Below are 57,671 nucleotides of genomic sequence, written 5' to 3'. Positions count from 1 at the left end.
AAAAGACTTGGTGCTACTATTATTAAATATAACGAACGGCTTGGTCATAATGTTGGACGTGCTATTGGAGCGTTTGAAGCTACAGGAGATATTCTCTTATTTATTGATGGTGATTTTAGTGTTTCAGGAAGTAATTTGCATCACTTTACAAAAGCAGTTTCAGCTGGCGTAGACATAGCATTAAATGATTTGAATCCGATGTTACATCCTCCGTTTTATGTTGTAGACATCGTAAAGTATATGCTTAATTTAGCATATAATCGTCCAGAATTAAGTAATGGCTCATTAGTAGCAATTCCACATGCTATGAGTAGATCATGTTTAGATGCAATAGGCTGGGAAAGCTTACTATGCCCTAGTCTTGCACAAGTAAAAGCTATATTACAAGGGTGTAGAGTAGAATGTGTACATTACGTTGATGTTGTAAAACCGAATAGAATTCGTTTAATGGAGAATGTAAGTCATAATGGACATCCTCCAGCGGTATTAAGAATAATTGGTGATCACGTTGAAGCTCTCTCTTACTTAATAGAAAATCTTGAAATAGATGGAAAGGGTGATTAAACTGTTAGACCAGTACAAAAAAATTAACATTTCATATGAAGAATTATGGCAAATGGATTTTCAAACTACAGAACCATTTATACTCAAGGTTGATTGGGGCAAAGTAACGTATGAATTTTTAATTCGTATTAAGCCGGGTGCTTCTAACACTATTGTTTTTGGATCTGGAGCAGGTGGATTTCAAGAACAGCCAATTGGTCCACCTATTTTTCATAGACATTCTTGGATGGAAGAGTTTGAAGATACTGTTATATATTATAATGATCCTACATTATATCTTGGAAAATTATCTTTAGGTTGGGGACAAGGGGAGTTAGATAGATTTTACTTACAAGATATAGCAAATATTTTAGAAATATTATTTACAAAGTTAAAAGTTGATACGAAAAATGTGTTGTTTTATGGCAGTTCCGGGGGAGGATTTATGTCTTTAATTTTAGCTGGATTTGTTAAAGGTTCCACAGCTTTAATTAATAATCCTCAAACAAATTTATTAAAATGGATACCTGTACCAATAAATCTAGTTTTTGATTTGTCTTATCCAGGTTTATCAAGAGAAGAAGTTGAGGAGAAATTTGGCGAAAGAATTAATGTTGTGAAATTTTTTAATCACATTAAATATGTACCGAATATTTATTTTTTGCAAAATTTCGCGTGTGAATTTGATGTGCAAAATCATTTAATACCATTCATTTCTGAATTAGAACAACTGGATAAAGATACAGAAGTAAATCAAATTGTAATAGACTTATATTTCGATAAAAAAGCAGGGCATGCAGCGGTAGGTAAGAGTGAAACAATTGAATATATAAAAAAAGTAAAGCCTAATCAGACTGTAAAAAAAGAACAAAAAGAAGTGGCACTGTCAGTCGTTATAGTTTTAGGAGAAGAAAAATCAAAATTGAATCAAATTTTAAACAAAGTGCACCATATAAAACCATTAGAAATTATCATTGTGGCTGATGATAGAATGAGTGCGATACAATCTATACCTACATTTGTTGAAAGTAACGTTGTTGTTATTGAAGAGAAAAATAAATGGAAAGCACCAGTTCATGGGGCGAAAATCGCTAATGGAGATGTAATTTTATTTTTAAATGGAGAAGATGTTATTTTTTCGGTAGAATTAGAACGATTTATAGAACCACTACTAAAAAAGGAACAGGATGTAATCTTGAATAACATAGACTCTGTATGTTTTGAAAAGATGAGAGTAGAATGGCCAAGCATTGCTATGGTGTATAGAAAAATAGTAAACGATGTATTGGGGCGTATGGATTTAAAATATGATTCGATGTTATCTATGCCATATGCTATTACTAAAAAAGCAATTGAAGACATTGGATATGATATCTTGCAGAACCCTATTCTGTCCCAAGTAACTCTTATTGAGAAAGGGTGGCGACTACAATCCTCTTCAGCCATCACTAACACCTCCTTGAATAATATACCCGCAAACAAAACCTCTTTCTATAAAAATGAATTAACTAAATTAGAAGTATGTGAGATTAAAGAGAATGTAAAAGCTTTGGAAAGTTGGTTACAACGAAAAGATGATAGAGGTAACTATACAGATGGAGGAAGAAAAAGAGAAATTATAGAGCAGCTAAAAAAACAAAAGAATTATTCGCGTTTCCATAAAGGGTGGGGTATGAATTCATCAATTTATAATGGAAAACAGTTATCAATTATTATACCGGCACAAAATGAAGAAGCGACGATTAAAGAAGTTATTCTTGAGGCAAGAAAAGTTGAACCGAAAGAAATAATTGTTGTCATTAATGGGTCAACAGATCAGACAGAAGTAATCGCTAAGCAATTAGGAGCAACCGTAATTGTTTATGAAGAAACATTAGGGCATGATGTAGGACGGGCAATTGGTGCACAAGAAGCCACAGGGGATATACTTCTCTTTATTGATGCTGATTTTGCTATTCCAGCAAAAGACCTTCATCCGTTAACGCAAGCTGTTGCGGATGGTGTTGATATGGTTTTAAATGATTTAAATTTAAATCTTAGATTTCCTCTATATATTGTAAGTTTATATAAATATATGTTGAATATTGCTTGTAACCGTAAAGATTTAGGGGTAGGATCTACAATTGCTGTTCCCCATGCTATTAGTAGAAAATGTTTAGAGGGAATCGGGTGGGACACTCTTCACACAGCGTGTGTTGCACAAGTAAAGGCAATATTAGAAGGGTATAAAGTCGAATGTGTCCATTTTGTAGATGTAATGAAACCAAATCGTATTCGTCCAAATGAACACTTTGCAAAAGTAGGACATCCACCAGCTGTATTGAGAATTACCGGCGATCATGTAGAAGGGCTTTCTTATTTACTGAAGAATAGGGATTTTAAAGATTTATTTTAATTTGGAAGCTACTTTACTAATAAGGGTGAAATAGCAACGGATAGAGTGTAAGTTGAATATTGGAATGAAAACAAAATTTTAAAAAAGTTACTCTTTTGGTTCAGGTGTAAGTGAAAACTTCTTCAAATACATGAAGAGGTTTTTACTTTTTTTATTTCAATTTATTTTAAGTATATAAAGTAAAGAGTAAATAAAGCAGTAACGAAATTAACTTAATATTAGATGCAAGAAAGGAGAGAATATCTTTTCTTACATCAATAAAAGATGTTTTAATATGTATTTAGAAATTAAGGTCTATCCAAATGTTGGGGAAGAAATATCTCTAAGGTGCAATTATGAATTTTCATCTGATTTTAATGTAATACCATTTACCGCATGTATTTCTATTTCAGTAAAAGATGATCTGAATTTATAAATTAATTTATCTAGTTTAATAATAAATTAAATATATATAAAACTGATAAGAAAATAGCAGCTAATTTATAAAATTTAGTAGGAGAGTCGTGTCTAAATTCGATAAACTGCATATATTGTTAAAAGAAAGGAGGGAGAGTTATGGCATGTACTACGAATAATGTTTGTTTAGATGTGTGTCTTAAAATTACAATTACCCCTGGTAGTGGAATTGATGCAGAAGTGGATTGTGGGGGCACATGTGGGACAAGTCCTACAATTGTAATTAGTCCTAGTGGATCAATTGTTATTACTTTACCATTAGTTGCATGTTTCTCAATTGCACTAAAAGATGATTTAAGTGTTGAATCTTCATTAACAAGCCTCTCTTTTCAAACTTCTTAAGAAAGATACAGAAATGAAAAGCCTGCCTTCTACTTTTCTTTTGAGCTGATGTAAAAATAAAAAAGATGGTTACAAACCATCTTTTTTATTCTGTCATATGTTAAAAATGAGATAATATATTATTTAGTAGGCAGGATGTATAATTAAAAGTACTCTTTTTGTTCGATGAGGTAAGAAATTGCTTCTATATGATCACCAATGATTTGTTGTGTTGCTAATGAAAGGCAACCTTCCTCAGAGAAGTGTTTTTCAGGTCGAACACGATTCATTTTATCGACGTCGACAGAATGGACATTTTGCACATGAAAGCCTGCTAAAATTGTTTTAACTTGACTTAAGGTTGGTGAAAGAAGTGAATCAAACCCAATTGTATGAATGCATTTTCGACTAAAAGCATGAGGGATAGCAATTGTGGATCCCATACCTAAATCTTTCCGATTACACGCTAAGTTGATAGCATATTTACATGCAGTGACGATAGAATACGGTAGACGATACATATAGTAGTACTCTAGTTTATTTAAAGCTAAGTCCGTGCCGTTTTGAATAGATTGTACAAACGGTAATAAATCATAACTAGAAATTAAGAAATCACCATCTATAAATAATAGTATGTCACCTTTTGCAAAAAAGGCACCAACAGCACGTCCCGTATCATTTCCAAGCGCTTCTTCGTAATTTATAACTGTTGCACCGCAACCCTTCGCCAATTCTTCTGTTTTATCTGTTGATCCATTAACAATAACGATAATTTCAAAAGGTTTTAATTTCTGTACCTCAAAAATGACAGATTCTATCGTTTTTTCTTCATTTTGAACAGGGATGATAACTGATAATTGTTTATCTCCATAAGTATTCGAATAAAACTCTTTACCTGTACTTATTTTTGGGATGTATTTTTGTTCCCCGTTTTGAAGTCCTAAAATAATATCACGCTTTCGATTATTATCGGTATAGTTTCCTCTTAGATTTTGCATTTTACTTATCCAATTTGCAATGGCTTCAAGATGATAATAAATGAGTTGAGTTGAAGGAAAAGAGGGGAATTGAGGGATAGAAATGTTGAATTGATCGCAAATACGAAATTTATGTTCAATAATTTTCATTTGTGCCAATATTGGATTTGATAAACTATCTGGAGTAATTACCCCAAGCAATTCTTTTGTCATTGCATAGGGAGGAAATAATAAGGAGTTAACATGTAAATCTGGACGATGAAAAAAATGATTTGTAACTTGTTGCCAAATCATTGCTATATTTGGCTGTTGTTTTTGATAAAAAAATTCATCTAAATTATTTAATACGACGTCAGCCGATCCATTTCGTAATGGTTGAAGAAATAGTATAAGTGAGGAGGGTTCAATAATGTAATTTTCATCTAAAAATAAGAGGTACTCCCCCTTTGCTTTTTTTGCGCCAATTACATAAAGATTAGTAGGTTCTATCGGTTCTTCTAGTGTAAGAATTTCATAATTATAGGAATCTGCACTCTCAATTGAATCCTGAGTATATCCGTTAATAGTAAGGATAATTTCTAAAGGCTGTAGTTGTTTACATGCTTCCAAAATTTTAGGTAAATTTTTTGTTTTATGTTGTATGGGGATAATAATAGAAATTGAATGTTTACACATAAGCAGTCTCCTTTTTAATCAGAGGTAGTTGTTAATAAGATTAGATAAAATAGGAGATATATTTTCTTTTTGGTATAAGCATAACAATCATTTAGTTTTATCAGACTCACAATTTTCTTTACTTGTATTAGAACCTTTATTTATTCCAGAAGCGAGTAAATTATTGAGAACGCTAAGGTCTAATTGCAAAGGGATGGAGTTTTCGGGGGAAGTTTTCTCATTTTCTTTTTTTGTAGTTAATATAGTCTTTATATTTTTAATTTCTTTATATTGTTTTAAGATAATGAAAAATCCAGAAATAATTAAGAGAAAAGAAACAGTAGCAACTACAAGTATTATTTCCAACATAAAATAGCCTCCTTTAAAACTATAATAATATTATAGTTGAATGTAATAAAACAGAAGTCGAGCCAATGAGTTCACTTTTTAAATATATGCAAATCTTAAGTAAAAGTTACTGGTTTCTAAGTTATAGGAAACAATTATAGGAACGTTATACATATAAATAAATGAAAGGTTCATTTGTAGTGTAAAGGTATATATTATATAGCCTAAACTTCATTTTATGAAAAGTTAAATAGGGTGTAAATTTATACAAAAAGAGCATTTAATTGGACAAATAATTAATTATGTGAAATAATAATAACAGAAAAGGAGACGTTGCTTTTCCTTAAGTGCTTCGAATTAATTTTATTCAATAAGAGAAGGTGTGCTTAAAGAAGTTAAATTAAAAAAGGAGCTGTTTTATTATATGCAACAAAATAATGATTTAAATTTTGAACCTCAAGACGTTAATATTGTCAATCCTAAACAAGCCAGGAAAGCAGTAGTTGCTACTGGTATAGGGAATGCAATGGAGTGGTTTGACTTCGGATTATACGCGTATTTAGCGGTTATCTTAAGTCAATTATTCTTCTCAGGTGTTGATAATAGTGGATTGCAACTTGTACTTACATTCGGTACATTTGCAGCAGCCTTTCTCGTTCGACCAATCGGAGGTGTATTCTTTGGTAGAATAGGAGATAAGTACGGCCGAAAAATCGTGTTAAGTACTACTATTATTTTAATGGCACTTTCTACATTATTCATCGCATTACTACCAACCTATGAACAAATTGGTGTATGGGCACCAATACTACTTTTAGTTGCCCGAATGATTCAAGGCTTCTCTACAGGCGGCGAATATTCAGGTGCAATGGTTTATATCGCAGAATCTTCTCCAGATAAAAAGCGTGGTATACTCGGTAGTGGTCTTGAAATTGGAACACTCTCAGGTTACATTGCTGCATCGGTAATTGTTACCATTTTGACGTTATTGTTAACAGATGAACAAATGCTCAGCTGGGGCTGGCGTATTCCTTTCTTAGTAGCTGCACCAATTGGCTTGGTCGGTTTATATTTACGCCGTCATTTAGATGAATCTCCCATCTTTGAAGAGATGGAAAAAGCACAAGAGGAATCTGAAGACAATGAACAATTTTCATTTATGGATATTATGAAATATCACAAAAAAGACTTCTTATTAAGCACAGTAATTGTCGCCTTCTTTAATATTACGAATTATATGATTCTTTCGTATATTCCTTCTTATCTAACTCAAGTACTTAAAGTCGAAGAAACAACTGGCTTATTAATTATTTCTGTTACGATGGCACTTATGATTCCACTAGCACTATATTTCGGTAAATTAAGTGATAAAATTGGTAATAAACGCGTCGTGCAAATTGGTTTACTCGGTTTAACTATATTTGCAATCCCAGCATTTTTACTAATAGGTAACGGGCATATTGCAGCTATATTTGCAGGTATTTTCGTATTAGGATTCTTCCTAAGTGTATATGAAGGAACATTACCTTCATTATTACCATCACTCTTTTTCACCGATGTACGTTATCGAGCACTTTCGATCTCATTTAATATTTCTGTATCTATATTCGGTGGAACAACGCCGCTCGTATGTTCATACTTAGTTCATGCGACTGGTAACCCGCTAGCACCGGCATTTTATTTAGCGGGTGTAAGTATTATTGGATTAGTCGTATTTAGTATATTATTCGTTACAACATCAGGACGTGCGCTAAAAGGTTCATATCCTACAGTAGAAACGAAAAAAGAAGCACACCAAATTGCGAAAGAAGACCCTGAAGAAACACTTTGGTGGCATGAAGAGTCGTTAGAAATTGAAGCAGGGAAGAATGCTTCAATTTAACAAGTAACGTAGAAGTATAAAAAGACTCCTATGAAAAAATAGGAGTCTTTTTGTTGTGTTATTTCTTTCTTTTTTTCAAACGCTTCTGATATGCATAGAGTTTTTGAATCTCTTCCTTAAATTCATGTAACAGTACGGTGTTTTCCTCATTTGAATAACGCACTGTATTATAAGCAACTATAACAATATGACTCTCAATATTTACATCTTCCCCACTATTTATTCGTCCTAACCATGCTTCAACAGTTTCTCCTCGTTTTCTATTTAAAGGAGGAGTTAACTTACTTTCAAGTTTGAAAATTTCTTTTCGAATTTCGTTATGTGGCGGTTTGTTTTGTTTCAAACGTTTTTGGCTCATACCTTCTTTATCAGTAATGATAGTAGATTCGAAGGCAGGCATATTTGGTAAACTGAATTGTTTTCGTTTTTTTATTATTTTCCAAACGACGTAAATAGCAATGGTTGTACAAACTATTATTGTAATGCTATTTATAAGTGTTGGATCAAAAGCACGATGTCCAAATTCATCTTTAATTTGAGGATCTTTTAAATTCCCTTTATTCGACCAAAAATCGTCAGTTTCTTTTGATTCAGCTGCCGAAAATAACGGATTAATGGCGTATCCAAATCCTAAAGCAACTACTTGTACGACATAAGAAAAAAGAAGCCGAATGTATGGGAAAATAGAAATAAGGAAAGCACTAATTATTCCAATTGTAATAAGAGAAGCGAAACGTAATAACTGTTGATTACGGTTTATCCCGGTTAACCAAAATGTAATCATAATGTGTAAAACTAAAAGTAATAGTTTCCACAAAGGTGGAAAGGGCGCATAAAATATGGCTGAAATACTAAACCATACAATACCACCTAATGACTTTTGAACTGGATATCCGGGTCCAACTACATGTACGATAAAGAAGAAAAGCGGTAACATAATTGTGCCAAACAGAGAGAAAGGGAGAAAGATAGAACAACCAATTATTTGAGTCATTAACAATATGACAAAACCTGTTGTTTTTTTCTTCATTAGTTTATGGATAAGAAATACTCCAATATAGCCTGTTGCTAAAAATATAGCAATGCCGATGAGTTCATCTCTTTCCGTTAATAACGAAAGGAGGAGCAGCAGAATAAAGTCATTAACGTGATAAAGCCAAGTTTTCAAGCTTTTCCACCATCCCTTCGTTATTAATGAGAAACGTAGGCTGAGAGAGAAGAGGGAGTTCATTTCTCTGTAAACCAATGTATATCATTGTAGACGATCGTTCTCTTTTTCTCGTTACATAATGAAGAAATCCTTGTTTCGGAAGTAAAGTACTATCATCTGAAATACGCGCTAATTCCTCTAAAGATATTCCGTAATGTGTTTGCCCTTCGTTTAATGGTAAGTGCAGAGGACCACCTTCAGCTAATACACTAATAAATAGTTCAAACGGTATTTGATGCTTCGTTGCGTATTGACAAATGTATGTTGCAAATGAAATAAGGTCTTCTATATTATCTTTCCAACCAAACCCGCGATCAGCAGCTAATGAAAGACAAATCGTCCAACTATAATTTTTTACAGGTTCATATTGCTTCGCCTGTAATTCTTGCATTTTAGCAGATGCTTTCCAATGAATAGAACGGAAAGACTCACGTTCATATCGTTTAACACCGATAATAGATGTTTCATCATTGTAAAAAGAAAAATTCGTTCGATAAGATCCGGTTAAAAGTTGCTGTAGTTCTTGTAAGCCTGCTACTTCTTTAGGAGAAGGGTACACAATAATTTCAGTCCTCAATTTATCAAAAATGGGCAAATGTACAGTTAAAAGATGAAAAGGATCTTTCAAGACACATTCGAACTGTTCAATTTGAAACACACCACGTTTCGTTGCGGTTAATATTAAATCCCACTTTTGCGCCGAATGAGCAGGTTGTGAAAACGGGAAAGAGAATAGTGTTTTTGATATTTGTTCAATTCCTTGATCTTTTTGTGGTAGTAGTGACGGATTTAAATGAAAATAACAAACACCGTTAACGAGCGGTATATTTGCTCCATTTTTTAAATGAATAAAAAACTGCCCAGATTCATTAGGAAAAAGCCGAGTAGTTTGTTTCTCATTTACGACTTCAAATGTTTTCTCTATGTAAGCGACATATTTATAAATGAAAATAGCAAATAAATAATAGAAGAAAAAGAGAAACATAATGATTCGTTGTGGCATAAAAAATGTAAATAGTATAGCGCCTGGGACAGTTAGTTGAATAATATGGAGTTGGAAAAATAAAGGTACAGTTACAACACGCTGTCCATTCATGTTTGCTCAATCTCCACTGGTACGTCAACTTCTTTTAAAATCCTTTGCATAATTTCATTTTTTGTCGTACGTAATGCGCCTTCCATTGATAAGACGATGCGGTGATTCCAAACAGAAGGAACTAACAATTGTATATCTTCTGGCGTGCAATATTCTCTGTCGCGTAAAAAGGCTAGTGCTTGAACTGCGCGTACTAAAGCTAATGTGGCACGCGGGCTTACACCATTAGCGATGTAATCATGATTTCTTGTAGCGTGAGCAAGTTTAATAATGTAATGTTCTAACGGTTCTGATACGAAAATTTCTTTTACTCGTTTCTGTGCTTCTAAAATATCATCTAAAGAAATAACAGATGTGACACTTTCTAGTGGTACATCGCTACGAAAACGTCGCATCATTTGTAGTTCATCTTCTGGAGATGGATAACCAATTGAAATTGTCATTAAAAAACGATCAAGCTGTGCATCTGGTAGAGGAAACGTTCCTTGTGATTCAATTGGATTTTGCGTCGCAATAACAAAGAACGGTTTCGGAAGAGGAGTAGATTGCTTTTCAAGCGTTACTTGTCGTTCTTCCATCGATTCTAATAAACTAGACTGTGTTCTAGGCATAGCGCGGTTAATTTCATCCGCAAGCAAAATATTGGTCATAACTGGTCCAAGTCTTAATTCGAATTCACTCGTTTTCGGATTGAAATATTCAATACCTGTTACATCACTCGGAAGTACATCAGGTGTAAATTGGACACGAGAAAAATTACCACCAATACTTTTAGAAAGTATTTTCGCAAGTAACGTTTTCCCCGTACCAGGCACATCCTCAAGCAGTACATGTCCATCAGCAAGCAATGAAACGAGTAATAGATCAATAACATTTTCTTTACCTACAAAAACCAATCCTATGTTTTCTTTCAAATTATTTATCATATGTATCATTCCTTTCAAAATATAAACGGATATTTCTATATTTTAACAAATTATTCAGAAAATTGATATGATTTTTTAATTTAAAGAAATAGATATTAAGTTATTAAATTACCTTGCATATTTTGGAATATGATTATACAATATCGATATACGATGTATCGTTAGTCGATATATCAGATAACGATGTATCGAAGGTGGTTATAATGAATACGAAAGCGAAAAAATATATTCCGTTAACAGAGGCGACATATTACATATTGTTGTCACTTGTGAAGCCGATGCATGGTTACGGAATTATGCAAATGGTAGAAGAGATGACAAATGGAGAAGTAAAGCTCGGTCCTGGAACTTTATACGGGAATACGACGAAGTTACTAAAAGAGATGTTAATAGTTGAAGTTGCCTCTACAGATAGAAAGAAATGCTATGAGTTAACGTCACTTGGTAGAGAAGTATTAGAGCTAGAGTATAACAGGTTACAGAGATCTGTAAGGAATGGAAATAGTATATTAGGAGGGTGAATGGAAGATGGAGACAAAAAGGGTATTTAAGTTTTTTACGGCATGGAATTTAGAAAAAGAAGAAGCCTTTTTACGAAAGATGCATCAACAAGGTTGGGCATTACAAAAATACAATTTAATGTATCAGTTTAAGAAAACTGAGCCAAAAGATGTAATATATAAAGCTGATTTTAGATTGGTTTATAGAGATTCGAAAGAACAACAACAAGAGTATTTCGAAATATACGAAATGTCAGGTTGGAAACGCGTAACGAGTTTTACAAGATGGAATTATTTTTGTAAGGAAGTAGAAGAGGTAAATGAATTACCTGACATATACTCAGAAAAGGAGACGAGGATACAAAAACTAAATGAGTTATTGCTATTCCTTGTTATTATATCAGCAAGTATATTACCATCAATGTACAATCTATTTATAAGCCCGATGGAATCAAGAGTGCCAATTTGGGCGAAAGCTATGACGGGTCTTACAGGTTGTATGTGGATGTACTTCTTCATAAGACTCACTTGGAAAATTAAGAAATTAAAAAGTGAAATATTATAATGAAAAGTAGAATTAAAAAGAAGTTGATTTTGTAGGGAGAAATATCGGTATCAACTTCTTTTGGTTTTATATAATTGCATTTTTGTTCGCTCTTTTTTATATAATAAAACTCTATATAAAGGTAAGGGATTAATAGTTGCAAAGATTAAACCGCAATATCCCGAAAATAATAAATGAAGAAAAAACGATTCATATTGAGGATCAAAAAATAAAAGATGACAAAGAAGGTATGAGGTGTAATTTATAATAAGGAAGAAAAATGTTTTTTCATTAACATATGAAACAAAAAACCCCCTATAGAAAAGTGGTAGGGGGTAATAAAAATGTTTAAGAAAAAGACTGATTTTGCGCAGGTTTAATAAATTGTTCTGGGTTTTCAACAAGTCCGCATACAGCACATTGGACTCTATATGTTGGTCCTTGATAGGACATATGAAAAGCATTCATCGTTTCATTTGTGTATTCTTCTTCTACTTGACCAGTTTGTGGATTTAACTTGACTGGTTTTACTTGTTGCTCAAGAATATTAAAGCGAGTACGGTTCGTTTTACAGCTTGGACATAGCATTGGTTCCATATGTATACACCTCCATTTGTAGCATTTCTTAAACTCATTAATTTTATGCAAGCAAAAAAACTTTCTCAATATAAATGGGTGTTCAAAGTATTCAAAATTCAGAAAAAATAAAATATAATAAGAGTACGAACTGGTTATGTCCAAACCAAATCTCCTGTTTTATGCCAATAAGCTGGGGGGCCGAGAAATCGGCCTCATTTTTTTTTGCTCGTTGTTATAAGGAACAAGGTTTTTATGAGACATTTGTCGAAATTTTAGGGATGGATATAAAGGAGGATGTAAAATGAATTTAAAAATGAAGTATATCATTTTATATGTAGAAAATTTTGAAGAATGTTTAAGATTTTATAAAGATATTTTACAGTTACCTATAAAAGCAGAGCATGGTACATATATTGAATTTAATACTGGTTCTACAATTTTAGCGATGAACACAAGGCAAGATGTGAAAGAATTAACAGGTTTACCACTTACAGAAGGCGAGTTACAATCTTCTCATTTTGAATTGGGATTCGTTGTTAATCATGTACAAGAAACAATCGAACAATTTAGAGAGCAAGGAATTAAGATCTTAGTTGAACCAATTGTGAAACCGTGGGGACAAACAATTGCATACATTGCCGATCCAGATGGGAATTATATTGAAATTTGCAGTTCATTAGAATAGAAGGAGAAAAAGAGATGGGGTTTCCGAAACTAGAAACAGAACGTTTACAATTAAGAGAACTAACACTGTTAGATGCAGAAACGATGTTCCATTATTTTTCAAAAGAATCTGTTATACGTTATTTTGGAATGGATTCTTTCGAAAATATTGAGCAAGCGAAAACGACTATTCAAACGTTTAAAAATCGTTATGAAGAAGGAACTGTATTTCGCTGGGGAATTGAGAAAAAGGGTACGGGCCAATTAATCGGAACGTGCGGATTTCATTTAATAAACAAGCATCATAAGCGAGCTGAAATTGGTTATGAATTGGACGATACATATTGGGGACAAGGGTATGCAACGGAAGCGTTACAGGCGATTTTAACTTACGGGTTTGAAACGTTACAACTTATAAGAATTGCAGCTGTTGTATATGTAGAAAATAAAGCTTCTCAAAAATTATTAAGTAAAGCAGGGTTTCAAGAAGAAGGATTACTTCGAAAACATATGATTCAAAATGAAGTTGCTCATGATACGATATTATATTCTTTATTAAAAGAAGAGTGGAAGAAGTAATGTGTACAAATGAGCTTATAAATGTTATGAAGAAGCATAAAGAAAATAGATTTATTTTAGGTATAGATGGTTTAAGTCGATCGGGAAAGACAACATTTGTAACAAACTTAAAGGAAAATATGAAACAAGAAAGCATCCCGTTCCATATTTTTCATATTGATGATCATATAGTAGAGCGTAATAAACGATATCATACTGGCTATGAAGAATGGTATGAGTATTATTATTTGCAATGGGATATTGAGTCGCTTCGACAGAAGTTTTTTCAGAAGTTACAAAATGAAACAAAACTGAAATTACCGTTCTATAATAATGAGACAGACTCAAGTGAGATGAAAAAAGTACAGATACCCATAGTAGGTGTAATTGTAATTGAAGGTGTTTTTCTACAGCGAAAAGAGTGGAGAGATTTCTTTCATTATATGGTGTATTTAGATTGTCCAAGAGAGACACGGTTTCTACGTGAGAGTGAAGAAACGCAGAAAAACCTTTCAAAGTTTGAAAATAGGTATTGGAAAGCAGAGGATTATTATTTAGAAAGTGAAACACCACAGAAGAGAGCGAACTTAGTTATATAATGATTAGAAAATAGAAAGGTGAACAGAATGAATATTTTATGGGATTTTGATGGGACGTTATTTGATACGTATCCAGTTTATACAAAAATTCTTGCTCAAGTTTTAGGGAAGGAAATAAGTGAAGAAGAAATCTATACAAAGTTAAAGGTTTCATTTTCACACGCAGTTGATTATTATGAAATAACTAAAAAACAATTGAGTGAAATTGATGTATTAGAGAGTCGCATTATGATAGAAGATATAAAACCATTTGAAAAAGTGGAAGAAGTTTTAAAGTTTGCCGATAAAAATGTGATTATGACTCATAAAGATAGAGAAGGGGTGTTATCTATATTAAAACATTACGGCTGGGAAAAATACTTCGTAGACATGGTTACAATTGACGATGGTTTCCCCCGAAAACCGAACGCTTTATCTTATGATCATTTGCATAAAAAGCACAATATTAATTTAGCTATTGGTGATAGAGAATTAGATTTATTACCTGCAAAAGAATTAGGTATTTCAACATGTATGTTTCAAGGGAACTGTGATGTAGCGGATTATTCTTTAGCACATTACTCGGAATTTTTTAAGGTAGTGATTGATAGAGAGGTTATGTTATAAATATTTTAAATAAAACCTCTACTTTTTGCTTGAAAGTAGAGGTTATTTTCTATGCTTTATAAAAACTATAGAAAATTAATACTTCCAAGAATTTAGAAGGAGATTGGTATAACGATTTGAATTATATAGTTATAGATAAATCTATAGATGGAAAGATTTCAATAAAGCGAGTGATTACATGAGTATTTTTATTTTAGAAGATGATGTCATACAAGCGCAGCAAATGAAGCGGCTAGTTGAAGAGATTTGTGAGGAGTATATGTTGCCTTTTGATTTTATAGAGGTAACTAGTAAAAGTGAAAACATTATTACAAACATTCCTAAGGCGAAGTATATCCCAATCTATTTTTTAGATATAGAGATAAAAAGAGAAGAGCGTAAAGGGTTACAAGTGGCACAAGAGATACGAAAGTATGATACGCAAGGAATTATTGTGTTTGTAACGACGCATTCTGAATTTGCACCTATTTCATATCAATATATGGTATCAGCTTTAACTTTTATTGATAAAGGGTTGCCATACGAGGAGAGGCGTAACGTTTTTGAACAATGTTTACTACAGTATGAAGCGCGTAATAAGCAAATTATTCCGTCCGATGACTTTATCGTTGAAAATAGTAATGCGACTGTACGGGTTCCGTTTCATGAAGTTGAATATGTTATGACTGATGAACCGCACCGTTTAGCATTAGTGACGTTAGATCGAATCGTTTATTTTTACGGGACTTTAAAAGAAATTGAATTAGTAGATGAACGTTTATTTCGTTGTCATCAATCATATATCGTGAATACGAAGCAACTGTCTTCTTATGATGCGAAGCAAAAAATGATAGTTTTAAAAAGCGGGAAACGTATTCCAGTATCACGTCGTTTATTCAGTAAAGTACGTAACATATTAAAGGGTGAGATGTAATGTATATTTATGATTTATTTGCAATACTGCTTACTAGTATAAGCCATACGTTTTTATACATTCAATTAATCCGGTACAATAGATTGTCATATAGAATGTTAATAGCTTTAAGTGCGATATTCATTATTTTACTTGCTATTGTCGTAACAGTAACGAGATATCCAGAATTGAATAGTACGATTGTGTTATTTTTAATAAGTTTAGGATTAATGCAAAATGAATTGAAATTTAAGCATAATGTATATTTTGCACTAGTGAGTATGGTGATTATAACGTTAGTGAAAATGTTGCTATTTGATTTAGGAATGAAAATCTTTATGTTAACAACATTCAATTTATATTTATGGACAGGTAGCATGATTCATCTTATCGTATCAACCCTTACTTTTATCGGTATTTTTGTAGCTCGGAAAAGAATCCGAAAAATTGCTCAATATATAGTAGGTAGTCGGCTATACTATGTAACTTATATATTATTAATTGCCGGATTTATTATTGAATTAATCTTAACTCAGCCATCTACTGCGTTTTTAGCACAATTAAATCGACAATACAGTGAATTAAGTTATATTTCAGCGATTATTGTATTTTTATTATTAGTCATTATAGTACTTATAAGTTCACATTTATCGAAAGCAAAGTTACAAGAAGAGCATGAAAAACGCTTAGATAAAGAGTTATTAGATTATGTGGAGAAATTAGAGGATATGCATGACGAACTTGCTAGTTTTCGTCATGATTATATGAATGTATTACTATCGTTAGAAGAGGGAATACGTATGAAAAATGTGAAAGAAATTGAGCAAGTGTATTATGACGTTATAGCTCCTACGTTAAAAACAATAAATGATCATGAACTTGATATTGCGAAATTATCTCGCATACATATTCCTGAAGTAAGAAGTGTATTAAGGGTGAAAGTTGGCACTGCTCAGCAGCATCAAATAAAAGTAATGCTTGATATACCGGAGAGCATTGAAAGTGTTTCGATGACGATCATTTCATTTATTCGCATCATTTCAGTTTTAGTAGACAATGCAATTGAAGAGGCAGTACATAGTGAGGAAAAGATATTGCAAATCGCATTTTTTGAATTGGATTCACGACAATATTTTATCGTACGTAATAGTTCAAAGAGTGAAGCGATTGATTTGCAAAAAATTTATGAGAAAAACCATTCAAGTAAAGAAGGAGCGAGAGGATACGGGTTATTTTCGTTAAAACGGATTATGAATAAAACAAATAACGCGACGTTAGAAACAACTTATGTAAGTCCTTATTTCACGCAAACATTCATATTAAAAGAGATGAAATGACCATCTATGATGAAAATGAAACCGAATAGGAAAGAACTACATACTTCTTTCACTCGTTTATATACACTTTAAGTAAGAGGTGAAGCGAGATGAATGGTCTTATTTTTACATCAATGATTAGCATTGGTTTACCGCTTGTAGCACTATTATATGCTGTTTGGAAGAAACGCTATATTCCTTATATGTTAGGTGTATTGGCTTTTGTTGTATCACAAATATTGATCCGCATACCAATACTGAATTATGTAAATGGAACTAGCACAGATTTTCAAATGTTTTCAGTAATGCAGCCTGTATTATTTGTAATTTTGCTTAGTTTATCAGCTGGAATTTTTGAAGAGATAGCTCGTTTTATTGCAATGCGTTATTTTATGAAGCAACGAGATTGGCAGTCTGGTTTTTTATTTGGAGCAGGGCATGGTGGTATTGAGGCAGTGTTGATAGTTGGTATCCCGGTAATATCTCTATTATTGTCACAAACAGTCATTCAAAATGGTGACAGTTACTATTTCGGCGGTATTGAGCGCATCTTCGCGATGATATTGCATATTGGACTTTCCTTCATTGTATTACAAGCTGTCGTCCAAAAGAAATTCCGTTATGTTGTATATGCAATTCTCATCCATGGGACCGCAAATGCATTAGCTGGCATTATATCGCTATATGTACCAGGGAAAAACGGGATCATTATGTCAGAAGTTTCAATAGCAATTTGTACTTTAGTCGTTTTTAGCTATAGTTTTATTTTAAAAAGAAAGGGTGTATGAAAATGAGAAGAATGTTACTTATTATTATAAGTGCTATCGCGGCGTTCGCACTTGCAGCATGTACCGGTAATAAAGTAGATCAAAGTACATCAAAAAACTTTATTCCGAAGGCGGAAGAAATTGTATCATTATTAAATGAAGCAAAGTATAAAGAAGTACATGAAAAATTTGATAGTAAAATGAAATCAGCTTTATCAGAAGAGCAAATGAAAGAACTTACTCCTATAATTGAAAAAGCTGGTACATTCGAAAAAATTGAGAAAAAATCGATTGAAGAAAAAGATGGTTTATATACTGTTATTCTTGTAGCAAAGTATAGTAAAGAACAACGTACCTTTATCGTAACTTATAACGATAAAGAAGAAATAGCTGGGTTAGTAATTAGGTAGAAATGTAATGGCAGATAAGGTGGTTGTGTCCACTTTATCTGTTTTTTGTTTTAACTAAATTATGGTTATTCATGCTAATATAAACACATAGCTATAGAGAAGGGGTGGGTTAGTATGAAAACTGAAATAGTTCCTAAAAAGAAGTACAGCATAATAAGCTATATATCTTTACTCATCGGTATTTTATGTTTTCTGTTCGTTTTTGTAACTCCGACAAGGATAGCGAATGCAGGTAATATAGTGGGAGATTATATTACAGTTGCCCTCACTGTTGCAGGTATCATACTTTCTGTCATTACGATGACGAAAAAAACAGAGAAGAAGGGGATTGCTATTCTTTCATTAATACTGTCCTTATCCTTCTTTATATTTTGGATTATCGCGATTATTTTAGTTTTGACTGGTCGAGTTAGTTTTGCGCCATAATACCGAATAAAAAGAGTCCTTCATACGAGAAGGACTCTTTTTATTCGCTGTCTTCCGGTTGATATTCTAAAATATCCCCTGGTTGGCATTCTAAAGCTTTACAAATAGCATCTAAAGTTGTAATTCTAATTGCTTTTGCTTTTCCATTTTTTAATATAGAAAGGTTAGCCATTGTAATTCCAACCTTCTCCGAAAGTTCAGTTACACTCATTTTTCGTTTCGCTAACATTACATCAACATTAATTATTATTGCCATGTTATTCACCTCAGACCGTTAAATCATTTTCTGATTTTATATCTATCGCATCTTTTAAAAGTCTTTGGAGGACGGCAGCAAAGACTGCGATTACCATTGAAGCAAAGATTAGGAGCATGCCTATTATAATAATACCTGGTGCGTCATCTCTCTCCGCTATGAGATAGAAGAGTGGCATACCTATTACATATAATACACTAATTGTAACAGCGCATTGTTTAATCTTCTTTAAAGCTCTAACAGATAATTTCGAGAAGGCGTTACCTTTGTCAATGTAGCTTACAAGTTTAAAGGCTTGATATAGAGCAAAATAAAAAGGTATCACCGTTGCATATAGATTGATTAAAACAAGATATTTTATATATGCAATATCCGGGTATAAGTCCGCTGCGTAATTCCCGATATTAGGAATTAAAAATATACACAAAGCAAAAACAGGAATACCGATAAGGATAATTGCTGTCTTTAAAAAGAGTGTTGATCCTTGTTTCATATAAAGCACCTCATTTTTAAATTATCATTTTAATTTAACATAAATTTTATCGTTTAACAATAAATTCTTATTTATTTCAATCGAATTTTTATTGAGAAATAAATTTTAGTGAAGAGAATGATAAGACGTTTTTATAAAAAAAGGTGTGGTCTCTAGTTATTTGAAGATAAAAAGCTATGATATGTACCGTTCGTTGCTTTACTAATAAAAGAAAGTGAAGGTAATGATTGTTAGCTTCATGAAAATTGGGGACTAATAAAACATATATAGGTTGTGGAAATCTTTTTGTATATAAATGAATGTGAAACATACGGAGGAACAACAATGTCGAATTTGGGTTTATTGATGAAAAGGTTACTGTTAGTAGGAACAATCACACTAAGTATGTTATGTACGGAAAGCATGATGAATTATCATACGGTGGAAGCTAAGGTGAAACAAGTAGAATGGCAAACGAAAAATGTAATCATAATGGTTATGGACGGAACGAGTTCTTCAGCAACGACATTAGCTCGCTTGTATAAAGGGAAACCACTTGCACTAGATGAAATTGTAACAGGAGGAGTTCGTACCTATTCGGCGGAATCAGCTATAACAGACTCAGCCCCAGCAGCTACAGCTTTAGCGACGGGGAATAAATCGAATTCAGGATATGTAGGTATATTACCTTCTATTGTAAGTTCACCTGGCTTAAAATCAATAAAAGAAGAGGACAAGTTACGTCCAGTTGCCAATGTTTTAGAAGGTGCCAAACGCACTGGTCGCGCAACTGGAATAGTTGCTACAGCTGAAATTCAGCATGCTACTCCCGCTGGATTTTCTGCTCACCATATTAACCGTAAGCGTTTTGACGTAATTGCGGAGCAGCAAGTGTATCAAAATATAGATGTTGTATTAGGTGGGGGAAAAGAGGCACTGCTACCTATAAAAAGAAAAGATGGTGAAGATTTAGTAAAGGTGATTCAAGACAAAGGATACGACTTTGTTGAAACGAAAGATGCATTATTGAACTCTAAATCTAAGAAAATTTGGGGCTCTTTCTCACATAATGCTCTTGCGTTTGATATGGATCGTGAAGCAACAAATCCGGAGCAACCAACACTTTCTCAAATGACGGAAAAAGCAATTCAAACACTATCAAAAGATAAAGATGGTTTCTTTTTATTTGTAGAGGGAAGTAAGCCAGACTGGGCAGCTCATGTGAACGATCCAATAGGGATGATTAGTGATGTATTAGCATTTGATAACGCAGTTGCAGAAGCATTGGAATTTGCAAAAAAAGATGGTAATACGATGTTAATAGCTGTAACTGATCATGGTAACAGCGGTATTTCTATTGGGAATGTGAATACGACAAAAGGCTATAATATTACGCCGGTCTCTGCATACATTGGTCCATTAAAAAAATCGAAAATGACACTTGAAGGTGCTACAAATAAACTGAAATCTGATTTATCAAATGTAGACGATGTAGCTAAATTATACGGTTTGGACAATTTAACTTATGATGAAAAAGAAAGAGTAAAAGCAGCAAAAAAGAAATCGGATGTAGGTCCAATACTTACTACATTATTGGCCAATCATGCGAACATAGGCTTCACAACAGGAGGCCATACAGGTGAGGATGTGTTTTTATATTCTTACGGTCCTCAAAAGCCAAAAAGTTTGATCCAAAACACAGACATTGCGAAGACGATGGCGAAAGCAATGGACTTTAACTTAGAAGAAGTAACAAACAAATTATTTGTAGAGAGTGACTTAGCCTTTAAACGAAAAGGTGCAACAGTAACAATAGATAATACTGATGCAGAAAACCCGGTGCTCATAGTAAAACGTAATAATGTAAAAGCTCAATTATTTGTAAATAAAAATATAATTCGTATTAAGAATAAAGAATATGAATTAGGTAGTGTCGTTGTAGAAAGCAATGGCAAGTTCTATATACCAGAAGAAGCAATCCATTTATTCATAAAATATTCTCAATAAAAAAAGCCAATTCCTTAGCTAGTACTTAGGAATTGGCTTTTTTGTGTAGATGAAATTTCATTCGAAAACAAGAGTAAAGAGAATCACAAATTCTAAAGTGGACTTCTTGTAAATTTATTTATCATATGTTTTTCACCCTGAAAAATATTTCTCAACATTTTCGCCTTTTAAAAAGATTGAATATTCGTATTATAACGAATATTATGTTCCTATCGGCAAAAAAAACGATAATTTGCAGACACTGGGGAGGAAAAGCATTGAAAAAGAATAAGAAGTTAAAACCATTATCAGTTTTAGCAACAGCGGCAGTGTTAAGTAGTACGTTTGCTTTCGGAAGTCATGCAGCGTATGCTGATACGCCACCATCTCTACCAATTGATGAGCATTTAATACCAGATGAGCGTTTGGCAGAAGCGCTGAAACAAAGGGGAGTAATTGATCAATCTGCATCACAAGCTGAGACATCAAAGGCTGTCGAAAATTATGTTGAGAAAAAGAAAGGGGAAAACCTTGGGAAAGAAATCTTGACAGGAGATAGTCTTACGCAAGAAGCTTCTGATTTTATGAAAAAAGTAAAAGATACAAAAATGAAGGAAAATGAACAGGCGCAGCAACCTGAAGTAGGATCAGTAGCTGGGCAAGATGCAGGATTGAATTCTAGAAAACTAAATGGAAAAGTACCGACTACACCAGCGAAGCAAGAAGAGTACAATGGAGCTGTTCGAAAAGATAAAGTGCTTGTTTTACTCGTAGAATTTAGCGATTTTAAGCATAATAATATTGATCAAGAACCAGGTTATATGTATTCTAAGGACTTTAATCGTGAACATTATCAAAAAATGTTATTTGGTGATGAGCAATTTACGTTATTTGATGGATCGAAGATTAACACTTTTAAACAATATTATGAAGAGCAATCTGGCGGAAGCTACACAGTTGATGGCACTGTAACCGAATGGCTTACTGTTCCAGGAAAAGCTTCAGATTATGGTGCGGATGCGGGAACTGGTCATGATAATAAAGGTCCTTTAGGGCCACGCGATTTTGTGAAAGAAGCATTAAAAGCAGCTGTAGCAAAAGGCATTAATTTAGCTGATTATGATCAATTTGATCAATACGATCAAGATGGTGATGGAAATAAAAACGAACCAGATGGAATTATTGACCACCTAATGGTTGTACATGCGGGCGTAGGTCAAGAAGCTGGCGGTGGTAAATTGAAAGATGATGCGATTTGGTCTCATCGTTCAAAACTAGGATCAAAACCATATGCGATAGATGGTACGAAATCTTCTGTTTCAAATTGGGGCGGAAAGATGGCTGCATATGATTATACAATCGAGCCTGAAGACGGAGCAGTTGGTGTGTTTGCGCATGAGTATGGTCATGATTTAGGCTTACCAGATGAATATGATACAAAGTATTCAGGACAAGGTGAACCTGTTGAATCATGGTCCCTTATGAGCGGCGGTAGCTGGGCTGGAAAAATTGCGGGAACAGAGCCAACAAGTTTCTCACCGCAAAATAAAGAGTTTTTCCAAAAGAATATGAAGGGGAACTGGGCGAATATCGTCGAAGTAGATTATGATAAACTTCGCACGGGAATTGGTACCGCAACATATTTAGATCAAAGTGTTACAAAATCAAAACGACCAGGAATCGTTCGTGTTAACTTGCCAGACAAAGATATAAAAAATATCGAATCAGCATTTGGTAAGAAGTTTTATTACAGCACAAAAGGAAATGACATTCATACAACACTTGAGACACCAGTATTTGACTTAACGACTGCAACGGATGCTAAGTTTGATTATAAGGCATTTTATGAATTGGAAGCGAAGTATGATTTCCTTGACGTAAATGCGATTGCAGAAGATGGAACGAAGACACGTATTGATAGAATGGGCGAAAAAGATGTAAAAGGCGGCGTAGATACAACAGATGGTAAGTGGGTTGATAAATCATACGATTTAAGCCAATTTAAAGGAAAGAAAGTAAAACTGCAATTTGAGTATGTAACAGATATTGCAGTAGCTTATAAAGGATTTGCATTAGACAATGCAGCATTAACTGTAGATGGAAAAGTTGTTTTTTCTGATGATGCAGAAGGCCAGCCAGCAATGACGCTAAAAGGATTTACTGTGTCTAACGGATTTGAACAGAAAAAACATAACTACTATATCGAGTGGCGAAATTACGCTGGGTCTGACACGGCGCTACAACATGCACGTGGTCCAGTATTTAATACAGGAATGGTTGTATGGTATGCGGATCAAAGCTTTACAGATAACTGGGTAGGTGTTCATCCAGGCGAAGGATTCCTTGGGGTAGTAGATTCTCATCCAGAGGCAATCGTAGGAACATTAAATGGACAACCAACTGTGAAGAGCAGTACGCGTTATCAAATTGCCGATGCGGCATTCTCATTTGATCAAACGCCAGCATGGAAAGTAAATTCGCCAACCCGCGGTATCTTTGATTATAAAGGATTGCCAGGCGTTGCGAAATTTGATGATTCTAAGCAATACATCAACAGTGTTATTCCAGATGCCGGACGTAAGTTGCCGAAACTTGGATTGAAGTTTGAAGTAGTAGGTCAAGCTGAAGACAAGTCTGCAGGGGCAGTTTGGATCCATCGCTAAAATAAAATGAAAAGGAGCTGCCATAAGTCGGTGAAACCTGACTTATGGCAGCTCTTTTCTTCTTGTGAGAAAAAACTGTTACATAAATACAAATCGAAAAAAATTACCATTTAAAAAAATGAAAAGATGTGCAGAAGTGAAAAATTCCTCTGCTTTTATATATATTTATTGGAAAAAATAGATGTTTTTTTTATAATTGAAATGCTCCATCAGTCCGATTATATAAGGTTTTTTGACCGTAAGTAATTTGTAAGTAATGAGTAAGAAAAAAGAGATTTTTATATTATATAATATTTATTACAGCTACTTTTAACACCTGATACTAATAGTATGCTATAATGTGAATTAGCAACATAAAGGAAAGGAATTAGACCAATGACATTAGAAAATACTAAAAATTTAAAAAAACAAGTTGCTCCGTATGAAAAATCAACGATTAAAAAAAGTGTGTGGCAACTTATTAACACAATTGTGCCGTTCATTATTTTATGGTACCTTGCTTATAAAAGTTTGTCCGTTTCTTATTGGTTATCGTTAGTTCCATCTCTGTTAGCCGCTGGTTTTATGACACGGATTTTCATTATTTTTCATGATTGTACCCATTATTCATTCTTTAAAAGTCGACCTGCAAATAGAATCGTAGGGACATGTATGGGTGTGTTAACTTTATTCCCGTTTGATCAATGGGGACATGAGCATTCTATTCATCACGCTACAAGTGGTAATTTGGATAAGAGAGGTACAGGAGATATTTGGACACTTACAGTTGATGAATATGTAGCTGCGCCATTTAGACTTCGTTTAGCATATCGCTTATATCGCAATCCATTCGTTATGTTTGGATTAGGTCCGATTTATGTTTTCTTACTTAAAAATAGATTTAACCGAAAAGGTGCTAGACAGAAAGAACGTATGAATACGTATTTGACGAATATTATAATCGTTGCTTTAATAGCTATACTTTGCTGGGCAATTGGGTGGCAATCGTTTCTGTTAGTGCATGGTACGATATTCTTAATAGCAGGTTCAGTAGGAATTTGGCTGTTTTACGTACAGCACACATTCGAAGATTCTTATTTTGAAGAGGATAAAGATTGGGAATATGTGAAAGCGGCAGTGGAAGGAAGTTCATTTTATAAACTTCCAAAAATCTTGCAATTTCTAACTGGTAATATTGGATTCCATCATGTTCACCATTTAAGTCCAAGAGTACCTAACTATAAACTAGAAGAGGCACACAATAATACGCTTCCGTTAAAAAATGTACCAACGATTACACTTGCTACAAGCTTACGATCACTCCGTTTTCGTCTTTGGGATGAGAAAAGTAACAATTTTGTTACCTTTAAAGAATTCAAAAAAATAATTAAAAACAATGTTTCTGTTCGAGTGAAATCTGAACTATAATTTCATCGTATATAAAAAACTCTCCTTAATCATTTTCGATTTAAGGGGAGTTTTTGTTTAATTATTATATAATCGATATTGAGGAGGAATGCTTATGTGTAGGTATAAATATAAAGAGACAGTAATTATATTATGTAAACAAAATAAATCATTATAATTTTTTTATAGTGAAGGATATATTATATATATATATTGGAAAGTAGAAGGTGGATGATAGTAATTATAAGAACACATACAACGTAATAAAATAATTCTTTCAAAAGGAAGGGGACATGAAAGATGTTGAAATTACAAGGAAAATACAATGAAGCAAAAGTATTTACGAATAACGTTGATGAGACTGCAACTGGGCAGATTATTGATCTTTGTAACCAAGAATTCGTAAAGGATAGTCAAATTCGTATTATGCCAGATACACATGCAGGAGCAGGTTGCACGATTGGGACAACGATGACAATACAAGATAAAATTGTTCCTAATCTTGTAGGGGTAGACATTGGTTGTGGTATGGAAGTTGTTGTGATTGATAAGAAAAAAGAAGAAATTAATTTCGATTACTTAGACGAAACGATTCGTAAATTTGTTCCAAGTGGTTTTCGTATCCGAGATAAAGAACATCGATTCTCAAAAATGATTGATTTTGATGGTGTGAAGGCCCCATATACATTACAACGAGCTCAAAAAAGTATAGGTACTCTTGGAGGAGGAAATCATTTCATTGAATTAAATGAAGATGATAAAGGAAATGTATATATTGTCATTCATAGTGGTTCTCGTAATTTAGGTAAACAAATAGCAGAGTATTACCAGAACTTCGCGTATGAACAACTAATTCATGTTACATCAATGAAGGATGAGATTATTAAGAGATTAACTAAAGAGGGGAGAGAAAAAGAAATACAAGAAACTTTACGTGGAATTAAGAAGCCACAGATTCGTAAAGAACTAGCTTATTTAGAAGGAGAAGGATTCAAAGATTATATGAATGACATGAATATTGCCCAAAAGTATGCCGCGTTAAATCGTAAAGCAATGATTGATGAAATTGTTACGAAAATGGACTGGAAAATAACGGATCAATTTACTACAATACATAACTATATTGACATAGAAAATATGATTCTACGAAAAGGTGCTATTTCAGCTCAGAAAGATGAACGAGTAATTATTCCAATTAACATGAGAGATGGTTCAATTATTGCATTTGGTAAAGGTAATCCAGACTGGAACTTTTCTGGTCCGCATGGGGCAGGACGTATCATGAGTCGTAAGAAGGCTAAAGAATTATTGAGTATAGAGGACTTCCAAAATACGATGAAAGAGGTGTGGACTACATCGGTAGTAGAGAGCACAATTGATGAAGCACCAATGGTATACAAGCCAATGGATGAAATTATAGAAAATACAAAAGAAACGATAGATATAAAGCACATTATTAAGCCATTATATAATTTTAAAGCGAATTAGAAGGGATAAATAAGCAGCCAGAAAAAACTATTTTTCGTATTTTTTGTTTGGAAACAATCTAATCAAAGGAAGTAGTTTCATTTTATGGTGGATGTGATAGAAAAAAGTCGATTTCCAGTGGAGTAAAGAAATCGACTTTTTTATTTATTTTGTTGAATGAAAGCAACCGTTAGCTTAATAGCAAAGGATTATAACCGTCTATTTCTCCCAAAGCTCAATTAGACGACCTTCAGGATCTTTAATCCAAATAAACTTTCCGAACTCACTAATTTCTTCTTTCTTTTCAAGCGGTACGCCAATATGTTCAAGATGCTGCATAGTCTCATTTAAATTATGTACTTCAAAATTTAACATCACTTGCTGTTCTATTGGAAAATAATTATCATTTTCGGTAAAGAAAGAAAAAATAGTCTCATTTCCTAATTGGGGTTTAATCACAGTCCCATTCCAATCTTCTATTTCAATTTTCAACACTTCACTGTACCATTTTTTTATAACATCAAGATTTTTAGTTCTCCAAAATATTCCCCCGAAACCTTTTATCATCGAATATAACTCCTGTCTATTTAAAAATTTTTAAGTATTATATATTCAATATATCAAAACAGTAAGTGTAAGGAAAATCAATAACGTATAAAAAGTGAAAAATTCCAATTACTAGTATTGTAGTATTTACCGCATTATGGAAATCGGTATCACTTTTCAAAGAACTTACAACCCAAGTAAAGGTATATAGTAATACTGACTCGTATGAGGTAATGAATGAAAAGGGAATAGAACAAATGCCAATGATAAAAGACCGCATATGAAATGAAAGCCATGTGCGGTCTTTTATATATAAGTATAGTATTACATAGTCTCGCTAATTTTAGTTTCACTTTGAGTGTTAGTAGCAATTCTTTTCTTAACTTTAAAGTGATAGTATGTGTAGCAAAAAACGATAAACGGTAAAGTGCAATAGATTCCAAGTCGTTGTTCTGGGATGAAAATAAGACTGATTAATATAATGCCATACAATCCAAAACCAAGAATTGGTACAAGTGGATAAAGTGGAGTTTTAAATTTTAAGTCTTCTAATTTTCCACCGTCTGCTAAATAATGTTTACGGAAAAAGAATTGAGAGACACAAATTGACATCCAAACAATGATTGTTATGACGCCAGAAATTGAAATTAACCATAAGTAAACTGTTTCAGCAGCTACGACGCTTGTTAAAAGAGAAAAAGCAGAAATAGAAATTGTCAAAATTAAAGCGTTTAAAGGTATTCCTCGTGAAGATAATTTCTTTAAAAAGGCCGGAGCCATTTCATTTTTTGATAATGACCAAAGCATGCGAGTTGCGGCGTACAGTCCAGAGTTTGCGACAGAAAGAACAGCAGTAAGAATAACAAAATTCATAATATCAGCTGCATATGGAATACCGATATTATCAAATACAGCAACGAATGGACTTTTGGTTAATCCAGCTTCTTCCCAAGGAATTAAAGCAACAAGAACAAAGATTGCTAAGACGAAGAAAAACATCGTGCGCCATATAATATTTCTAATAGAACGAGGTAAAGTTTTTGCTGGATCTTCACTTTCACCTGCTGCGATTCCGACAAGTTCTGTACCTTGGAAGGAATAATTGACTGTAACCATTGTTAATAGAATAGCTGCAAGTCCATTTGGGAATAAACCGCCATGATTTACGAAATTTGATAATAACGGGGCTGGTTCGTCGCCTTTTAAGTCAATAAAACCGAACATAGCGGCACCGCCAAGGATAATAAAAGCTATAATGGCAGATACTTTTATACTTGAAAACCAAAATTCTGTTTCTGCATAACTACGAGCAGATAATGCGTTAATAGTGAAGATAGTAACGCCAAATATTAAACACCAAACCCAAACAGGAATATCTGGAAACCAGCGCTGCATTGTAATGCCGGCAGTTGTAAATTCAAGACCGGTCGTATTCGCCCAGCTTAACCAATACAACCATCCGATTGTAAATCCAGTTGCAGGATTGATGAACTTAGTTGCATATTCCTGAAAAGAACCTGAAACAGGCATGGCTACAGCAAGTTCACCAAGACAAAGCATAACGAAATACATTAATAATCCACCAGCCATAAAGGCAAGTACGGATCCACCAGGTCCAGCTTGACTTATAATAAAACCAGATCCGTTAAATAATCCCGTTCCAATCACACCACCGAGTGCAATCATGAATAAGTGTCTACTTTTCATCGTACGTTTTAATTCATTGTTTGTATTACTTACTTGCGTCATTGTTTTCCTCACTTTCGTAGTTGATAGAATGAAGTTTGATGTTTTTCCGTATTGTGGAATGTATTCCGTGATGTGAAATCTTGTTATAATTTTCAGATAATTAAAAAGAAAAGTCAATATTTTTTTGTTCGCGCTTACAAATTGTTATCAGTGGCATATTTTTATTTTTAGAAAATTGAATAAATAGATTGATTTCATTTTAAATTTTTGTTAAATTGATAGGTAATTGAGCAAACTAGCATATTACAAGTCAGGCTGAGGTGAGTTATTATGGTGCAGTCCATTGATCGAGCGATAAGTATTATAAAGTTGTTAAATTCTACTAATGAAAAAGAGTATTGGGCTATTTCTGATATAGCGGACAGAACACATCTCCCAGTTAGTACAGTACATAGATTACTTAACTCTTTAATCGAGCATGGGTTAGTTACACAAATTTCAGAAACGAAACAGTACAAAATTGGGCCAATGTGGATGGAAATAGGATTACGTCAATTGGAGAAGGTAGACTACAGATCTGTAGCAAGAGAAGTGATGAAGCGGTTAGCTTCTGAGGTCGAAGAAAGTGTGTATTTGAACATTCCAAATGGAACACATTCTATTATCATTGAAAGAATGGATAGCCCTTTAAAAATTCGAGTTATTGATAACTTAGGGGAACAAATTCCACTTTCAATTGGTGCGGCAAATAAAACGATGCTTGCCAATATGAAAACGAATGAAATGGAACATATTATAGAACATTTACTTTCTTCATTACCAGAACAAAAGCACATTCTTTTAGATCAAATAAAGCAAATAAAAACTGAAGGATATGCGGTAAGTTATGGTGAAAAAACAGAAGGGACAGCTTCAGTAGCTGCACCTATTATCGGATTTAATCATAAAGTAGTAGGAGCATTAAGTGTTGGGTTAATTAGTCACCGCATTAATGATGATCGACTATCTTTTCTGATTAGTAAGGTAAAACAAGCAGCTCATGAAATATCAATAAAAATCGGCAGTACATCAGAGCTATAATTTTGATAACTGTCGTCATTTTTTATTCATATACTGGAATTCATTTTCATAATGCGGAAAAATAGGGGGATTTATATGTCAAAGTGGCAATCAAAAGAACAATTGATTCAATTATTAAGCAGTCTTGTTGAAATTCCTAGTATTACAGGTACAGAAGCTGAAGTGATATTGCCAGACTTTGTTGTGGAACAATTATCTGATTTACAGTACTTCAAAGAAAACCCGCATCATTTGCAAAAAAATCCGACGGGGGACGGACGATATTTTGTTACAGCCCTAGTGAAGAAAAGCGATAGTACAAAAAATACCGTAATTCTAGTTAGTCACTTTGATGTTGTAGATGTGCAAGATTACGGAGTTTGGAAAGAAGATGCATTTAATCCTAAAATGTTAACATCTATGTTTTATTCTCATAAAGATGAATTACCAGACCATGTGCGTGAAGATATAGAACAAGGAGATTGGCTGTTTGGCAGAGGAACAATGGATATGAAATGCGGCCTCACATTACAAATGGCAATGATTGAGCAAGCCTGTGAAGGAAGATTTGACGGGAATGTTCTTTTATTATCTGTTCCAGATGAAGAAGTAAACTCTGTAGGGATGAGGGCTGCTGTTCCAAGACTACTAGAGTTAGCAAGAGAACATAACTTGGATTATAAAACGGTATTAAATTCAGAGCCTATGTTTTCACGACATCCTGGTGACCAAAATAAGTATATTTATACTGGTTCTATTGGTAAAGTGTTACCTGGATTTCTTTGCTATGGTAAAGAAACACATGTAGGTGAACCATTTGCAGGTTTAAATGGGAGTTATATGGCTGCTTTATTAACGGCTGAATTAGAATTGAATACGGACCTTTGTGATGTTGTAGAAGGAGAAGCAAGTCCTCCGCCAACTAACTTACTTCAACGGGACTTAAAGGAGGATTATTCTGTACAAATTCCGCATCGTGCAGTCACATTATTCAATTTGTTTTTACTAGAAAAAACGATGACAGATGTCGTTTCAATGTTACGTCAAAAAGTAACGAAAGTAGCAGAGAAAATAGAAGAATCATACGAGAAGCAAGCATATCGTTTTTCTAAATATAATCCGTTTATACCGCCTAATATGAAAGTAAATGTTTTAACGTATGAAGAGCTTATCGCTTATGCAATTGAACAACATGGGCAAGAGAAAATAGATGATATTCAATCTAGTATAATAAAAAATAGAGAAGATAAAGATGATCGTGCGGTAACAATTGATTTAGTAGATAAACTATCTATTTTATGTAAAGAAAAGGCGCCGATGATTGTACTTTTCTTTGCTCCACCATATTATCCAGCTGTAAGTTCACGCAACCATCCGTTAATTAAAGATGTAGTTGCAGAAATGGAAAAGTATGCTCACTACAATCATAACATTACATTTGAAAACCAAAACTATTTTGGGGGAATTTCAGATTTGAGCTATGTGGGCTTACAGAATCCACTACATTCAATGAGTTCACTTGTAGACAATATGCCATTATGGGATAAAGGTTATTCGATTCCACTTCAGGATCTAGAAGAGTTTGACGTTCCGGTATTAAATATGGGGCCGGTAGGAAAAGATGCACATCAATGGACAGAACGTTTAGATGTAAATTATGCATTTGAAACGCTATTAGATATGTTACCGAAATGCATTGAAAAATTATTAGTTTCTAATAAAATTACACAATCATAGTAGGGAATAAGGAAGGGATAAAACTGAAATTTCAAAAGAAGATACAAATAAAATTATTGTAGTATAATCAAAAAAACGGACAAACTCAAGTATCTATGAGTTTGTCCGTTTATCATTTAGTGCAAGCGAGAGAGTATGTAATCCACCGTTTTCTAACTAAATTCAAAGCTAACGTGATCTCTTTTATAGTTTTACTTTTTCGTTTGCCCAGATAGTTCAACAGACTTTTGTGTACAGCGCTGCATTGCTGAAATAATTGCAGTTCGTAATCCTTTTTCCTCTAATGTTGCTACAGCTTCTATCGTTGTTCCGCCAGGAGAACAAACCATATCTTTCAATTCACCTGGATGTATGCCTGTTTCTAGTACCATTTTTGCAGAACCTAACACAGCTTGAGCAGCGAATTTATATGCTTGATTTCTAGGCATACCATCTAATACAGCTGCATCTGCCATCGCTTCTATAATCATATATACGTATGCTGGCGACGAACCACTTACAGATGTTACAACGTCCATTAATTTTTCGCTTACGATCTCTGTTTGACCAAAGCTATTGAAAATGTTTAGCACATCTTCTAAATCTGTTTCTGTCACCATTTCATTAGGGCATAATGCAGACATTCCTTCTCCAACAAGGGCAGGTGTATTAGGCATTACTCTTACAACCTTTAATTTTTTAGCAAAAGCTTCTTCAGTACTTTTAATGCTTTTCCCGGCAGCGATCGTTACGACGATAACATCGTTTTTGATTACTTCTTTTATTTCGTTAATGATTGATGCGTATAGGTCTGGTTTAATTGATAAAATTAAAATATCAGCATTTTTAGCTACTTTATTGTTGTCAGTAGTTGTAGTTAGCCCATATTTTTCACTAGCATTTTTTAAATTCATAGTGTTTAAATCCGAACAAATAATATTATTTGCAGACACTATCTTTTTGTGTAGCATCCCACCAATCATAGCCATTCCCATATTTCCGCAACCGATGAATCCAATTTGTTTATCCATAATAACTCAATCTTGCTCCTTTTATAATAAATTATATCATTTCGAAATTGCTATCTTAAAATAACAATAACATCTTTATGTAATATAAAGAAACATTCTAAGAGAATATATTCCTTTTTGCAACACCAAAAGATAAAAATCAATTATATTCGACATTATGTAAATATATACACTTTAATTGTAGGTTTTATGTTGATGAATATGAGTTAAACTTATATCGATTTGTATTTTCATTCAGTACGGTAATAATTTCATACAAGTAACTTACCGCTCTATTTATTTTTAAAAATACTTCTTGACACCAAATCAAATTATATCGCATAATATAAAAAATTAAACCGAAAATCGTTGAAGGGAAATAGTACATATGTCTTCTTGCGAAAGAGAGTGGAATTCACCGGCTGAAAGATTCCTCGTATAGAATATATCGAACCTATCCCTGAGTCTTAAATGAAAGTTTAGGCGTTCGCCTGCGTTATAGGCGCCAAGTGGATATCTATGTATATCAATTAAGGTGGTACCGCGGAACAATGACCGTTTCGTCCTTTTTATTTTATTAAGGGCGAAGCGGTCATTTTTATTTTGCTCTTAAATAGGCTAGGCGCAGCATTGAAAAGAATAGAATCGCTGCAAGCTATATGAATAGAAGTGTAATTTATAAAAAACTTTGATTTTAGACTTGGGGGATAAAAAAGTGAAAAAACAACGAATTGTTGTAAAGATTGGGAGTAGTTCCTTGGCAGATAGTCACGGAGGCATTTCTAAAGAACAACTTTCAGATCACGTTGCCGCATTGGCTCGATTGAAAGAGGAAGGGCATGAAGTTTTGTTAATTACATCTGGGGCTGTCGCTGCAGGTTTTTCAGCTCTAGGGTATCCTAGTAGACCTGTGACAATTAAAGGAAAACAGGCAGCTGCAGCTGTCGGACAAAGTTTGTTAATGCAGGCGTACACGGAGGAATTTCGTAAATATGGTATCGTTACTGCGCAACTATTGCTGACGAGAAGTGATTTTTCTAGAAAAGAACAATATAGTAATGCTTACGCTACATTAGGAGAGTTACTAAACCGTTCTGCTCTTCCAATCATTAATGAAAATGATTCCATCTCTTTAGAAGAGCTAACGTTCGGTGATAATGATATGCTGTCAGCTTTAGTAAGCGGGCTTGTTTCGTCGGATATGCTAATGATTTTTACGGATGTGAACGGTTTATACGACAAAAATCCTCAGAAAAATGCGGATGCGAAAAAGTATTATTTCCTTCCTGAAGTTACGGAAGAAATCGCTTCTCTTGCAGGAGATGCTGGGTCCAAACTTGGGACTGGCGGTATGAAGTCAAAAATTGATGCTGCGAAGATAGCACTTTCTCTTGGCGTGAGTGTATTTATTGGAACAGGACGTGGACAAGAGAAATTTGTAGATGTTTTGAAGGGCAAAGGTGATGGAACGTATGTCGGAAATGCTCCTCAAAAAGAAATGAAAGTGAATAAGCAATGGATTGCCTTGCATTCGCTTGTTAGTGGACAAATTGAAGTAGACGCTGGAGCAGCTACTGCTATCATTCAGCATGGTAAGAGTCTTCTTCCTGCTGGCGTTACAAATGTTTCAGGATTTTTCCAAGTTGGCGATGTCGTAGAAGTAATGACGCAACAAGGGCACGTAATTGGAAAAGGACAATGCACATATAGCGCAGAGGAATTAAGAGAGATAAAAGGTATGCAAAGTCAACATATTCAAGCAAGAGGCGAAAGGCATAATTATGAAGTCATTCATAGAGATTATTGGGTGTCACTTTAAGAATAGTGATGTTAAAAAGGAGGAAATGAAGATGAATGAAGTGTTGGCAAAGGGAAGAAAAGCGAAAGAAATTGCTAGAGAACTTGTACTAAAATCTACAAGTCAAAAAAACGAAGCACTTGCTGCTATTGCTGAAAGGCTAATAGTAGAAACAGCTTATATTGTAGAGGAAAACAAACGTGATATCGAAGAAGGTAAGGCAAAAGGATTTTCTGATTCACTCCTTGATCGACTTATGCTAACTGAACAACGAATTGTTGATATGGCAGAGGGGATTAAGCAGTTAATCGAATTACGTGATCCAGTTGGAGAACGTGTAAGTGAATGGAAGCGACCAAATGGACTATCTATTCAGGAGATGCGTGTACCACTTGGTGTTGTTGGGATGATTTATGAGGCAAGGCCAAATGTAACAGTAGATGCTGCTACAATTTGCTTGAAAACAGGAAACGCAGTTATATTACGTGGTAGTTCTTCTGCTATCAATTCTAACAAAGCCATCGTTGCCGTTATTCACCGAGCGCTCAAACAAACAAGCTTGCCAGAAGAAAGTGTACAGCTTATAGAAGATACAACACGGGATAGCGCAAAGCAGTTGTTTACATTGAATGATTACCTAGATGTTCTTATTCCAAGAGGCGGCAAACAATTAATTGATACGGTAGTGAGAGAAGCGTCTGTTCCAGTACTTGAAACAGGTGCGGGAAATTGTCATATTTTCATTGATGAAACGGCAGATAAGCGAATGACAATTGATATTATTATAAATGCAAAAACGCAGCGTCCATCTGTATGTAATGCAATTGAAACGATTGTACTTCATGAGAAGTGGGCAGAGCAATATGGTAGCGAGTTGTTTTCTTCTTTGAAGGAAAGAGGCGTGGAGCTACGTGGTGATCAAAAAGCATTGGCATTGGATTCTTCAATTGTACTTGCTTCAGAAGAAGATTGGGAAACAGAATTTTTAGCACTCACGTTGGCAGTGAAAGTAGTTTCTTCTATAGAAGAAGCGATTCATCACATAAATACGTATGGATCTATGCATTCTGAAGCGATTATTTCAGAAAACGAGGAAAACGTCAGCAAATTTTTCACTTCTGTTGATGCGGCGGCACTTTATCATAATGCATCGACACGTTTTACTGATGGATCTGAATTCGGATTTGGAGCAGAAATTGGCATCAGTACACAAAAGCTACACGTAAGAGGACCAATGGGGCTTCCAGCATTAACTTCCACAAAATATGTGATTCGTGGTAATGGACAAATTCGAAAATAAAAATAAGAGACACTCAATTTTCGTTTGGGTGTCTTTTATTTTAAAAAGTATTTACCATACAAAAAGCCCAACGAGCATAGCGCTTAATAAGGAAACAGCCATTCCGCTTACAAGAAGCTTCCAAACATTTTTCCCGATGACTGATGATTTTTCGCCGCCAAATAATGAGTTGTAAGTTCCATAAATCATACCCACTGTACTAAAGTTAGCAAAAGAAGCAAGAAAGGTTGTTGCAACTGCAACTGTATGTGGTTGTAAAGACTTTAGGTTTGATTTTAAATCCATCATTGCAACAAATTCATTCGTCGTTATTTTGATCCCCATTAATTCAGCTACATACATCGCATCACTGCCCGATAAACCGAGTAAAAAAGCAAAAGGGCTAAAGATAATGGAGAAGATTTTTTGAATTGTTAAACCTGTGACGAAAAAGCCTAAAATTCCATTTAAACATGCAGTTAATGCCACATAACCAATTACCATAGCTAAAATAACGATAACCATATTCATCCCGACTAACATACTGTTTGAAATAGTAGAAAAGAAATCCTTTTTTTCATCTTTTGCAGGTGTATATACGACATCTTCTTCTTTTGAAACTTCCACAGGATTTAATACATTGGCTAAAATTAATGCGTTAATACAGTTTAAAGGGATTGCACTGAAAATATATGTTGCCGGAACCATTGATAAATAAGCGCCAAGAATGGATCCGCTAACGCTACTCATACTCATAATTCCAAAAGTTAATAAACGATTTTCTTTTAAAACGGATAATTGATCACGGACAACCGCAAGTGCTTCAGTGTTTCCTAAAAACATCATTTGAATCGAAAAGAAACTTTCTAACTTTGGTAAACGAGAAATTTTTGAAATAACTGCACCTACTTTATCAATAATCCAAGTTAAGATTCCGAAGTACGAAAGAATATCAAAGAACGTGATAACAAAAATGATAGGAAGTAACGCACTAAAGAAGAAATCAATGTGCTGACTTTCCATAGCTGAAGGAAAGGCAAACCGAATACCTTCATTCGCGCATGATAGTAACCAACTGAAAAATGACGCAATTTTATTAATGATAATACTACCGAGCTTCGTACCTAACATAAACCACGTAATAAAGAGCTCCAATAGGATGAGAATTACAATTGGTCTCCATTTTATATGTTTTTTATTAGGCGAACATAGGAAAACAATTAATATGACAACGAAAATCCCTAACATATTTAATATGAAATACATGTCAACAACTCCTTGAGAGTTATTATTTGTATATAAAAAAGCTCCTATTCTTCTTAATTTAGAATGAATGTATTTCAACTCATATTTTATAAATTCTAAAAATATAGAAGGATAAATTCGACGAAAATAGAATTAGATATATAGCAAACAGGGAGGGGATAAAATGGAGGTCTATCACATAACGAGTAGAAAGAGGGAAACTTACCATGTTCAGGTGAAGTATTCGATACTTTTCGAATGCGCACTTGGCATTGCGGCAATCACTCATAAAAGGTTAATCGATACCCTTGAAAAGAGTCAAAATGAATGGGAAGAAATTAAGGAATCATTAACAGAAGAAATGAGAGAGCACTTACAGTTTGTAGAAGAACATAATACGTGGAAAGCGTTACTTCAGTTGTTGTATAAAGAGGATTTTCAGGACTTAGCACAGTTTCATGCTAAAATCGATTCGCTTTCAGAAGTAGATTTGAAATATATATGCTTACCGTTTTTAGGCGAGAAGTATGAAAAGAAAAGATATTTAGCAGCAAGTGGGGACGTAACTGCAATATATGAACTAATGGAACTGACGCAGGATCATCAGTTTTTCTCCGCGTATATTCGTTTTATATGTAATATCGATGTGCAAAAACTAAAGGATCATTTAGTAGCCGTTATGACAGGTTGGTATGAGAGTGTTATTCAGAAAGAGGAGGAGAAAATACTTTCTATATTACAAAGAGACTATGAAGCGAAAAATGAGATGAATAAAAAGATGAAATCGGAAGAGTTCGTCGAGTGGGCGACTGGCGGTGTGAACTATATGCCAGAACCAAGTGTTCATAATGTACTTCTTATCCCGCAAATGACGTACAGACCGTGGAATATTGAGGCGGATATTGAAGATACGAAAGTATTTCATTACCCAGTCGCAAATGAAAGCATCCACCCTGAAAATCTATATGAACCGAATTATTTTTTAGTTCAAAAACATAAGGCACTTGGGGATGAAGCGAGATTACGCATTGTAAAAATTTTGTTCGAAAAAGAACGAACATTGCAGGAAATTACAGAAAGACTGCAACTCGGTAAATCGACTGTACACCATCATTTGAAATTGTTACGTGCAGCGAAGTTAGTGGATATACATGACGGGAAATATGTATTAAGAAAGAAAGCAGTACAGTCATTAGCGAAAGAATTAGATGCGTTTTTAAATAGATAATATGCAACTAGAATGCACATAAGGGGAGGAATTAAATAGAAAAGTTGGTGTATAAAATTGAAAAATGTGTTGAAAAATCGTTCGTTTTTTTTCATGTGGATTGGTAGCGCGATTTCAGAATTGGGCGGGGCTTTCGGAACGTTATGTAATTCAATTCTTGTTTACGAATTAACAGGGTCAAAAACAGCATTAAGTAGTATGTGGTTACTATACTTTATCCCATCGCTCATACTACAACTAATAAGTGGCCCATTTATTGATAAATGGAGCCGGAAGTGGATTATGATTTTTTCGCAATGGGTGCGGGCTTCGGTTTTCTTACTACCGTTAGTCATGTTACTTACTAGTAGTATAGAAGTTTGGCACATATATGTCGTACAAATAATAATTGGGCTTATTACGCCGCTGTATACACCTGCAAGTCAAGCCATTACACCGAGTATTGTAAATAAAGAACAGCTTCAAGACGCAAATGCGTATATTGATGGGATGGCTCGACTTATGATGTTTCTTGGACCAATATTAGGCGGAGTAGCTATTCATTTGATTGGAGTAGAACTTACACTATCTTTCGTATGTATTTGTCTATTTGTTAGTGGCGCTTTTTTACTTTATATAAAAGAAAAGAGAACAAAACAATCTATTCGGAAAACGTGGTTAGAACAGTTTCTTCACGGTTTTACATATTTTTTCACAAAACCAGTTATCGTTTGGCTCTGTATTTTTCTTACTTTCGTGCAATTTGGAGTTGGGGTTACGCTAGTTACAAATCTTCCTTATATAAAAGACGAGCTGTCAGCCGGGTATGCAGAGTTTGGTTATTTTATGGCCGGATTCCCATTTGGCTATGTAGTTGGATCTATACTAGTTGGAAAAGTAACATATAAAAGTCGGCGTATACTTATGCTTGGTGGATTGTTTATAGGAGGACTCACATATATTTCTCTAGCGTTCAATCACAGTATAGTAATTGCAGTGTTCATTGAAGTTGTTGCAGGCATTTGCATTGCCTTTTTCAATGTTCATAACACGACAATATGCCAACAAACAGTACCGAACAATATGATAGGACAAGTATTTTCAGTGCGTTTATTTTTCATACGATCCGCTATGCCGTTAGGTGTGTTATTAGGAGGCATACTAAGTGAAAGCTGGGGAATAAGAGCACTATACTTTATTATCGGTGCGATTATATGTATTACTTCTTTAATAGGATTATTACTTCCGTATTTCAAATTTTTAGATGAGGCGATAGAAAAGAAATCAGCATAATTCAAAAAATTAAAACTTTACAATTGAAAATAATTATCATAATCAATTATAATAGAAGAATAGTAGTATTCGTATTACAAAGAGGGAGTGGGATATATGTTTATCGAAACGAAAACATTTACAGTAAAAGAAGGTACATCAAATATAGTTGTAGAACGTTTCACTGGAGAAGGTATAATTGAAAAATTTGAAGGCTTTATCGACTTGAGTGTTCTTGTGAAAAAAGTAAGACGCGGAGACGAAGAAGTAGTCGTTATGATTCGCTGGGAATCTGAAGAAGCATGGAAAAACTGGGAAACAAGTGAAGAACACTTAGCAGGACATAGAGCGAGCCGTGGCAAACCAAAACCAGATCATATCATTAACGTTGATCACGCAGTTTATTATGTAAAATCATCGAAAGCGGCTTATCAACAGTCGTAATATATATGTAAAGGTAGAGGATATTTGTTAACAAATATCCTCTTTTTTTGATTTATAGTAAAATATGGATGTTATATATGTTTATTTGTTTTAATTGTAAATGGAGGTAAATGAAGTGAAAAGAATATTACTAATGACATCTTTAGCAACGACATTATTATCAGCGTGTAGTAATAATAATGTGAAAGAAGAAGTATTTAAGAATGAGGAAGAAAAACGTGAAAGCAGTGCAAAAATAGTAGAGCAGAAGGAGTATATCATTATTGATAAGAAACATAATGATATATTTCTAAAAGATGCTAGTTCGAATAAAGAAGATAGTGTGAAGGTAAGTTTAAATGATTTAAATCCAACAAAATGGGAGGCACCTAAAAGAAACGGTATCCTAGATATAGGTGATCATATCTCTTTGAAAAAAGAAGAGGGTAAATATACACCAACATTAGTAAAAGATCTTGTTGGTGAAATAAAATATGATGGTACAATTAAATATAAAATTTTAGAAGCAACTAGTAAATCAGTTAAGTGGTTACCACTAAATAAAGAGAACGATGGAGGGGTTGTTCCACCAGAGATGGTAAAAGTAGTGAACGCTTCGAAAATAAAGGCTGGAGACATTGTGACGATTCAAGATAAAACAAAAAGCAGTGAAGATGTAATTGTATATGAACTGACAATTGTTGAATAAGTATGTAGAAGATGAAAGATATAAGAGAAGTAAAAAATATATAGGTAACGAATAACTCCTTAATAATGTGTGTGGAGGTTACAAATGTTAGAAGCACAAATATTTATTAAACATGAACAACATAAAAAATTAGTGCAAACAATAGTAGCGGAAACCTTATCTATGGAAAAGGTACATGGATTCATGCTAATTGGATCTGTCGCAAGAGGCGATGCATATACTGATTCGGATTTAGATTTCTATATTCTTTTAGAAGATGGACAAAAGAAAAAATTTCATTCTGAAACGAGAGAAGATATTTTAGTTGAATATAAGAGTGCAGATTTTAATTTAATACAAGTAAACTTTAAAAACAATCCGATGGAACTATACTCATTTCTAGAAGGGGAAATTTTGTTTGATAAAAGCGGTGAGTTGAAAAAGTTAAAGGAAATAGCTACATATGAATTTGAAAACTATCGTGTTTCTAGCGACAAAGTGAAGGGCATTTCTCATTGGTTGCATAGTTCATTAATTAAAATTCAATCTGCTTTGAAAGCAAATGATGAGTTAAAAGCTTCATACATCGTTCATACGTCAACTTGGACATTGTTAGATGGGATATGGGCTGTTAATAATAAGCCTACACCGCCAGCGGGATCTGTTTTGAAGTATTTTGAAACATTATCTAAAGTACCAACTCACTTTGAAGGTTTTATAAATAAACTGTTTTTAGGTGATACGACAGAACGTACCTCTGCAGCAATTTTCTTGATTGAGTGGGTTTTACACAATTTGAAAAATAAATAATGTGACTATTTTATATAGGTAAAATAATATTTCGCGTCGAACGGTTTATGGAATTGCAGTCATAAAAACGTTCTAGGTTATAGAGAAAATTATTAGACTATAAAGCATAGTCTTAGATGGAACGCTTGAATATCTTACCTTACATATTTAAGTGTTATGAAAATAAGTTTATATACCCTGTGCTTAAAAGGAGATGAGTGAATGAAGTTAAATCATTTGAATCTATGCGTTGATGATTTATCAGAAGCGAGACATTTCTTTGAAACATTTTTTGATTTTCAATTTTTAGAGCAAAAGGGAAGGGCACTAGTAGTAATGAGTGATGAGAGTGGATTTATACTTGTGCTAAGCGATCCAAAAGCATTTAAGGGGAATATGGAAGTTATGTATCCAGAAGCTTTTCATATTGGTTTTTTAGTGGATACTTCAAATGAAGTTGATCAAGCATATAATCGTTTAGTAGCTGGAGGTATTGAAATAGAAAAGGCACCGTATTCTATGAGAGGTAGTAGTTATGGTTTTTATTTTACAATGTTTAATGGATTATTAATTGAAGTGTCCTGCCTTGACTATAAAGATGGTAAGAAAGTTCAATAACAAGTAACAAGAGTAATGGTTTGAAGATGTAGATCAAGCCCCTTATCCAGTTTGGAAAGGGGCTTGATTATTTTAAGGGACATATAAGTAAAAATAAACGGATTTTAGTCAGTAAAATGACTTGTGAGACAACTTCTTTATTAATCTACCTTAATTTCAAATTCAAGCACAGCTTGATCTTTCCTAAACGGCATATTGAGTTCTTTAAATCGTAAGCTTATTCCAGACAAATTATCAGGAAGGGCAGGAGATACAACGAAATGATGACTAAAATGTCCATCAGTGCCACCACCACCTTCTGGCCAGCAGTCATATGTATCATCTATTGATAATTGGAAGAAACTATGAGGCTTATTTTCATTAAAAACTTCATCAGTGGAATCCCAATCGCTATATAAATAAACTACACTAGCATTTGCATATGATACCTTTATGTTCATACGTTTTAAAAACAGGTACATGTTTTTTGAATGTAGTTGGTTCGACGCGAGGTTTAAATTCACCTTCGTCCATCATGGAAGAGAATAATGAATTTAAATAGTCTGGATAAAATCCGTATTGCTTTGCTCATTTATAAATCGCTTCATCATGTGGAAAACCTGGATCACCATCTGAAAGTTCTTTTCGTTCTTTTAATAGGGCACAAATTTTTTCATCGATAGTATATAACCTTTCATCGTAATAATCAGTAGGCCGTTCAAAACCCATTTGTTTCATAATCATTCCTCCTTTTCTTTATTTTAACAAAAAGAAAGTGCGATACATTTTTAAATGTAAATTTAAACTCATTCATAAATCAAATATTGTAGACTTAAAATGAAGTTTGATAACAAGGTCTATTTAGCAGAGGAATTGCTTGTGCATAAAATAATAATAATGTATGAATCAAGCAGGTTTTCCATATGGTAAAGTACGAAACTATTATAAGTAGTACAGTGAAATCAATAGGAGGTTACCGCTATGACAGCAGTTTTTAAAGATATGGCGTTCCAGTTAAAAACGGAACGACTCGATCTGAATATGTGGGAGGAATCTGATGCAGTCTGGCTGAGAAAATTAGTTGGTGAACGTGGTGTGGACATGCCAACCATTGAATCTGTTCGTAGCTCTCTTATCGAAATGCGCAAGAAAGCAACTGAAAATGGTATTTCTCTTCTTACTATACGTAGGCGAGAAGAAGGGGATTTCATCGGATACTGTGGCTTAATCATCGGTCGATCCACGCTTGAAGAGCCGGAAATTGCATACGAGTTGTTCCAACGTGCTCATCGCAAAGGTTATGCGACAGAGGCAGCATCAGCAGTGCTTGAGGCCGCGATCGCTACGGGTCGCCATAGACTTTGGTCTACTGTAGGCGCTTGGAATACGGCGTCTTTCCGGGTATTAGAAAAGATAGGATTTAAGCGGCATCACAGTACGTTTGGTGAACGCGGTGAAATTGTTTGGAATGTGCGCGATCTGTAGGGATTTGACTCAATTCAGAACAAAAATTGTAAAAGAAAGCCTCTATGTTAGGTTACTTAGTAATCTAACATAGAGGCTTTTCATTATAGTAAATATTGAGTTTGTATATATGTAAGTGTAATAGTCTGTCGTTTATTTTAATTTTTTACATCTTCATATAATTGGAGAGCCTCTTTCACATTCATTCCATTCTTCACAATGCCATGAATCGCTTGAATCATGGCAGCAGGATGTTCAGATTGCCATATGTTTCGGCCCATATCTACGCCGATTGCGCCTTCTTGCAGTGCATTGTACGTAATGTTTAATGCGTCTTCAATTGAATCGAGTTTTGGACCACCAGCGATTACGACTGGGGCAGGACAAGTGCTTGTAATTTTTTCGAATCCTTCGCAGTAATATGTTTTAATAATGTCAGCTCCCATTTCAACACAAACGCGGGAAGCGAGTGCTAGAAAGCGTGCTTCACGTTTTTGTAATTCTTTCGCAACAGCAGTAATACCGAGTACTGGTAGACCGTAATCGTGAGCTTCTGAAACTACATTTGCGAGATTTGATACGGTTTGTGTTTCATAGTCTGATCCGACGAAAACAGAAACGCCGACGCCAATTGCGTTTTGTTTTACTGCCTCTTTTACAGGTGTAACAATTGTTTCATTCGCTAAATCTTTACCGACGACAGTAGCTCCGCCTGATACACGCATAACCATCGGTGTGCTGCAGTTTTCAGGAATACAGGAGCTAAGTACACCTCGAGTTAAAAAGAGAGAATCTGTGTAAGGAAGTAAGTTTTTAACTGTTTCAAGTGGCTGTTCTAGCCCGTGTATTGGTCCTAAAAAGTAGCCGTGATCTATCGCTAACATAACCGCTCTTCCATCAGGTAAAATTGTATTTAATCGATTTTTAAATCCCCAAGTCATTAGAAATCACTCCTTCGTTAATGTTGGATTTTCCGTTTGTACCGTATCTTTATTTGGTAAATGTGGTGACTTAATAAAAACTGCTTTAAAAGGTTTGTCAGAATGGTTAATTAAATAGTGAGACTCATGAGGGCGAACTTGCAACACATCGCCTTGTTTAATTGGCACTCTTTCGTTATTCACATAGAAATCAATTTCACCTTCTAATGCATAAAAGACTTCTTCGCACGTCGTATGATAGTGATTTTGAAACTCCTGCCCAGGCTGAATGACAACAAGACCAAGATCAATATTCGGCCCTTGTATTAAATATTTCGGCCCATTATCACCGAAGCGATAGGAGAAGTCATTTTCATTCGCTTTTAACATACTTTTTCACTCCCTTATGTAATGTGTTACAGAGCACCAGGCGCAATCCACATATGTGAGGTGAGCCCTTTATCAGCTAAAGCGAGTTGACTGTCATACACAGTTTTCCATGTTTCATAGAATTCTTTGTATAGTTCATGATTTTCAGTAATTGGCTCGAATGTGTGCTCCCACTGTACAAACTGTTCAGCAGTTTCTTCCATAGATGAATATATGCCAGCGCCAACTCCAGCAGCAATCGCAGTTCCTAAAGCAGCTGCTTCTTTCACAACAGGTACTTTTACAGGAATACCAAGGACGTCCGATAAAATTTGTGGCCATAGTTTTCCTTTAGCAGCACCGCCAGCAAAAATGACTTCAGAAGGGAATGTTCCTGTAAGATTTTCTATTAATTTTAAGTTACCAAGTGTAACGAAGGCAGCATTTTCTTCAATAGCACGGAACAGCTCTTTTTTTCCGCATTTGTCAGCATCTAAACTTAAATTTAAAAAAGAAGGTGCGGCATGACGCCAAGAAATGTAGTTCATTACGTTTGAAAAAGTAGGGATAATACCATGTGAGCCGACAGGTACGTCTTTCGCTTGTTCTTCTAATAATGCATAAGCATCTACACCGAGTTTGTCAGCAAGTTTCTTTTCCTCATGGCAAAAAGCATCTCGAAACCAACGCATAACAAGGCCTGGGAAAAAGGCAATCGTTTCATATTGCCAAAGGTTAGGTATAACGTGACAATTTACCCGAATGGAAGCATGTGGATCTGTTTTTGGCTCTGTAACATTTACTTCTTGCTGCCAAAAACTACCTCCGCATATTAACGTTTGATTAGGTTTCACGACTCCTGTTCCAAGTGAAGCCATTTGTGCATCTCCGCCCCCGACGACGACAGGAATTCCTTCACATAATCCAGTTAATGCTGCACACTCTTTTGTGACGGTACCAATTACTGTACCAGCTTCATTTACTGTTGGTGAAAATGGCAACGTTAAACCGCACTCGATAGCGACATCGCTATCCCATACTCTATTTTGTAGGTCAAAAATACCGGATGTACATCCGTTTGAGGGATCGATTTGTAGTACGCCGCTTAGTTTATATAAAATCCAATCGTTTAACATCGTAAAAGAATGAATATTACTATAGACGTCTGGTTCATGTTTTTTAATCCAAAGTAGGCGAGGTAAAGCACCTAATGAAAAAGTTTGACCAGATCTAGTATATAAATCTTCTTCAAGATGTGACCGTATTTCTTTTAGCTCACTAACTTCAGAGGATGCACGTCCATCAACATTTGCACAAGCCCATATTTCTTGCCCACCTTTATCATATAAAACAAAACCTTCTCGCATACTAGTAGCGCTAATAGCTAGAATAGAAGAGGGCGTGACATTACTTCTTTGTAAAACTTCTTTCGTGCACTGTTGTACTAGCTTCCAGTTTTCTATTACATCAAAATTCATAGAACCTGGGTAACGAGGATCCGTGTTATGAACCCATTCTTTTTGACTGACCGCAATTTGATTCCCTAATAAATCAAAAAGAACAGCTCGAACGCTTCCTGTACCAGCATCAAAAGCTAATAAATGAGACATTAACAATCACCATCCTTTCGTAATAAGGAGAGGGCCGTTTCCTCATCGGTAATTAATGTATGAATGAACTTTCCTTTTAAGGCACCGTAAATTGCATCTATCTTTTCTATACCTCCAGCAACACCAACAACATGTTTCATTTTGCGCAGAATCGAGAGCGGCGTACCAATTAGTCGACTATGATGCGGGAGCTTTAATAAATCACCATTCGTATTGTAAAACTGTCCTAAAATATCGCCAACACCGTTTTGGCTACGAATATACGTCATTTCACGTAGTGTTAATTTTTCTTCCTTTACAATCGTAGCGTCTTGAGATAATCCTCCAATACCGACAACTGCCGTATGTGCAAGTGAAGCGACATGAAGCATATCTTTTACAGTCGGTTCCGATAGAATACTTTGTGCCATTTCGGTTGTAGATGCTAGAAACGGCGTAGGGATAATGTGAAAATCGCCTTGCATGTAGTGAAAATAGTTTTGTTTTCTCGGGAGATAGTGATTTACTCCGCCTGTTAGCGTTACAATTGAAAGATTAATAGAAGTTTCAAAATGAATGTTTTCTAGCATTTTGCTAATCGTTTCGCCCCATCCAATGCCGAGTAAATCACCTTGCTGGAGCTGAGTTTCTAAATATTGTGCAGCAGCTTTTCCGAGAGAAGCGTGATAATTGTTTATTGAAGTAGGGATAATAAAAGCATCTTTTAAGTGGAATTTTTTCATTAGGTCACGCTCAATACTTAAACAGTGTAAACCAGTTCCTTTTACGTGAAATGTAACGATACCTTCACTGCGTGCCTTATCTAATAATCGGACAACTTTATTTCTTGAAATGTGAAGAAGTGAAGCAATTTCCTGTTGTGTTAATTGGTCTTTATAATAGTACCAAGCTACTTTCGTTAATAAATTCTGTTCAAAGTTCAGCTGTGTCATACGCGTCATCCCTTTCAACAATTGACCACTGCTTAAACATATGTGCCATATATTTTGTTTATTCCAGTTGAAACTTTACTCCGTGGAGTTTTTATTCATCCCCGCTGATTATTAGTCCGACTCTCACCTAACTTCTTTGTTCAAGCCGAATATTGTGATGGGAATCTTACTGCACATTAATGCTGGATAAATAGTTGGGTGAAAAGAATGTGCAAACTCTATATCAGTAGGGGAAGCTTCGCAGTAAGGAGATTGGGGAACATGAATGTAGAGGGAAGTTCTCCCGATAAGGAAAATGTTTAGCTGAAAGTTAATATTGGATTGTCGTTTTTGGTCGTTAAGTCGATATTCATTGTCGAATCGCTGATATAATTTTATTCACAATAATTCTTTGTCAGAGAAATAAAAAAACGTCCGAATATATCGGACGTTTTTTTATTTCTTCATTAATTATGAACCGTTTCTTTTTCGTTTAATCCAAGCGTACGACCTGTAGAAGTGTGAAGGTCTTGGAACAATCGTGGATTCTCTGTTAGCGAAATGCCATAAGAAGGAATCATTTCTTTTATTTTTTCTTCCCATTCTACCATGCGGCTTGGGAAACATTTTTCTAATACTTCAAGCATGACGTGAACGGCAGTAGAAGCACCTGGTGATGCACCTAGTAATGCAGCGATTGAGCCGTCAGCGGCACTTACAACTTCTGTACCGAATTGAAGTGTACCTTTACCACCAGCATCAGTATCTTTAATTACTTGCACACGTTGCCCAGCAACTACAATATCCCAATCTTCACTTTTCGCGTTCGGAATGAATTCGCGTAATTCTTCCATACGCTTTTCATGTGATAACATAACTTGCTGAATTAAGTATTTTGTTAGTCCCATTTCTTTTACACCAGCTGCTAACATCGTTAAGACGTTATTCGGTTTTACAGAACCGATTAAGTCAAGGTTTGAGCCAGTTTTTAAGAACTTAGGAGAGAACCCTGCGAACGGTCCAAATAGTAAAGCTTTTTTATTGTCTATATATCTCGTATCAAGGTGAGGTACAGACATTGGCGGAGCGCCAACTTTAGCTTTACCGTATACTTTCGCATGATGTTGCTCTACAACTTTTTGGTTTTTACATACCATAAATAGTCCACTTACTGGGAATCCACCGATATGTTTTGATTCAGGAATGCCAGTCTTTTGTAGTAGAGGTAGACTACCACCGCCGCCGCCAATAAAGACGAATTTTGCAGTATGATGTTCAATTTTACCACTATTCATATCGTGTACTTTTACTTCCCACAAACCATTCTTTGTGCGTTTAATATTTTCGACACTATGTTTGTAGTTTAGCTCGACATTTTTCGTTTGTAAGTAATCAAACAACATACGAGTTAATGCACCGAAGTTAACATCTGTTCCAGAGTCAATCTTCGTTGCAGCCATTGGTTCGTTAGGTGTACGTCCTTCCATAATGAGTGGAAGCCATTTTTTTAATGTTTCAGGAGCATCGGAAAATTCCATACCTTGAAACAGTGGATTTTTCGAAAGCGCTTCAAAACGGTTTTTTAGAAACTCAACATTTTTTTCACCTTGTACTAAACTCATATGAGGTAGAGGCATAATGAAATCTTGTGGATTACGAATTAATTTACTTTTTACAAGATATGCCCAAAATTGTCTTGAAAGCTGGAATTGCTCATTCACTTTTACAGCCTTACTAATATCTATAGATCCGTCAGATTTTTCGGAAGTATAGTTCAGTTCGCATAGCGCAGAATGCCCTGTACCTGCATTATTCCATTCATTAGAGCTTTCTTCCCCGGCACTTGCGAGTTTTTCAAAAACTTTAATTTCCCATTCAGGTGCTAATTCTTTTAGTAATGAGCCTAACGTTGCACTCATAATTCCTGCACCAATTAAGATAACGTCTGTTTTTTGCTGCATGTTGCTCATGATAATCTCTCCATCCCCTATATTGGCAAAAAAGAGTAGGTGTTTTCTATGTCTAAGCCGTAAAAGAGAAACACCGCCTAGGCCCCACCTAGGTATTTACCTTTTTTGTCTCAATTGTATAACCATCTCATACTCTATTATAATAATTAATAGACTAAAATATCTAGTGTTATCTGATAATTTTAAACTATTTAACGTTTTATTCGCCAAAAATCTTATTTAACAAGCTCTTTTAAGGTGATAAATAGAAAAAAATTACAGTTTGAAATTATCTCGAAAAAGCTTACGTATCCAAAAGTAGGTAGAAAGTATACCTTTTTATGGGATTTTTTGCTCTGTTTATTGTATGATTATTCTGAAGTTTAAAAAGGAGGGATACACATGCGTACACAAGAACAAATCGCAAACTTATTTCGAAATTTTTCAATAAAGGAATGTAAAGGGTCAAGTGACTTATATGAATACTTATCAATACAAATTGCTGAAGATGAGGAAGTACTTACACTATCTTCCTACGCTCAAGCAGGTCAACCAGTCCCAAACTTATTATTAGGTGCAGTACATTATTTATTATTAGCAGGGAAAGAACATCATTTAAAAACGTATTATAGTAGCTTAGTTGAACATGTTAATACAGATTTAGATCTAGCTTTTGGTCATTTTAAAGATTTCTGTAAAATGTACAGAGAGGAAATCATTACTTTATTACAAACGAAACTTGTTCAAACGAATGAAGTAAGACGATGTGCGTACTTATATCCAAGTTTCAGTTGCATATTTAACAAAGTGAATAAACCGTTAGCGTTAATAGAAATTGGGACAAGTTCTGGATTACAACTATTTTGGGACCAATATAGCTATTCGTACGGTACAGATGAAACATACGGAAATATAAATTCGAATGTACATGTAACTTCTGAAATAAGAGGGGAGAATGTGCCTCAACTTTTAAAAGAAAGTCCACCTGTCGTAGAAAGAATCGGATTAGATTTACATGTAAATGATTTACATAGTAATGAAGATTATTTATGGCTACGTGCACTCATTTGGCCAGAGCATAAAGAAAGACTTGAACTCTTTGACAAAGCTGCATCTTTAGTAAAAAATGAATCTGTTCAATTAGTAGAAGGAGACGGCGTGGAGCTATTACCATCTATTATTGAACGAATAAGTAGCGATGCTGTTATCTGTATTTTCCATACACACGTCGCCAATCAAATACCTGAACAAGTAAAACGTAAGTTAGAAAAACAAATCCAAGAAATTGGAGCAAAACGTGATGTATTCCACCTGTATAACAACATGTGGGATCGTGACCTTCATATTGATTATTATATTAACGGAAACGAATATCGTGAAACGGTTGGAGAAACAGAAGGGCATGGGAGATGGTTTAGCTGGAAACTTGGGAATGAGACGCTTTGTTAATATTTGAGAAATTTTTATTTTCAAGAAATTAGATAATGAAATTCCAGAAAAATGAAAGTAACTAGTTACTTTCATTTTTCTTTTGTGATAATATGTTAGTAATTACTTACTAACATATTGGATGGAGGAATAAAGATGGGGAAATTAACAGCACGAGAAAAAGTTATGGAAGCTGCTACGTTATTATTCGGGGAAAAGGGGTATACAGCGACAACAATTCGTGAAGTGGCAGAAAAAGCTGGGGTAAGCGAGTTAACGATATTCCGTAATTTTAAAAATAAGGAAAATTTATTTAGAGAGAGTATTATTTTACGGACGACACCAGTGGCTTTGTTAGAGGAAATTGAAGAACAATTTACTGGTGATTTACATAAGGACCTTACGAAAGTGGCAGAAACATATATTCAAACCAATTTGCCAAAGCTGAACTATATTTGGGCTGCATTAATAGAATCAAGACAAAATAGTGAAATGAAAACATTACTACACGAGTTGAATTTACATTTAGTAGATCACCTAGAAAATTATTTAAAGCAACTTGGAGAGAAAGGACACATTTCCCCGTGTAATTACCGTGTAATAGCGAATATGTTTTACGGACAACTGTTTTTATACATTATGAACGTTAGTATAACGGAAGAAGAAATTCAGTTAGAAGAATATATAGAGACGTGTGTAAATTTATTTATGAATGGAATTTCAAATAAAGAAAACGAATAGGGGTGGGAGAATTGCGGAATACATTTGCATTAATAGCTTTAATTGCAGGTTTTTTTATGGCAATTTTAGATTCAAATATTGTGAATATCGCATTACCAGAAATGACAAAGACATTTCATTCGTCAATTGATACAATTTCATGGATTGCTAATAGTTATAACGTCGCCTTTGTATCGTGTTTATTAATTGCAGCACGTCTTGCGGACCAGTTTGGTCGCAAGAAGCTGTATATTATTGGTTTATTGGGGTTTTCTGTTAGTTCGTTTATGTGTGGTATAGCCACTTCTTTTCATACATTAGTAGCTTTTAGGGTAATACAAGGAATTTCAGCCGCAGTTATCGTACCAGTTGCTATGCCATTAGGCCTTAATTTAGTACCGAAAGAGAAACAAGGTATGATAGGAGGTATCATGGGAGCTTTTGGGGGATTAGCAGCGGCAATTGGCCCTTCACTTGGAGGTATTTTAACTCACAAATTGAATTGGAGTTGGGTGTTTTTTATTAATATACCAGTTGGTATTTTATCTTTCATCTTCGTGATTCTTTGTATTAAGGAATCCTATGATCATGCTGCAAGCTCTAAAATAGATTGGGCAGGTATGATTACTTCTGCATCTGCACTATGCTTACTCGTATATGCACTCATACAAGTAAATACAAATCATTTAAGCATGATAAGCTTAATACTTCTTTTTATGCTCTCACTCATAGGTTTTATATTATTTTTTATTATTGAAAAGAAAAGTGAAAATCCAATGTTGCCATTAAAGTTATTCACAAATAAAGAGTTTTCAATCTCGAATTTTTCTTTATTCTTTGTTGGAATGGGATTAATGAACTTTTTGTTTATACTTGCTTTTTATTTCGTTCAAGTAGGAGGTATGACTGAATTACAGTCAGGTTTAATAATTAGCACGCTAGCGATAGTTTCAATGATTGTTACATCAGTAGTGACACCAATTGCAGCAAAGCGGGGAAGTTCATTAATAGGTAGTGTAGGACTACTAATATTTATCATAGCATCATATTTATTTAGTCAAATAGACTCCACCTTTACTACATGGGATTATATTTGGCGATTAATGATTGTGGGGATTGGAACTGGCTGTACAATAGCACCGTATACAACAACGGCAGTTTTAAGTGTGCCAATTGAAAATTCAGGCGTTGCTACAAGTGTATGTAATATTTCTAGAACAGTTGGAGGTATTGTTGGGGTAGCGATTCTGGTGATGTTTTTGAATCATCAGTTGTTAGTTGAAAAAGAGAAGATAAATAAGGAAGTAGTGACTATGATTAAAAATAGTGATTTGTCAAATTTAGAAAAGGTACAAGTAGTGCAAGCGATAAATAAAAAACAGCAAATCGACTTAAAAACTGATGAGGAGGGCAAAATTTACAAACAACTAAATGCGGAATATAAGAAAGGAACTATTCGTAGTTATAATTTAGCATTTTTAATCGGAGCTACTATATTTTGTCTCGCATTGATTTTTAATATAGTAAGAGTCTTAATAGATAAGAAAATAAGTAAAGAAGTAAAATCTTATGTTTTGTAAATATTATTATATAAATTAAAAGATATTGTTATACTAAACTGCTAAATATAACATGAATGTTTATTTAGCAGTTTGAACAATATTAAAACAGTTAAAAAGGCGGAATACTTTGCGGGAAGTTAAAAACATTTTTCGGATCATATTTTGCTTTTACTTCCATTAATCGGTCAAAGTTGCAACTGAAGTATGCATCTGGCCAATCTTTAATGGATAGGTCGGGAGTATTAACGTATACACCTTTTGTAAATGGCAGCATTGCTAAGCGAAAGTCTTTCACCCATCGAATACTTGCAGCAGCACCTTCTGGTTGCCCCCAAGTGGCGAAGATTGACATATTTGATAGTGCTTTTCGGTAATAATAAGCAGTCGCTTCATTTGGTACTTCAGCAACAGCCCCGCCTAATCCGTGGAAAAATACGGAGGTGGTGGCATGGGGAGGTGAATTTTTAATAAAGTGATCAATTATGGATAGGCCTTCTTCTGGTAGGAGTTCATATACATATGGACCAACACTTTTAAAGGGTAAAGGTGTTGCAGGTTGCTTTTCGGCTATTTTCGCTGCTGCTTCTGCCCATGGTATTTCTTCTATAGTTACTTGTAATGGTGAACCGGCGTTTAATAATGGCTGTAGCAGTACCTGCAATTCTTGAACAGAGCCGAGAAATACACCTTGCATTAATAAAGATGGTTCGAACTCTGCAGACATGAAAAGAGTAGTTGTAAGTCGTTTATCAGCGCAAGGTAGTGTGTAAGTTTGCCAAGTGTTTATTACGTCTTTTAAATCGGATATTCCCCAGCTTATTTCTGCAAAGCCTACCGTATTAATTTTATGAGTTCGAAATTTGAACGAAGTACATATGCCAAAGTTTCCACCACCAGCACCTCGTGAAGCCCAAAAGAGGTCAGAGTTACACTTTGTATTAGCACGTATTACACAGCCGTTTGCGTCTACCATTTCAAATTCAATTAAATGATCGAGAGTTAATCCAAACGGACGGGAGAGAATGCTATGTCCGCCTCCTAAAGTAACACCTGCAATACCAGGTGTCGGACAAACTCCACTTGGCACAACTAATCCTTCAGCTGCAAGTGTTTCAATTAAAGAAATGTTCCTCCAGCCTGTTCCGATTGTTACAGTCTCACTTTTGTGATCTATTTCTAATTGTTTCATTTCACTTACATCAATTACAAGGCCAGCATTACTAACGGATAATGCCTCATAATTATGACGTCCAGAGCGCATACGCATAGGGATGTTATGTAGCCTCGACCAGCGAATAGCATTCACTACATCTTGCGTATTTTGAGCAAAGACAATGATTAACGGGAATTTGTTAAAGAATGTGTTGAACTCCTCACGAGCTGAATTATAGTCCGGATCATTAGGTGTAACGATACGACCAGTAAGTTCGATTTTTGGATTACTCATTTTCTCTTTCTCTCCTTGTTACAAAATAAAATGCTTACAATTTGGAAAAGCAGTAAGTAAACAATGACTATACTTTAAGATTAAATGAAGAAAGGAAGGGGAATATTCCGATAAAGAAAAAGGCAGTGCTTCATATATGTAGCACTGCCTTTTTGTAATTATATATATGTACTCAAAATCTCCCCAGGCAATACATCAATCTCCCAAACTTTTTCAGATATAAAAACTACATTTATAAAAGATTAACAAAAGTAATTGTTAATCTTTGGTTAGTATCGTACATACAATATGTAATTAAGTAAGTGTACTATGGAGCGAATACAGAAAAGGGTGAATGAAGCATATGAATTCATTTGAGCAAATGATGTACGTTGGTATCATCATGTCTATTGTACTATCTGTAATGATTTTAGGATCTTTATATTATAATCCGCGTCTTTCGTTAACTGATTATCCAAAAGATATTCAAAAGGTAGTTTTTCCAAAATCGATTTATGAAAAAAAGCAAACGATTTACTTTAACATTGCATATAATGCTATTCTTTTCGGTACTCCTTTCGTTTCTACATATATATTACATAAACATGAAAAATTATTATATATTGATGCCTATTTACATGCTTTTGGTATTGTAATGATTTTTAATTTAGTAGATTTGTTTATAATTGATTGGCTAATCTTTTGCTGGATTACCCCAAGATTTGTTGTTATTCCTAGTACAGAAGGCATGAAGGGTTATAAAGATTATAAATTTCATTTAAGAGGGGCTATAGTCGGCACAAAATTTTTAGCAATCGTAAGTTTATTTTTGGCAGGAATTGCAATAACTATGTAGCATAAAAAGTATTGTTTCATTTTGTTTTGATAGTAGAATTTTAGGTAACTTTAATCAAACTAGTATTAGTATATTTTTAATTTTTATAATACAACCTCATAAATATTAATATATGTTATATAGAGCGAAAATTCATTTTATCCCGCTTTAATGGGCAGTAAGACCCCCACCTCAAAATTCAGCGAAAGCAAAGAAGTTAGGTGGGGGTCGGACTGCCCATAAAAGTCCGATTGGTTCAACTAATAATCAGTGGGGGATGAAGAAAACCCCACTGATTAAAGTTTCACTTTATAAAAAGGGGTGTGTTATGAAAGAAACGAATGAATCTTTAAGAAACGATTTAAAGAAAGATATAAAATTTTCTATTATAATCCCTGCGCATAATGAAGAAAAATACATTGGAAAATGTTTAGATTCTATTTCAAAGGCAGCGGAAGCATATAAAGATCAAACTGAAGTCATAGTGGTTTTAAATCGTTGTACAGATAAAACAGAAGAAATAGCAAAGGGGTATAACTGTATTACATTAAAAAATGACGATAAAAATTTATCGAAAATCCGAAATGCAGGAGCCGCGATAGCTACTGGAGAAATAATCATTACTATAGATGCTGATACGCAAATGACAGAGTCTTTTTTGTCTAACGTAGAAAAATATTTAGTTTCAGGTAAATATATTGGCGGTGGGGTAACCGGTAAGTTTGAAAGAATATCTTTAGGAATATTTGTTTCCGCATTGTTAATAATAATTCCATTATTTTTTAAGTACGGGGCTATATCTGTCGGGATTTTTTGGTGCTATAGAAACGATTTTATGGCGATTAATGGATTTAATGAAAATATGCTTATGGCAGAAGATGCAGATTTTGCAAAACGTTTAAAAGAATGGGGAAAACAACAAAATAAGAAGTTCGGTACAATAAAAAATGGAATGATAACTTCGTGCAGAAGATTTGATACATATGGAGATTGGACTTTAGTTAAAAATCCAAAAATAATCTTAGCGTATTTAAAAGGAAATGATAAAAAATATGCAGATAAAACATATTATGATAATCAAGAAAGATAACTGTAGAAATTCTTAAACAAATAGCTTTTTGCTCACCTCATTTTATCCCGCTTTAATGGGCAGTAAGACCCCCACCTCAAAATTCAGCGAAAGCAAAGAAGTTAGGTGGGGGATGAACAAAACCCCCACTGATTAAAGTTTCACTTTATAATATATAGAATTAAAAATGAGAATTTGATAGTATTGGAGTAAGGAGTTTTAATAGCAGTATATTAAGTCGTATTAATATACTGTTGCAAATGCTCCCCTAATTTCATGGGAGTATTTGGTAGAAATCGAAAAAATAATGGAGGCTAATATGAAAAAAATAATTGGCGCAGCAACAGCAACTGTTTTTGGGTTGGGGGCTTTTACCACAACTGCTATCGCAGAAACGATCGTAACAGCAGATGTACTCAACGTACGTGAAAAACCGACTACGGAATCAAAAGTTATCGAAAAGGTAAAGGAGGGACAAGAGTTAAAAGTAATAAATACCGAAGATGGATGGTCAAAAATTGATTTAAACGGTAAAGAAGTGTTTGTAAGCTCAGAGTTTACAAAAGATGTGTATCATGTAACAGCGAATTTGTTAAATGTACGCTCTGATGCAAATACAGAATCAGAAATTCTAGGCAGACTGAAAAAAGATGATGTAATTGAATCAACACATCAAGTAAAAGACGGTTGGCTAAAATTTGAGTATAAAGGAAAAACAGCTTATGCAAATGTTTCTTTCCTATCAAGTACAGCACCAGTTGAAAACACAGCTAAAGAGAAAACGAAGCAAGTAGCGAAAGTACACAAACCAGCTAAAGCTAAGGATGAAGTTAAAGCACAAAAGATAGCAAAGCCTAAGGAAGAAGCGAAAGTACAAAAAGTAACAAAGCCTAAAGAAGAAGTGAAAGTACAAGAGGTAGTAAAGCCTAAAGAAGAAGTGAAAGTACAAGAGGTAGTAAAGCCTAAAGAAGAAGTGAAAGTACAAGAAGTAGCAAAGCCTAAGGAAGAAGCGAAAGTACAAAAAGTAACAAAGCCTAAAGAAGAAGTGAAAGTACAAGAGGTAGTAAAGCCTAAAGAAGAGGCCGAAGCAAGAGAAATAGCAAAGCCTAAGGAAGAAGCGAAAGTACAAAAAGTAACAAAGCCTAAAGAAGAAGTGAAAGTACAAGAGGTAGTAAAGCCTAAAGAAGAGGCC

54 protein-coding genes, 2 pseudogenes and 1 other annotated feature (1 of these 57 running past the window's edge) are annotated in these 57,671 nt (G+C 34.4%); of the genes and pseudogenes, 36 read left to right on the top strand and 20 right to left on the bottom strand.

What is annotated here, in order from left to right; all coding sequences use genetic code 11:
* The 3 genes from ABH961_RS20290 to ABH961_RS20280 all read left to right on the top strand — a co-directional run.
* Window positions 1–564, top strand: partial view of a glycosyltransferase family 2 protein gene (locus ABH961_RS20290; RefSeq protein WP_404519879.1) — the final stretch only. It extends 954 nt beyond the left edge of the window; the window shows 564 of its 1,518 coding nt (coding positions 955–1,518); its start codon lies beyond the left edge, outside the window; it ends in the stop codon at window positions 562–564.
* Window positions 565–616: 52 nt separating this feature from the next.
* The gene (locus tag ABH961_RS20285) at window positions 617–2,938 is read left to right on the top strand and encodes a bifunctional glycosyltransferase/dipeptidyl aminopeptidase/acylaminoacyl peptidase (RefSeq protein WP_141497591.1); all 2,322 of its coding nucleotides are present in this window, start codon (window positions 617–619) and stop codon (window positions 2,936–2,938) included.
* Between the two features lie 555 nt (window positions 2,939–3,493).
* Window positions 3,494–3,736, top strand: a complete 243-nt coding sequence (locus ABH961_RS20280) for a hypothetical protein (protein ID WP_000752473.1) — start codon at window positions 3,494–3,496, stop codon at window positions 3,734–3,736.
* Window positions 3,737–3,879: 143 nt separating this feature from the next.
* Here the strand turns inward: ABH961_RS20280 and ABH961_RS20275 are convergent, their stop codons facing one another.
* Window positions 3,880–5,367: a glycosyltransferase gene (locus ABH961_RS20275; RefSeq protein ID WP_098123674.1), complete on the bottom strand. Its 1,488-nt coding sequence runs from the start codon at window positions 5,365–5,367 to the stop codon at window positions 3,880–3,882.
* Between the two features lie 87 nt (window positions 5,368–5,454).
* The gene (locus ABH961_RS20270; RefSeq protein ID WP_048547684.1) at window positions 5,455–5,715 is read right to left on the bottom strand and encodes a hypothetical protein; all 261 of its coding nucleotides are present in this window, start codon (window positions 5,713–5,715) and stop codon (window positions 5,455–5,457) included.
* 403 nt (window positions 5,716–6,118) lie between these two features.
* Between ABH961_RS20270 and ABH961_RS20265 the strand changes: the two genes are divergently transcribed.
* Window positions 6,119–7,576 (top strand): MFS transporter, encoded by a 1,458-nt coding sequence (locus ABH961_RS20265; protein WP_404519878.1) that lies wholly within the window; start codon window positions 6,119–6,121, stop codon window positions 7,574–7,576.
* Window positions 7,577–7,634: 58 nt separating this feature from the next.
* On the opposite strand, the gene ABH961_RS20260 is transcribed toward ABH961_RS20265, so the two are convergent.
* Genes ABH961_RS20260 through ABH961_RS20250 form a run of 3 tightly spaced genes read right to left on the bottom strand, consistent with a single transcriptional unit; the run spans window position 7,635 to window position 10,808 of the window.
* Entirely contained in the window at window positions 7,635–8,744 is a 1,110-nt protein-coding gene (locus ABH961_RS20260) for a DUF4018 domain-containing protein (protein ID WP_098080314.1), read from the bottom strand.
* The gene (locus tag ABH961_RS20255; protein WP_048547677.1) at window positions 8,719–9,882 is read right to left on the bottom strand and encodes a DUF58 domain-containing protein; all 1,164 of its coding nucleotides are present in this window, start codon (window positions 9,880–9,882) and stop codon (window positions 8,719–8,721) included. Before ABH961_RS20255 ends, ABH961_RS20260 begins: the two co-directional genes overlap by 26 nt.
* A complete protein-coding gene (locus tag ABH961_RS20250) occupies window positions 9,879–10,808 on the bottom strand; it encodes an AAA family ATPase (RefSeq protein WP_404519877.1) in 930 nt (309 codons plus the stop codon). Before ABH961_RS20250 ends, ABH961_RS20255 begins: the two co-directional genes overlap by 4 nt.
* 203 nt (window positions 10,809–11,011) lie before the next feature.
* On the opposite strand from ABH961_RS20250, the gene ABH961_RS20245 reads away from it, so the two are divergent.
* Together ABH961_RS20245 and ABH961_RS20240 are read left to right on the top strand one after the other, a co-directional pair.
* Window positions 11,012–11,329 carry a PadR family transcriptional regulator gene (locus tag ABH961_RS20245; protein WP_048547673.1) on the top strand — a complete coding sequence of 106 codons (318 nt, stop codon included), beginning with the start codon at window positions 11,012–11,014 and terminating at the stop codon, window positions 11,327–11,329.
* A 7-nt stretch (window positions 11,330–11,336) separates the two neighbouring features.
* Window positions 11,337–11,873, top strand: coding sequence for a DUF2812 domain-containing protein (locus ABH961_RS20240; protein WP_048547671.1), 537 nt, complete (start codon window positions 11,337–11,339; stop codon window positions 11,871–11,873).
* A gap of 327 nt (window positions 11,874–12,200) precedes the next feature.
* Here the strand turns inward: ABH961_RS20240 and ABH961_RS20235 are convergent, their stop codons facing one another.
* Window positions 12,201–12,449 (bottom strand): hypothetical protein, encoded by a 249-nt coding sequence (locus ABH961_RS20235; RefSeq protein ID WP_048547666.1) that lies wholly within the window; start codon window positions 12,447–12,449, stop codon window positions 12,201–12,203.
* A gap of 283 nt (window positions 12,450–12,732) precedes the next feature.
* Here ABH961_RS20235 and ABH961_RS20230 point away from each other — a divergent pair, with 283 nt between their 5' ends.
* The 9 genes from ABH961_RS20230 (at window position 12,733) to ABH961_RS20190 (ending at window position 18,668) form a co-directional block, all read left to right on the top strand.
* Window positions 12,733–13,116 (top strand): VOC family protein, encoded by a 384-nt coding sequence (locus ABH961_RS20230; RefSeq protein ID WP_048547664.1) that lies wholly within the window; start codon window positions 12,733–12,735, stop codon window positions 13,114–13,116.
* Window positions 13,117–13,130: 14 nt separating this feature from the next.
* The gene (locus ABH961_RS20225) at window positions 13,131–13,673 is read left to right on the top strand and encodes a GNAT family N-acetyltransferase (protein WP_048547663.1); all 543 of its coding nucleotides are present in this window, start codon (window positions 13,131–13,133) and stop codon (window positions 13,671–13,673) included.
* A complete protein-coding gene (locus ABH961_RS20220) occupies window positions 13,673–14,251 on the top strand; it encodes a kinase (RefSeq protein ID WP_048547661.1) in 579 nt (192 codons plus the stop codon). The genes ABH961_RS20225 and ABH961_RS20220 overlap by 1 nt, the downstream gene beginning before the upstream one ends.
* Window positions 14,252–14,278: 27 nt before the next feature.
* Window positions 14,279–14,857, top strand: a complete 579-nt coding sequence (locus ABH961_RS20215) for an HAD-IA family hydrolase (RefSeq protein ID WP_048547660.1) — start codon at window positions 14,279–14,281, stop codon at window positions 14,855–14,857.
* Window positions 14,858–15,035: 178 nt separating this feature from the next.
* On the top strand, window positions 15,036–15,770 hold the full coding sequence (locus ABH961_RS20210; protein ID WP_048547658.1) for a LytR/AlgR family response regulator transcription factor: 735 nt from the start codon (window positions 15,036–15,038) through the stop codon (window positions 15,768–15,770).
* Complete coding sequence (locus tag ABH961_RS20205) at window positions 15,770–17,086, top strand: GHKL domain-containing protein (RefSeq protein ID WP_098887354.1); 1,317 nt, start codon at window positions 15,770–15,772, stop codon at window positions 17,084–17,086. Before ABH961_RS20210 ends, ABH961_RS20205 begins: the two co-directional genes overlap by 1 nt.
* Before the next feature lie 89 nt (window positions 17,087–17,175).
* Window positions 17,176–17,853, top strand: a complete 678-nt coding sequence (locus ABH961_RS20200) for a YhfC family glutamic-type intramembrane protease (RefSeq protein WP_048547655.1) — start codon at window positions 17,176–17,178, stop codon at window positions 17,851–17,853.
* Between the two features lie 2 nt (window positions 17,854–17,855).
* Entirely contained in the window at window positions 17,856–18,242 is a 387-nt protein-coding gene (locus tag ABH961_RS20195) for a DUF3887 domain-containing protein (protein WP_048547653.1), read from the top strand.
* A gap of 114 nt (window positions 18,243–18,356) precedes the next feature.
* Window positions 18,357–18,668, top strand: coding sequence for a hypothetical protein (locus ABH961_RS20190; RefSeq protein WP_048547651.1), 312 nt, complete (start codon window positions 18,357–18,359; stop codon window positions 18,666–18,668).
* Window positions 18,669–18,708: 40 nt separating this feature from the next.
* On the opposite strand, the gene ABH961_RS20185 is transcribed toward ABH961_RS20190, so the two are convergent.
* Window positions 18,709–18,924: a helix-turn-helix domain-containing protein gene (locus ABH961_RS20185; protein ID WP_048547649.1), complete on the bottom strand. Its 216-nt coding sequence runs from the start codon at window positions 18,922–18,924 to the stop codon at window positions 18,709–18,711.
* Window positions 18,925–18,934: 10 nt separating this feature from the next.
* Complete coding sequence (locus ABH961_RS20180; protein ID WP_048547647.1) at window positions 18,935–19,417, bottom strand: DUF2975 domain-containing protein; 483 nt, start codon at window positions 19,415–19,417, stop codon at window positions 18,935–18,937.
* Between the two features lie 324 nt (window positions 19,418–19,741).
* Here ABH961_RS20180 and ABH961_RS20175 point away from each other — a divergent pair, with 324 nt between their 5' ends.
* The 4 genes from ABH961_RS20175 to ABH961_RS20160 all read left to right on the top strand — a co-directional run bounded on the left by ABH961_RS20175 (window position 19,742) and on the right by ABH961_RS20160 (window position 26,919).
* Window positions 19,742–21,403, top strand: coding sequence for an alkaline phosphatase (locus ABH961_RS20175; RefSeq protein ID WP_404519872.1), 1,662 nt, complete (start codon window positions 19,742–19,744; stop codon window positions 21,401–21,403).
* A 257-nt stretch (window positions 21,404–21,660) separates the two neighbouring features.
* The gene (locus tag ABH961_RS20170; protein ID WP_098080519.1) at window positions 21,661–24,045 is read left to right on the top strand and encodes an immune inhibitor A domain-containing protein; all 2,385 of its coding nucleotides are present in this window, start codon (window positions 21,661–21,663) and stop codon (window positions 24,043–24,045) included.
* A gap of 375 nt (window positions 24,046–24,420) precedes the next feature.
* A complete protein-coding gene (gene desA / locus ABH961_RS20165; RefSeq protein WP_000171508.1) occupies window positions 24,421–25,452 on the top strand; it encodes a Delta(5) desaturase DesA in 1,032 nt (343 codons plus the stop codon).
* 279 nt (window positions 25,453–25,731) lie between these two features.
* Window positions 25,732–26,919 (top strand): RtcB family protein, encoded by a 1,188-nt coding sequence (locus ABH961_RS20160; RefSeq protein ID WP_048547643.1) that lies wholly within the window; start codon window positions 25,732–25,734, stop codon window positions 26,917–26,919.
* Between the two features lie 198 nt (window positions 26,920–27,117).
* Here ABH961_RS20160 and ABH961_RS20155 read toward each other — a convergent pair whose 3' ends face one another.
* The gene (locus tag ABH961_RS20155; protein ID WP_048547641.1) at window positions 27,118–27,465 is read right to left on the bottom strand and encodes a VOC family protein; all 348 of its coding nucleotides are present in this window, start codon (window positions 27,463–27,465) and stop codon (window positions 27,118–27,120) included.
* A 303-nt stretch (window positions 27,466–27,768) separates the two neighbouring features.
* Window positions 27,769–29,193, bottom strand: coding sequence for an amino acid permease (locus ABH961_RS20150; protein ID WP_048547639.1), 1,425 nt, complete (start codon window positions 29,191–29,193; stop codon window positions 27,769–27,771).
* 270 nt (window positions 29,194–29,463) lie between these two features.
* Between ABH961_RS20150 and ABH961_RS20145 the strand changes: the two genes are divergently transcribed.
* Together ABH961_RS20145 and ABH961_RS20140 are read left to right on the top strand one after the other, a co-directional pair.
* Window positions 29,464–30,213: an IclR family transcriptional regulator gene (locus ABH961_RS20145; RefSeq protein ID WP_098049140.1), complete on the top strand. Its 750-nt coding sequence runs from the start codon at window positions 29,464–29,466 to the stop codon at window positions 30,211–30,213.
* Window positions 30,214–30,288: 75 nt separating this feature from the next.
* Window positions 30,289–31,929: a M20/M25/M40 family metallo-hydrolase gene (locus ABH961_RS20140; protein WP_404519869.1), complete on the top strand. Its 1,641-nt coding sequence runs from the start codon at window positions 30,289–30,291 to the stop codon at window positions 31,927–31,929.
* Window positions 31,930–32,120: 191 nt separating this feature from the next.
* Here the strand turns inward: ABH961_RS20140 and proC are convergent, their stop codons facing one another.
* Window positions 32,121–32,939, bottom strand: coding sequence for a pyrroline-5-carboxylate reductase (gene proC, locus ABH961_RS20135; RefSeq protein WP_048547632.1), 819 nt, complete (start codon window positions 32,937–32,939; stop codon window positions 32,121–32,123).
* 339 nt (window positions 32,940–33,278) lie between these two features.
* Window positions 33,279–33,489: a binding site (T-box leader), on the top strand.
* Window positions 33,490–33,633: 144 nt separating this feature from the next.
* Between proC and proB the strand changes: the two genes are divergently transcribed.
* Window positions 33,634–34,737, top strand: a complete 1,104-nt coding sequence (proB, locus tag ABH961_RS20130; protein ID WP_048547630.1) for a glutamate 5-kinase — start codon at window positions 33,634–33,636, stop codon at window positions 34,735–34,737.
* A 31-nt stretch (window positions 34,738–34,768) separates the two neighbouring features.
* On the top strand, window positions 34,769–36,016 hold the full coding sequence (locus ABH961_RS20125; protein ID WP_048547628.1) for a glutamate-5-semialdehyde dehydrogenase: 1,248 nt from the start codon (window positions 34,769–34,771) through the stop codon (window positions 36,014–36,016).
* 51 nt (window positions 36,017–36,067) lie between these two features.
* Here the strand turns inward: ABH961_RS20125 and ABH961_RS20120 are convergent, their stop codons facing one another.
* Window positions 36,068–37,261, bottom strand: a complete 1,194-nt coding sequence (locus tag ABH961_RS20120; protein ID WP_048547626.1) for a NupC/NupG family nucleoside CNT transporter — start codon at window positions 37,259–37,261, stop codon at window positions 36,068–36,070.
* A 163-nt stretch (window positions 37,262–37,424) separates the two neighbouring features.
* On the opposite strand from ABH961_RS20120, the gene ABH961_RS20115 reads away from it, so the two are divergent.
* The 6 genes from ABH961_RS20115 to ABH961_RS20090 all read left to right on the top strand — a co-directional run bounded on the left by ABH961_RS20115 (window position 37,425) and on the right by ABH961_RS20090 (window position 42,237).
* A complete protein-coding gene (locus ABH961_RS20115; RefSeq protein ID WP_048547624.1) occupies window positions 37,425–38,468 on the top strand; it encodes an ArsR/SmtB family transcription factor in 1,044 nt (347 codons plus the stop codon).
* Window positions 38,469–38,525: 57 nt separating this feature from the next.
* Window positions 38,526–39,740 (top strand): MFS transporter, encoded by a 1,215-nt coding sequence (locus ABH961_RS20110; RefSeq protein ID WP_404519866.1) that lies wholly within the window; start codon window positions 38,526–38,528, stop codon window positions 39,738–39,740.
* Window positions 39,741–39,836: 96 nt separating this feature from the next.
* Window positions 39,837–40,163 carry a heme-degrading monooxygenase HmoA gene (gene hmoA, locus ABH961_RS20105; RefSeq protein WP_000469503.1) on the top strand — a complete coding sequence of 109 codons (327 nt, stop codon included), beginning with the start codon at window positions 39,837–39,839 and terminating at the stop codon, window positions 40,161–40,163.
* A gap of 100 nt (window positions 40,164–40,263) precedes the next feature.
* On the top strand, window positions 40,264–40,851 hold the full coding sequence (locus ABH961_RS20100) for a hypothetical protein (RefSeq protein WP_404519864.1): 588 nt from the start codon (window positions 40,264–40,266) through the stop codon (window positions 40,849–40,851).
* A gap of 84 nt (window positions 40,852–40,935) precedes the next feature.
* On the top strand, window positions 40,936–41,640 hold the full coding sequence (locus ABH961_RS20095) for a nucleotidyltransferase domain-containing protein (RefSeq protein WP_098068317.1): 705 nt from the start codon (window positions 40,936–40,938) through the stop codon (window positions 41,638–41,640).
* Window positions 41,641–41,841: 201 nt separating this feature from the next.
* A complete protein-coding gene (locus tag ABH961_RS20090) occupies window positions 41,842–42,237 on the top strand; it encodes a VOC family protein (protein ID WP_048547616.1) in 396 nt (131 codons plus the stop codon).
* Window positions 42,238–42,377: 140 nt separating this feature from the next.
* On the opposite strand, the pseudogene ABH961_RS20085 reads toward ABH961_RS20090, so the two are convergent.
* A pseudogene (locus ABH961_RS20085) lies at window positions 42,378–42,954 on the bottom strand (hypothetical protein).
* A gap of 243 nt (window positions 42,955–43,197) precedes the next feature.
* On the opposite strand from ABH961_RS20085, the gene ABH961_RS20080 reads away from it, so the two are divergent.
* A complete protein-coding gene (locus ABH961_RS20080) occupies window positions 43,198–43,701 on the top strand; it encodes a GNAT family N-acetyltransferase (RefSeq protein ID WP_098049132.1) in 504 nt (167 codons plus the stop codon).
* 137 nt (window positions 43,702–43,838) lie between these two features.
* On the opposite strand, the gene lsrF is transcribed toward ABH961_RS20080, so the two are convergent.
* The 5 genes from lsrF to ABH961_RS20055 form a co-directional block, all read right to left on the bottom strand.
* Window positions 43,839–44,621 carry a 3-hydroxy-5-phosphonooxypentane-2,4-dione thiolase gene (gene lsrF / locus ABH961_RS20075; RefSeq protein WP_061679973.1) on the bottom strand — a complete coding sequence of 261 codons (783 nt, stop codon included), beginning with the start codon at window positions 44,619–44,621 and terminating at the stop codon, window positions 43,839–43,841.
* A gap of 6 nt (window positions 44,622–44,627) precedes the next feature.
* On the bottom strand, window positions 44,628–44,990 hold the full coding sequence (locus ABH961_RS20070; protein ID WP_000909986.1) for a cupin domain-containing protein: 363 nt from the start codon (window positions 44,988–44,990) through the stop codon (window positions 44,628–44,630).
* A 26-nt stretch (window positions 44,991–45,016) separates the two neighbouring features.
* Window positions 45,017–46,579 carry an autoinducer-2 kinase gene (gene lsrK, locus ABH961_RS20065; protein ID WP_048547611.1) on the bottom strand — a complete coding sequence of 521 codons (1,563 nt, stop codon included), beginning with the start codon at window positions 46,577–46,579 and terminating at the stop codon, window positions 45,017–45,019.
* A complete protein-coding gene (locus ABH961_RS20060; RefSeq protein ID WP_141538807.1) occupies window positions 46,579–47,511 on the bottom strand; it encodes a sugar-binding transcriptional regulator in 933 nt (310 codons plus the stop codon). The genes lsrK and ABH961_RS20060 overlap by 1 nt, the downstream gene beginning before the upstream one ends.
* Before the next feature lie 446 nt (window positions 47,512–47,957).
* Window positions 47,958–49,460, bottom strand: coding sequence for a malate:quinone oxidoreductase (locus tag ABH961_RS20055; RefSeq protein WP_000069156.1), 1,503 nt, complete (start codon window positions 49,458–49,460; stop codon window positions 47,958–47,960).
* A 381-nt stretch (window positions 49,461–49,841) separates the two neighbouring features.
* On the opposite strand from ABH961_RS20055, the gene ABH961_RS20050 reads away from it, so the two are divergent.
* The 3 genes from ABH961_RS20050 to ABH961_RS20040 all read left to right on the top strand — a co-directional run bounded on the left by ABH961_RS20050 (window position 49,842) and on the right by ABH961_RS20040 (window position 53,167).
* The gene (locus tag ABH961_RS20050) at window positions 49,842–50,888 is read left to right on the top strand and encodes a DUF2332 domain-containing protein (protein ID WP_098049130.1); all 1,047 of its coding nucleotides are present in this window, start codon (window positions 49,842–49,844) and stop codon (window positions 50,886–50,888) included.
* 135 nt (window positions 50,889–51,023) lie between these two features.
* Window positions 51,024–51,608, top strand: a complete 585-nt coding sequence (locus ABH961_RS20045) for a TetR/AcrR family transcriptional regulator (RefSeq protein WP_048547606.1) — start codon at window positions 51,024–51,026, stop codon at window positions 51,606–51,608.
* An 11-nt stretch (window positions 51,609–51,619) separates the two neighbouring features.
* Window positions 51,620–53,167 carry an MFS transporter gene (locus ABH961_RS20040; RefSeq protein ID WP_088096768.1) on the top strand — a complete coding sequence of 516 codons (1,548 nt, stop codon included), beginning with the start codon at window positions 51,620–51,622 and terminating at the stop codon, window positions 53,165–53,167.
* Window positions 53,168–53,258: 91 nt separating this feature from the next.
* On the opposite strand, the gene ABH961_RS20035 is transcribed toward ABH961_RS20040, so the two are convergent.
* Both ABH961_RS20035 and ABH961_RS20030 read right to left on the bottom strand, forming a co-directional pair.
* Window positions 53,259–54,596 (bottom strand): FAD-binding oxidoreductase, encoded by a 1,338-nt coding sequence (locus ABH961_RS20035; RefSeq protein ID WP_404519860.1) that lies wholly within the window; start codon window positions 54,594–54,596, stop codon window positions 53,259–53,261.
* A 158-nt stretch (window positions 54,597–54,754) separates the two neighbouring features.
* Window positions 54,755–54,832: pseudogene (locus tag ABH961_RS20030) on the bottom strand (GNAT family N-acetyltransferase); the annotation flags it as partial.
* Window positions 54,833–54,939: 107 nt separating this feature from the next.
* Between ABH961_RS20030 and ABH961_RS20025 the strand changes: the two are divergent.
* From ABH961_RS20025 to ABH961_RS20015, 3 genes are all read left to right on the top strand, one after another.
* On the top strand, window positions 54,940–55,431 hold the full coding sequence (locus ABH961_RS20025) for a hypothetical protein (protein WP_048547597.1): 492 nt from the start codon (window positions 54,940–54,942) through the stop codon (window positions 55,429–55,431).
* Between the two features lie 307 nt (window positions 55,432–55,738).
* The gene (locus tag ABH961_RS20020; protein ID WP_048547595.1) at window positions 55,739–56,500 is read left to right on the top strand and encodes a glycosyltransferase; all 762 of its coding nucleotides are present in this window, start codon (window positions 55,739–55,741) and stop codon (window positions 56,498–56,500) included.
* Between the two features lie 298 nt (window positions 56,501–56,798).
* The coding region (locus ABH961_RS20015) for an SH3 domain-containing protein (RefSeq protein ID WP_404519858.1) at window positions 56,799–57,671 on the top strand (873 nt) is incomplete at its 3' end.

Source organism: Bacillus sp. RC251 (assembly GCF_044908765.1).
In the GTDB taxonomy this organism is placed as follows: domain Bacteria; phylum Bacillota; class Bacilli; order Bacillales; family Bacillaceae_G; genus Bacillus_A; species Bacillus_A wiedmannii.
The sequence above is the reverse complement of the archived record's forward strand: the minus strand, read 5'-3'. Positions and strand labels throughout refer to the sequence as shown.

What these genes read in the sequence shown, in the direction of transcription:
- ABH961_RS20285 (WP_141497591.1), top strand. Translation starts at nt 617, where the DNA reads ATGGATTTTCAAACTACAGAACCATTTATACTCAAGGTTGATTGGGGC.
- ABH961_RS20280 (WP_000752473.1), top strand. Translation starts at nt 3,494, where the DNA reads ATGGCATGTACTACGAATAATGTTTGTTTAGATGTGTGTCTTAAAATT.
- ABH961_RS20275 (WP_098123674.1), bottom strand. Translation starts at nt 5,367, where the DNA reads ATGTGTAAACATTCAATTTCTATTATTATCCCCATACAACATAAAACA.
- ABH961_RS20270 (WP_048547684.1), bottom strand. Translation starts at nt 5,715, where the DNA reads ATGTTGGAAATAATACTTGTAGTTGCTACTGTTTCTTTTCTCTTAATT.
- ABH961_RS20265 (WP_404519878.1), top strand. Translation starts at nt 6,119, where the DNA reads ATGCAACAAAATAATGATTTAAATTTTGAACCTCAAGACGTTAATATT.
- ABH961_RS20255 (WP_048547677.1), bottom strand. Translation starts at nt 9,882, where the DNA reads ATGAATGGACAGCGTGTTGTAACTGTACCTTTATTTTTCCAACTCCAT.
- ABH961_RS20250 (WP_404519877.1), bottom strand. Translation starts at nt 10,808, where the DNA reads ATGATAAATAATTTGAAAGAAAACATAGGATTGGTTTTTGTAGGTAAA.
- ABH961_RS20245 (WP_048547673.1), top strand. Translation starts at nt 11,012, where the DNA reads ATGAATACGAAAGCGAAAAAATATATTCCGTTAACAGAGGCGACATAT.
- ABH961_RS20240 (WP_048547671.1), top strand. Translation starts at nt 11,337, where the DNA reads ATGGAGACAAAAAGGGTATTTAAGTTTTTTACGGCATGGAATTTAGAA.
- ABH961_RS20235 (WP_048547666.1), bottom strand. Translation starts at nt 12,449, where the DNA reads ATGGAACCAATGCTATGTCCAAGCTGTAAAACGAACCGTACTCGCTTT.
- ABH961_RS20230 (WP_048547664.1), top strand. Translation starts at nt 12,733, where the DNA reads ATGAATTTAAAAATGAAGTATATCATTTTATATGTAGAAAATTTTGAA.
- ABH961_RS20225 (WP_048547663.1), top strand. Translation starts at nt 13,131, where the DNA reads ATGGGGTTTCCGAAACTAGAAACAGAACGTTTACAATTAAGAGAACTA.
- ABH961_RS20220 (WP_048547661.1), top strand. Translation starts at nt 13,673, where the DNA reads ATGTGTACAAATGAGCTTATAAATGTTATGAAGAAGCATAAAGAAAAT.
- ABH961_RS20215 (WP_048547660.1), top strand. Translation starts at nt 14,279, where the DNA reads ATGAATATTTTATGGGATTTTGATGGGACGTTATTTGATACGTATCCA.
- ABH961_RS20210 (WP_048547658.1), top strand. Translation starts at nt 15,036, where the DNA reads ATGAGTATTTTTATTTTAGAAGATGATGTCATACAAGCGCAGCAAATG.
- ABH961_RS20205 (WP_098887354.1), top strand. Translation starts at nt 15,770, where the DNA reads ATGTATATTTATGATTTATTTGCAATACTGCTTACTAGTATAAGCCAT.
- ABH961_RS20200 (WP_048547655.1), top strand. Translation starts at nt 17,176, where the DNA reads ATGAATGGTCTTATTTTTACATCAATGATTAGCATTGGTTTACCGCTT.
- ABH961_RS20195 (WP_048547653.1), top strand. Translation starts at nt 17,856, where the DNA reads ATGAGAAGAATGTTACTTATTATTATAAGTGCTATCGCGGCGTTCGCA.
- ABH961_RS20190 (WP_048547651.1), top strand. Translation starts at nt 18,357, where the DNA reads ATGAAAACTGAAATAGTTCCTAAAAAGAAGTACAGCATAATAAGCTAT.
- ABH961_RS20185 (WP_048547649.1), bottom strand. Translation starts at nt 18,924, where the DNA reads ATGGCAATAATAATTAATGTTGATGTAATGTTAGCGAAACGAAAAATG.
- ABH961_RS20180 (WP_048547647.1), bottom strand. Translation starts at nt 19,417, where the DNA reads ATGAAACAAGGATCAACACTCTTTTTAAAGACAGCAATTATCCTTATC.
- ABH961_RS20175 (WP_404519872.1), top strand. Translation starts at nt 19,742, where the DNA reads ATGTCGAATTTGGGTTTATTGATGAAAAGGTTACTGTTAGTAGGAACA.
- desA (WP_000171508.1), top strand. Translation starts at nt 24,421, where the DNA reads ATGACATTAGAAAATACTAAAAATTTAAAAAAACAAGTTGCTCCGTAT.
- ABH961_RS20160 (WP_048547643.1), top strand. Translation starts at nt 25,732, where the DNA reads ATGTTGAAATTACAAGGAAAATACAATGAAGCAAAAGTATTTACGAAT.
- ABH961_RS20155 (WP_048547641.1), bottom strand. Translation starts at nt 27,465, where the DNA reads ATGATAAAAGGTTTCGGGGGAATATTTTGGAGAACTAAAAATCTTGAT.
- ABH961_RS20150 (WP_048547639.1), bottom strand. Translation starts at nt 29,193, where the DNA reads ATGACGCAAGTAAGTAATACAAACAATGAATTAAAACGTACGATGAAA.
- ABH961_RS20145 (WP_098049140.1), top strand. Translation starts at nt 29,464, where the DNA reads ATGGTGCAGTCCATTGATCGAGCGATAAGTATTATAAAGTTGTTAAAT.
- ABH961_RS20140 (WP_404519869.1), top strand. Translation starts at nt 30,289, where the DNA reads ATGTCAAAGTGGCAATCAAAAGAACAATTGATTCAATTATTAAGCAGT.
- proC (WP_048547632.1), bottom strand. Translation starts at nt 32,939, where the DNA reads ATGGATAAACAAATTGGATTCATCGGTTGCGGAAATATGGGAATGGCT.
- ABH961_RS20125 (WP_048547628.1), top strand. Translation starts at nt 34,769, where the DNA reads ATGAATGAAGTGTTGGCAAAGGGAAGAAAAGCGAAAGAAATTGCTAGA.
- ABH961_RS20120 (WP_048547626.1), bottom strand. Translation starts at nt 37,261, where the DNA reads ATGTATTTCATATTAAATATGTTAGGGATTTTCGTTGTCATATTAATT.
- ABH961_RS20115 (WP_048547624.1), top strand. Translation starts at nt 37,425, where the DNA reads ATGGAGGTCTATCACATAACGAGTAGAAAGAGGGAAACTTACCATGTT.
- hmoA (WP_000469503.1), top strand. Translation starts at nt 39,837, where the DNA reads ATGTTTATCGAAACGAAAACATTTACAGTAAAAGAAGGTACATCAAAT.
- ABH961_RS20100 (WP_404519864.1), top strand. Translation starts at nt 40,264, where the DNA reads ATGGAGGTAAATGAAGTGAAAAGAATATTACTAATGACATCTTTAGCA.
- ABH961_RS20095 (WP_098068317.1), top strand. Translation starts at nt 40,936, where the DNA reads ATGTTAGAAGCACAAATATTTATTAAACATGAACAACATAAAAAATTA.
- ABH961_RS20090 (WP_048547616.1), top strand. Translation starts at nt 41,842, where the DNA reads ATGAAGTTAAATCATTTGAATCTATGCGTTGATGATTTATCAGAAGCG.
- ABH961_RS20080 (WP_098049132.1), top strand. Translation starts at nt 43,198, where the DNA reads ATGACAGCAGTTTTTAAAGATATGGCGTTCCAGTTAAAAACGGAACGA.
- lsrF (WP_061679973.1), bottom strand. Translation starts at nt 44,621, where the DNA reads ATGACTTGGGGATTTAAAAATCGATTAAATACAATTTTACCTGATGGA.
- ABH961_RS20070 (WP_000909986.1), bottom strand. Translation starts at nt 44,990, where the DNA reads ATGTTAAAAGCGAATGAAAATGACTTCTCCTATCGCTTCGGTGATAAT.
- lsrK (WP_048547611.1), bottom strand. Translation starts at nt 46,579, where the DNA reads ATGTCTCATTTATTAGCTTTTGATGCTGGTACAGGAAGCGTTCGAGCT.
- ABH961_RS20060 (WP_141538807.1), bottom strand. Translation starts at nt 47,511, where the DNA reads ATGACACAGCTGAACTTTGAACAGAATTTATTAACGAAAGTAGCTTGG.
- ABH961_RS20055 (WP_000069156.1), bottom strand. Translation starts at nt 49,460, where the DNA reads ATGAGCAACATGCAGCAAAAAACAGACGTTATCTTAATTGGTGCAGGA.
- ABH961_RS20050 (WP_098049130.1), top strand. Translation starts at nt 49,842, where the DNA reads ATGCGTACACAAGAACAAATCGCAAACTTATTTCGAAATTTTTCAATA.
- ABH961_RS20045 (WP_048547606.1), top strand. Translation starts at nt 51,024, where the DNA reads ATGGGGAAATTAACAGCACGAGAAAAAGTTATGGAAGCTGCTACGTTA.
- ABH961_RS20035 (WP_404519860.1), bottom strand. Translation starts at nt 54,596, where the DNA reads ATGAGTAATCCAAAAATCGAACTTACTGGTCGTATCGTTACACCTAAT.
- ABH961_RS20025 (WP_048547597.1), top strand. Translation starts at nt 54,940, where the DNA reads ATGAATTCATTTGAGCAAATGATGTACGTTGGTATCATCATGTCTATT.
- ABH961_RS20020 (WP_048547595.1), top strand. Translation starts at nt 55,739, where the DNA reads ATGAAAGAAACGAATGAATCTTTAAGAAACGATTTAAAGAAAGATATA.